General features: G+C 52.5%; 39 protein-coding genes and 3 tRNA genes. 18 read left to right on the top strand and 24 right to left on the bottom strand.

The features are described from left to right. Window positions 1-145 precede the first annotated feature (145 nt). From J1785_RS25040 to ettA, 3 genes are all read left to right on the top strand, one after another. Complete coding sequence (locus J1785_RS25040) at window positions 146-2,884, top strand: cation-transporting P-type ATPase (RefSeq protein WP_217220968.1); 2,739 nt, start codon at window positions 146-148, stop codon at window positions 2,882-2,884. Between the two features lie 333 nt (window positions 2,885-3,217). Continuing rightward, on the top strand, window positions 3,218-3,898 hold the full coding sequence (rcsA, locus tag J1785_RS25035) for a transcriptional regulator RcsA (RefSeq protein WP_129953266.1): 681 nt from the start codon (window positions 3,218-3,220) through the stop codon (window positions 3,896-3,898). Between the two features lie 203 nt (window positions 3,899-4,101). After that, on the top strand, window positions 4,102-5,769 hold the full coding sequence (gene ettA / locus J1785_RS25030) for an energy-dependent translational throttle protein EttA (protein ID WP_129991294.1): 1,668 nt from the start codon (window positions 4,102-4,104) through the stop codon (window positions 5,767-5,769). 63 nt (window positions 5,770-5,832) lie between these two features. On the opposite strand, the gene J1785_RS25025 is transcribed toward ettA, so the two are convergent. Further along, entirely contained in the window at window positions 5,833-6,741 is a 909-nt protein-coding gene (locus J1785_RS25025; RefSeq protein ID WP_217220967.1) for a LysR family transcriptional regulator, read from the bottom strand. A gap of 99 nt (window positions 6,742-6,840) precedes the next feature. On the opposite strand from J1785_RS25025, the gene J1785_RS25020 reads away from it, so the two are divergent. Then, window positions 6,841-7,842: a zinc-binding alcohol dehydrogenase family protein gene (locus tag J1785_RS25020; protein ID WP_217220966.1), complete on the top strand. Its 1,002-nt coding sequence runs from the start codon at window positions 6,841-6,843 to the stop codon at window positions 7,840-7,842. Between the two features lie 118 nt (window positions 7,843-7,960). Here J1785_RS25020 and nadR read toward each other — a convergent pair whose 3' ends face one another. The 3 genes from nadR to serB all read right to left on the bottom strand — a co-directional run bounded on the left by nadR (window position 7,961) and on the right by serB (window position 11,792). Further along, complete coding sequence (gene nadR, locus J1785_RS25015; RefSeq protein ID WP_129953270.1) at window positions 7,961-9,220, bottom strand: multifunctional transcriptional regulator/nicotinamide-nucleotide adenylyltransferase/ribosylnicotinamide kinase NadR; 1,260 nt, start codon at window positions 9,218-9,220, stop codon at window positions 7,961-7,963. Between the two features lie 72 nt (window positions 9,221-9,292). Next, window positions 9,293-10,675: a DNA repair protein RadA gene (gene radA / locus J1785_RS25010; RefSeq protein WP_129953271.1), complete on the bottom strand. Its 1,383-nt coding sequence runs from the start codon at window positions 10,673-10,675 to the stop codon at window positions 9,293-9,295. Window positions 10,676-10,826: 151 nt separating this feature from the next. Continuing rightward, complete coding sequence (serB, locus tag J1785_RS25005) at window positions 10,827-11,792, bottom strand: phosphoserine phosphatase (RefSeq protein ID WP_129991293.1); 966 nt, start codon at window positions 11,790-11,792, stop codon at window positions 10,827-10,829. Window positions 11,793-12,038: 246 nt separating this feature from the next. Between serB and J1785_RS25000 the strand changes: the two genes are divergently transcribed. Beyond that, on the top strand, window positions 12,039-12,827 hold the full coding sequence (locus tag J1785_RS25000) for a YtjB family periplasmic protein (protein WP_129953273.1): 789 nt from the start codon (window positions 12,039-12,041) through the stop codon (window positions 12,825-12,827). A 204-nt stretch (window positions 12,828-13,031) separates the two neighbouring features. Here the strand turns inward: J1785_RS25000 and deoD are convergent, their stop codons facing one another. The 12 genes from deoD to J1785_RS24940 all read right to left on the bottom strand — a co-directional run bounded on the left by deoD (window position 13,032) and on the right by J1785_RS24940 (window position 24,377). Then, a complete protein-coding gene (gene deoD / locus J1785_RS24995) occupies window positions 13,032-13,751 on the bottom strand; it encodes a purine-nucleoside phosphorylase (RefSeq protein ID WP_015698752.1) in 720 nt (239 codons plus the stop codon). Window positions 13,752-13,834: 83 nt separating this feature from the next. Then, window positions 13,835-15,058: a phosphopentomutase gene (gene deoB / locus J1785_RS24990; protein ID WP_129953274.1), complete on the bottom strand. Its 1,224-nt coding sequence runs from the start codon at window positions 15,056-15,058 to the stop codon at window positions 13,835-13,837. An 88-nt stretch (window positions 15,059-15,146) separates the two neighbouring features. Beyond that, window positions 15,147-16,475 (bottom strand): thymidine phosphorylase, encoded by a 1,329-nt coding sequence (deoA, locus tag J1785_RS24985; protein WP_217157091.1) that lies wholly within the window; start codon window positions 16,473-16,475, stop codon window positions 15,147-15,149. A gap of 90 nt (window positions 16,476-16,565) precedes the next feature. Continuing rightward, window positions 16,566-17,345: a deoxyribose-phosphate aldolase gene (gene deoC, locus J1785_RS24980; protein WP_129953276.1), complete on the bottom strand. Its 780-nt coding sequence runs from the start codon at window positions 17,343-17,345 to the stop codon at window positions 16,566-16,568. Window positions 17,346-17,893: 548 nt separating this feature from the next. Then, window positions 17,894-18,679, bottom strand: coding sequence for a TatD family hydrolase (locus J1785_RS24975; RefSeq protein WP_129953277.1), 786 nt, complete (start codon window positions 18,677-18,679; stop codon window positions 17,894-17,896). Further along, window positions 18,676-19,908: a patatin-like phospholipase family protein gene (locus J1785_RS24970; RefSeq protein WP_238483372.1), complete on the bottom strand. Its 1,233-nt coding sequence runs from the start codon at window positions 19,906-19,908 to the stop codon at window positions 18,676-18,678. Before J1785_RS24970 ends, J1785_RS24975 begins: the two co-directional genes overlap by 4 nt. Before the next feature lie 213 nt (window positions 19,909-20,121). After that, window positions 20,122-20,283 (bottom strand): DUF1328 domain-containing protein, encoded by a 162-nt coding sequence (locus J1785_RS24965; RefSeq protein WP_013577105.1) that lies wholly within the window; start codon window positions 20,281-20,283, stop codon window positions 20,122-20,124. Between the two features lie 321 nt (window positions 20,284-20,604). After that, a complete protein-coding gene (gene osmY / locus J1785_RS24960; RefSeq protein WP_129953279.1) occupies window positions 20,605-21,198 on the bottom strand; it encodes a molecular chaperone OsmY in 594 nt (197 codons plus the stop codon). A 432-nt stretch (window positions 21,199-21,630) separates the two neighbouring features. Continuing rightward, window positions 21,631-23,220: a peptide chain release factor 3 gene (gene prfC / locus J1785_RS24955; RefSeq protein ID WP_129953280.1), complete on the bottom strand. Its 1,590-nt coding sequence runs from the start codon at window positions 23,218-23,220 to the stop codon at window positions 21,631-21,633. Between the two features lie 165 nt (window positions 23,221-23,385). Continuing rightward, entirely contained in the window at window positions 23,386-23,547 is a 162-nt protein-coding gene (locus tag J1785_RS24950; protein ID WP_238483371.1) for a hypothetical protein, read from the bottom strand. Window positions 23,548-23,551: 4 nt separating this feature from the next. Next, window positions 23,552-23,995, bottom strand: coding sequence for a ribosomal protein S18-alanine N-acetyltransferase (gene rimI / locus J1785_RS24945; protein ID WP_217157097.1), 444 nt, complete (start codon window positions 23,993-23,995; stop codon window positions 23,552-23,554). Further along, complete coding sequence (locus tag J1785_RS24940; protein ID WP_129953282.1) at window positions 23,964-24,377, bottom strand: DNA polymerase III subunit psi; 414 nt, start codon at window positions 24,375-24,377, stop codon at window positions 23,964-23,966. The genes rimI and J1785_RS24940 overlap by 32 nt, the downstream gene beginning before the upstream one ends. A gap of 113 nt (window positions 24,378-24,490) precedes the next feature. Here J1785_RS24940 and rsmC point away from each other — a divergent pair, with 113 nt between their 5' ends. Beyond that, complete coding sequence (gene rsmC, locus J1785_RS24935) at window positions 24,491-25,537, top strand: 16S rRNA (guanine(1207)-N(2))-methyltransferase RsmC (RefSeq protein WP_015698767.1); 1,047 nt, start codon at window positions 24,491-24,493, stop codon at window positions 25,535-25,537. Window positions 25,538-25,541: 4 nt separating this feature from the next. On the opposite strand, the gene J1785_RS24930 is transcribed toward rsmC, so the two are convergent. Continuing rightward, window positions 25,542-26,534 (bottom strand): aldo/keto reductase, encoded by a 993-nt coding sequence (locus J1785_RS24930; RefSeq protein ID WP_217139526.1) that lies wholly within the window; start codon window positions 26,532-26,534, stop codon window positions 25,542-25,544. 124 nt (window positions 26,535-26,658) lie between these two features. Between J1785_RS24930 and J1785_RS24925 the strand changes: the two genes are divergently transcribed. The 4 genes from J1785_RS24925 to J1785_RS24910 all read left to right on the top strand — a co-directional run bounded on the left by J1785_RS24925 (window position 26,659) and on the right by J1785_RS24910 (window position 28,127). After that, window positions 26,659-27,597, top strand: a complete 939-nt coding sequence (locus J1785_RS24925; RefSeq protein WP_217220964.1) for a LysR family transcriptional regulator — start codon at window positions 26,659-26,661, stop codon at window positions 27,595-27,597. Between the two features lie 194 nt (window positions 27,598-27,791). Then, window positions 27,792-27,877 (top strand) — tRNA-Leu (locus J1785_RS24920). Window positions 27,878-27,913: 36 nt separating this feature from the next. Beyond that, window positions 27,914-27,999: transfer RNA gene (locus tag J1785_RS24915), tRNA-Leu, on the top strand. A gap of 41 nt (window positions 28,000-28,040) precedes the next feature. Then, a tRNA-Leu gene (locus tag J1785_RS24910) sits at window positions 28,041-28,127 on the top strand. 112 nt (window positions 28,128-28,239) lie between these two features. On the opposite strand, the gene J1785_RS24905 is transcribed toward J1785_RS24910, so the two are convergent. Further along, complete coding sequence (locus tag J1785_RS24905; protein WP_129953285.1) at window positions 28,240-28,524, bottom strand: DUF1435 domain-containing protein; 285 nt, start codon at window positions 28,522-28,524, stop codon at window positions 28,240-28,242. Between the two features lie 301 nt (window positions 28,525-28,825). Here J1785_RS24905 and J1785_RS24900 point away from each other — a divergent pair, with 301 nt between their 5' ends. Together J1785_RS24900 and rhaT are read left to right on the top strand one after the other, a co-directional pair. Continuing rightward, window positions 28,826-29,920, top strand: a complete 1,095-nt coding sequence (locus tag J1785_RS24900; RefSeq protein WP_217220970.1) for a GGDEF domain-containing protein — start codon at window positions 28,826-28,828, stop codon at window positions 29,918-29,920. Window positions 29,921-30,507: 587 nt separating this feature from the next. Further along, window positions 30,508-31,542 (top strand): L-rhamnose/proton symporter RhaT, encoded by a 1,035-nt coding sequence (rhaT, locus tag J1785_RS24895; protein WP_217220963.1) that lies wholly within the window; start codon window positions 30,508-30,510, stop codon window positions 31,540-31,542. 28 nt (window positions 31,543-31,570) lie between these two features. On the opposite strand, the gene rhaR is transcribed toward rhaT, so the two are convergent. Continuing rightward, on the bottom strand, window positions 31,571-32,443 hold the full coding sequence (gene rhaR, locus J1785_RS24890) for an HTH-type transcriptional activator RhaR (protein ID WP_129953288.1): 873 nt from the start codon (window positions 32,441-32,443) through the stop codon (window positions 31,571-31,573). An 83-nt stretch (window positions 32,444-32,526) separates the two neighbouring features. Then, window positions 32,527-33,354 carry an HTH-type transcriptional activator RhaS gene (gene rhaS, locus J1785_RS24885; protein ID WP_129953289.1) on the bottom strand — a complete coding sequence of 276 codons (828 nt, stop codon included), beginning with the start codon at window positions 33,352-33,354 and terminating at the stop codon, window positions 32,527-32,529. 338 nt (window positions 33,355-33,692) lie between these two features. Between rhaS and rhaB the strand changes: the two genes are divergently transcribed. The 5 genes from rhaB (at window position 33,693) to rhaM (ending at window position 39,005) form a co-directional block, all read left to right on the top strand. Then, window positions 33,693-35,177 (top strand): rhamnulokinase, encoded by a 1,485-nt coding sequence (gene rhaB / locus J1785_RS24880; RefSeq protein WP_129953290.1) that lies wholly within the window; start codon window positions 33,693-33,695, stop codon window positions 35,175-35,177. Next, entirely contained in the window at window positions 35,174-36,430 is a 1,257-nt protein-coding gene (locus tag J1785_RS24875; RefSeq protein WP_129953291.1) for an L-rhamnose isomerase, read from the top strand. Before rhaB ends, J1785_RS24875 begins: the two co-directional genes overlap by 4 nt. A gap of 52 nt (window positions 36,431-36,482) precedes the next feature. Further along, the gene (gene rhaD / locus J1785_RS24870) at window positions 36,483-37,307 is read left to right on the top strand and encodes a rhamnulose-1-phosphate aldolase (RefSeq protein ID WP_129953292.1); all 825 of its coding nucleotides are present in this window, start codon (window positions 36,483-36,485) and stop codon (window positions 37,305-37,307) included. 136 nt (window positions 37,308-37,443) lie between these two features. Next, on the top strand, window positions 37,444-38,592 hold the full coding sequence (gene fucO, locus J1785_RS24865) for a lactaldehyde reductase (RefSeq protein WP_217220962.1): 1,149 nt from the start codon (window positions 37,444-37,446) through the stop codon (window positions 38,590-38,592). Between the two features lie 98 nt (window positions 38,593-38,690). After that, window positions 38,691-39,005, top strand: a complete 315-nt coding sequence (gene rhaM / locus J1785_RS24860) for an L-rhamnose mutarotase (protein ID WP_013577125.1) — start codon at window positions 38,691-38,693, stop codon at window positions 39,003-39,005. Here rhaM and J1785_RS24855 read toward each other — a convergent pair. Beyond that, a complete protein-coding gene (locus J1785_RS24855; protein WP_217220961.1) occupies window positions 38,980-41,154 on the bottom strand; it encodes a YgiQ family radical SAM protein in 2,175 nt (724 codons plus the stop codon). The genes rhaM and J1785_RS24855 overlap by 26 nt on opposite strands. Before the next feature lie 428 nt (window positions 41,155-41,582). Here J1785_RS24855 and J1785_RS24850 point away from each other — a divergent pair, with 428 nt between their 5' ends. After that, window positions 41,583-43,058, top strand: coding sequence for a SulP family inorganic anion transporter (locus J1785_RS24850; RefSeq protein WP_217220969.1), 1,476 nt, complete (start codon window positions 41,583-41,585; stop codon window positions 43,056-43,058). A gap of 73 nt (window positions 43,059-43,131) precedes the next feature. On the opposite strand, the gene J1785_RS24845 is transcribed toward J1785_RS24850, so the two are convergent. The 3 genes from J1785_RS24845 to J1785_RS24835 all read right to left on the bottom strand — a co-directional run bounded on the left by J1785_RS24845 (window position 43,132) and on the right by J1785_RS24835 (window position 47,697). Further along, a complete protein-coding gene (locus J1785_RS24845) occupies window positions 43,132-44,784 on the bottom strand; it encodes a dihydroxyacetone kinase subunit DhaK (RefSeq protein ID WP_217220960.1) in 1,653 nt (550 codons plus the stop codon). A gap of 157 nt (window positions 44,785-44,941) precedes the next feature. Continuing rightward, window positions 44,942-46,309 carry an L-serine ammonia-lyase gene (locus J1785_RS24840; RefSeq protein WP_217220959.1) on the bottom strand — a complete coding sequence of 456 codons (1,368 nt, stop codon included), beginning with the start codon at window positions 46,307-46,309 and terminating at the stop codon, window positions 44,942-44,944. A gap of 104 nt (window positions 46,310-46,413) precedes the next feature. Next, window positions 46,414-47,697, bottom strand: a complete 1,284-nt coding sequence (locus J1785_RS24835) for an HAAAP family serine/threonine permease (RefSeq protein WP_217139533.1) — start codon at window positions 47,695-47,697, stop codon at window positions 46,414-46,416. Window positions 47,698-47,905: the final 208 nt, after the last annotated feature.

Genomic DNA, 47,905 nt, shown 5'->3' with positions numbered 1-47,905 from the left:
CTATTTATTGGCTCAGATCAAATTTATCCGGAGATAATTAATTATGATCGCACCCTATGTAAAATTGATTTTTTGATATTCGCTATTTCTTCTTATGAAAGTGAAATATGAATAGCGGCTCAGCTCATCGCTTATGGAAAAGTAAATGACTTACTCAACTTCATCAGTAAAAACTAATGCCAGCCCTTCTTCTTCTGCCGCGACGGAAAACACAAACTGGTATCAGATTAGTGGTAACGACGCCATGCAGCGTCTGGGAACCGGCGAGAATGGCCTGACCCGGCATGATGCCAGCGAACGCCTGAAAGAGTACGGCCCCAATGCCCTGCCGGAAAAAGCGGCTAAAAGCGCCCTGATGCGTTTTCTGGCGCACTTCAATGATGTCCTGATTTATATCCTGCTTGCGGCGGCTATTGTGACAGGTGCCATGGGGCACTGGGTCGATACGCTGGTCATTCTGGGCGTAGCCGTCATCAATGCGCTGATTGGTTTTTTGCAGGAAAACAGCGCTGAAAAATCCCTGAAAAGCATTCAGAATATGCTGTCAAGTCAGGCAGTTGTCATGCGTGACGGCCAGATACAAACCATCAACGCTGATCAACTGGTGCCTGGCGATATCGTACAGTTGCGCCCCGGTGACAAGATCCCGGCGGACTTGCGTATCATCAGTGCGCATAACCTGCAGGTCGAAGAAGCCATTCTGACGGGCGAATCCACTGTAGTGGTCAAAAACGCACAGGTCATTGACGATGAAGTCATGATCGGCGACCGCCATAACCTGTTGTTCTCCGGCACCATGATCAGTGGCGGTACCGCAACCGGTGTGGTCTGTGCCACCGGTAAAGACACAGAACTGGGTCACATCAACCAAATGATGTCATCGATCACGCCACAGCGCACCCCGCTGCTGCAGCAAATCGACAAACTGGGCAAAGGCATTTTCGCCCTGATTTTGCTGATGATGGCATTCCTGTTTATTTTCGCCTTCATTCTGCGCGACATGCCGCTGGGCGAACTGTTGCTGTCGCTGATTAGCCTGGCCGTGGCCTCCGTGCCGGAAGGTTTACCGGCCATCATTTCCATCATCCTTTCTCTCGGTGTGCAAACGATGGCACGTAATCACGCCATTATCCGTAAGCTGCCAACGGTCGAAACACTCGGTTCTATGACAGTAATTTGCTCGGATAAAACCGGCACGCTGACCATGAATGAAATGACCGTGAAAGCCGTCATTCTGGCAGACCGCGCTTATCAGGTAGAAGGCGAAAGCTATCAGCCTAAAGGCCGGATTACTGACACGCAAAGCCGCAAGCAGATCGATGTTATCAATACACCTGTACTTAACACTTTCATCACCGCGGTAGATTTATGTAATGACAGCCAATTACTGCAGGACGATAAAGGCCACTGGGGCATAACCGGCGGCCCGACGTCCGGCGCACTGAAAGTGCTGGCGGCTAAATCAAACCTGAATACCGGTAAAGTCGAACCACTGGATAAAATTCCGTTCGATTCTAAACATAAATACATGTCCACCCTGCAACGTATCAATGGCAAAACCCGGTTGTTTGTGACCTGCGCACCGGATGTTCTGTTCTCCTTAGCCTCGCTTGAACTGACCGAAAACGGCGTGCAGCCTTTCCGCCGCGAATACTGGGAAGAAGAGATGGCGCGCTACGCCCGCCAGGGCCTGCGTATGGTTGCTGCGGCACTGAAAGATGAGCCGGAAATCGACGGCGACCTGAACCACAGTCATTTGCAACAGGGCCTGATTTTTGCCGGTATCGCCGGCATGATGGATCCGCCGCGCCCTGAAGCGATTGACGCGATTGCTCAGTGTCAGCAGGCCGGGATCCGCGTGAAGATGATCACCGGTGACCACCAGGAAACCGCGATGGCAATTGGCAAAATACTGGGGATCGGCAACAGCGCAGACGCGATCACCGGTTACCAGCTCGAACATATGGACGATGCTGAACTGGCTGTGGCCGCCAGCCAGTACGATATTTTCGCCCGTACCAGCCCTGAGCATAAATTACGCCTGGTCAAGGCATTACAGGATAGCGGCGAAGTCGTCGGCATGACCGGCGACGGGGTCAACGATGCACCCGCGCTGAAACAGGCTGACGTCGGCATTGCCATGGGCATTAAAGGCACCGAAGTGACCAAAGAAGCCGCTGATATGGTACTGACCGATGATAACTTCGCGACCATCGCCAGCGCCGTCAGAGAAGGTCGTCGCGTTTACGACAACCTGAAGAAAACCATTCTGTTTATCCTGCCGACCAACCTCGCGCAGGGGCTGCTGATTATCCTGGCGATTCTGGCCGGTGCGGTCATTCCGCTGACGCCGGTTCAGATCTTATGGATGAACATGGCAACATCGACCACGCTGTCCTTCGGTCTGGCCTTTGAGCCAGGCGAGAAAGGCATGATGACCCGCCGCCCGCGCGCACCGGGTCAGCACGTACTCGATCTGCATGCTGTCTGGCGTATTGCCTTCGTGGGCATTCTGATTGCCTGCAGTGCGTTCGTGCTGGAAGCCTGGATGCAACCGCGCGGTTACAGCAGCGATTTGATCCGCACCGTACTGCTGCAGACACTGGTCACCGCGCAGTGGGTGTATATGTTTAACTGCCGCGTGATGGATCGTTTCCCGCTGACGCGTGAAGTGTTTGTTAATAAAGGCTTGTGGGTAGTTTCCGCTGTCCTGCTGCTCCTGCAACTGGCGCTGATTTATCTGCCGGTCATGAACCAGCTGTTCGGCACCGTACCGATGCCGCTGAAATTCTGGGGCATCACGCTGGTAGTTGGCGCGATGATCTTCGTGATTGTCGAAATCGAGAAATGGCTGGTTAACCGCTTCATTCGCCAGAAAGCTTGATGATTTATCCGGATGCCGGGTTACCTTTTGTAGCCCGGCGTTTTACGATAAAAAATGTCATCATTCTGAAACTTTAATATTTTCCGCGCTCAATTCGTCTCAAAGATCTCACAAAACGTCCCAATGCCCGTTTTGCTGATTTACATCAATCCTTTACCGCCTTATTACTCTCGCCAGGGTATCCCTTTTCACAGCAAACGAATATTGCCGGCAACCATCAATTTTTACGGCAGTTTTTACAGGAATGCCCCATCGCTGTAGGACCAGTTTTATAAAAAACGAGCTCTCTGGATGCTTTGCAGCCGAACAGAAGCCAACAAACAGGTAAACACAATGTCATCGATGATTGTAGACAGATGCTATTACACGCAGCTGGCATTGCATTCGTTATTGCAATTAAACGGACAACAGCAGAAAGACATTCTTTCGCTTAAGGATATCGACGAACTGCACGCGACATGCCATTCCCTGACGCCTGAAATCATCTTTGTGAATGAAGATTGCTTTACGTCTGATGCTCAGTCAGGCCACACCCTGCGGGATATGATAGACGCGCATCCCGGTACGCTGTTCTTTGTTTTCATTTCCAAAGAAAACCTGAATTATCAGAGCTATGTGCCGATCCGTAAAAACATCATTATTTTGTCCAAATCCATCCGGACAACCACCATTTATCAGCTGATTGCCCGTAACCTGCTGCTGTCACGCCCGGCAGAAGCGGAACAATTGTTGGATCTCACACCGGTCAGCCTGAGCCGGACTGAATCCAGTATTCTGAAAATGTGGATGTCAGGGCTGAACACAGAAAATATTTCCCAGCACCTGAATATCAAACAAAAAACGGTGGCGTCGCATAAAGGCAATATCAAGCGCAAAGTAAAAACGCAAAATAAACAGGCCATTTATCATGTTGTTAAACTCACCGATATTCTGACAACCGGGATGTTTGTCGGTCGCAACCGGCCACTGCGCCCGTCAGGCGAACCGGATGAATTCAACATTCCGTTTGGCTAATCTCTCCGCCACCTGCTACCCGCCGGCAACATTCTTGCCTTACTGTGAACCTGATGGTTGGGAACCCGGCTGAAACACGCTAAACTTCGCAGTCGGAACCCTTATCAGTCATGCCGCAGTCAGGCGGGGCTGACTTTAATTTGCCGCAGCGCCTGCCCTTCGCAGACAGCGCGCGGCCCGCAGAGAAAGAGGCTCAAAACAACGTGGCTCAATACGTATATTCCATGCATCGCCTCGGCAAAGTTGTTCCGCCGAAGCGTCATATTCTTAAGAACATCTCCCTGAGTTTCTTCCCTGGCGCTAAAATCGGTGTTCTGGGTCTGAACGGTTCGGGTAAATCCACCCTGCTGCGCATCATGGCCGGTATCGATACCGACATCGAAGGTGAAGCACGTCCGCAGCCTGATCTGAAAATCGGTTACCTGCCGCAGGAACCTCAGCTGAACATGGAACACACCGTGCGTGAGTCCGTGGAAGAAGCTGTTTCTGAAGTCGTTGGCGCGTTAAAACGTCTCGATGAAGTGTATGCACTGTACGCTGAGCCGGAAGCGGATTTCGATAAACTGGCGGCTGAACAGGGTAAGCTGGAAGAGATCATCCAGGCACACGATGGCCACAACCTCAACAGCCAGCTGGAACGTGCTGCTGATGCGCTGCGTCTGCCAGACTGGGATGCGAAAGTGGCTAACCTGTCCGGTGGTGAGCGCCGCCGTGTGGCACTTTGCCGCCTGCTGCTCGAAAAACCAGACATGCTGCTGCTCGACGAACCGACCAACCACCTGGATGCGGAATCCGTGGCATGGCTGGAACGCTTCCTGCACGACTTCGAAGGTACCGTAGTGGCAATTACCCACGACCGTTACTTCCTTGATAATGTGGCTGGCTGGATCCTCGAACTTGACCGCGGTGAAGGTATTCCGTGGGAAGGCAACTATTCCACCTGGCTGGAACAAAAAGACGAACGTCTGGCGCAGGAAGCCTCTTCCGAAGCCGCACGCCGTAAATCTATCGAGAAGGAACTGGAGTGGGTTCGTCAGGGCGCGAAAGGCCGTCAGTCTAAAGGCAAGGCCCGTCTGGCACGCTTTGAGGAGCTGAACAGCACCGAATACCAGAAACGTAACGAAACCAACGAACTGTTCATTCCACCGGGTCCCCGCCTGGGCGACAAAGTTGTCGAAGTGAAAAACCTGAGCAAGTCTTACGGTGATCGCGTTCTGATCGACGACCTGTCCTTCTCCGTACCGAAAGGCGCGATCGTCGGGATTATCGGCCCGAACGGCGCCGGTAAATCAACGCTGTTCCGTATGATGTCAGGTCAGGAAGACGCTAACAGCGGCACCATCGAGCTGGGCGATACCGTGAAACTGGCGTCTGTGGATCAGTTCCGTGATTCAATGGATAACAGCAAAACCGTCTGGGAAGAAGTCTCCGGTGGTCAGGACATCATGCGCATCGGCACCACTGAAATGCCAAGCCGCGCCTACGTGGGCCGCTTTAACTTCAAAGGGGTTGATCAGGGCAAACGTGTTGGCGAACTGTCCGGTGGTGAACGTGGCCGTTTGCATCTGGCAAAACTGCTGCAGGTTGGCGGTAACATGTTGCTGCTCGATGAACCGACCAATGACCTCGACATCGAAACCCTGCGTGCACTGGAAAACGCCTTGCTGGAATTCCCGGGCTGCGCGATGGTCATTTCCCATGACCGCTGGTTCCTCGACCGTATCGCGACGCACATCCTCGATTATCAGGATGAAGGCAAAGTCGAGTTCTTCGAAGGTAACTTCACCGAATACGAAGAATACAAAAAACGGACTTTAGGTGCCGATGCGTTGGAACCAAAGCGCATTAAGTACAAAAAGATGATCAAATAATCGTCTTCAGCCGAATATCAGGCCCGGAAACGGGCCTTTTTTATGGCGGCAATTCAATCAAATCTATCCCGTCAGCGCCTCGCTGTAGCTTTCTGAAAACCTATATTCTTCCAGCATAAACTCAATAAAACAGACCAGTGCCGGCGAATTCAGCTTTCGTCCCGGATAAACCAGATACAAATCATTCCCTTCTGCTTCCCATTCCGGCAACACGCGCACCAGCGTGCCTTTCGCGACTTCGTCATGGCATAAAAATGCAGGCAGCAATGTAATGCCTGCACCTGCCAGCGCGCACTCCCGCGCATACAGCAGATTGTCGGTGGTATGCGCCGAAGGCAGCAACCAGCGGTGCCAGGTATCGCCGCGATGCAGTACCCACTCAGACCACGCCCGGTGTGCGATGCAGTGATGCGACGCCAGTTGCTGCGGCGAATCCAGGGATGGCTGCTGTGCCAGATACGCCGGCGACGCCAGCAGGTAACGCGGGCTGTGCCCCAGTTCGCGGCCGATCAGCGAGGAATCCTGCGGTTTACCCGTACGCAAGGCGATATCAAACCCTTCCTGCACCAGATCGACCATCGCATCGGACACCGACACCTCCAGCGAAACATCCGGATAACGTTTCTGAAACTCGACGTTCATGCGCGCCAGTAACGTCGCCCCGAGCCCTGCCGGACTGGTGATCCGCAACCGCCCGCTCGGATTATCGCGTAACCGGCGGATGGCCAGCTCCGCCCTTTCGCTGGCCTGCATCATTTCCTGACAGTGGATCAGGTAACGTTCACCGGCAAACGTCAGATTCAGTTGCCGCGTCGTGCGGTTAAGCAGGCGCAGACCGACGGATTTCTCCAGCTGGCTGATGCGATGACTGACGCTGGATTTGGGCAAACCGGCGCGGCTGGCGGCCTGAGTAAAACTGCCGCATTCTGCGACCAGCGCAAACAGCGCCATATCCTGCAACTGCTTAAACATGATTGTTCACCTCAGCCGAACACTTTGTTAGTTATTGTCCATCTTATCAGCTTCTGTCATGCGGACTAGACTGTCTGTAAACCTCATGGAGAAATTGATATGTCCGTTAACGCTATTGCAGTAAACCCGAAAGATCCGGCCCGTTTTATTGCTGTTGAATTGCCACAACCCGTTGCCCAGGATTACGACCTGCTGGTGGAAGTGAAAGCCGTGTCGGTCAATCCGGTCGATACTAAAGTACACAAAGGTGTGCAGAAAAGCGGTCTGGATGCACCGAAAGTGCTGGGCTGGGATGCCAGCGGCATTGTTAAATCCGTGGGCAGCGCGGTGAAAAATTTCAAACCCGGCGATGAAGTCTGGTACGCCGGAGATATCACCCGTTCCGGAAGTAACGCGGCTGAACATCTCATCGACTCACGCATTGTGTCCCTCAAACCGCAAAGCCTGAACTGGGCTGAAGCCGCCGCCATGCCGCTGACCACACTGACCGCCTGGGAGGCGTTGTTCGAGCATCTGAAAATTCAGGACGCATCTGCGGATAAAACGCTGCTGATCATCGGCGGAGCCGGTGGCGTAGGTTCGCTTGCGATCCCGTTCGCGTCACTGCGCAGCAACGTGAAAGTCATTGCCACCGCTTCGCGCCCGGAATCAGCAAAATGGTGTCTGGATCGCGGTGCCGATCTGACCGTAAATTACAAAGATCTGAAAGGTGAACTGGCGAAACACGACATCAGGCAGGTAGATTTTATTCTGTGTCTGAACGATACCGACGGCCATTGGGAGACAATCGCTGATCTGATCGCGCCAATGGGTCATATCTGTACCATCGTTGAAAACGAACATCCGCTGGATATGAATAAACTGAAGCTGAAAAGTGCCGCCCTGCACTGGGAGCTGATGTACACCCGCAGTATGTTTACCACGCCGGATATTGCCGAACAGGGCGAAATTCTCAAACGCGTCGCCGCGCTGGTTGACGAAGGGAAAGTCCGGACCACCCTGAGCGACACCCTGCATGGCCTGACCGTGGAAAGCATCGAAGCCGCGCATGCCAAAGTACTCGACGGCCATATGCAGGGTAAAGTGGTCGTCGCTTTCTAAGTCCGCTGTGGCCTTATATGCAAAGCCCCGCATTTTCATGACGGGGCTTTTTCATTCACGTGTTTTCGTTCACGTGTGAACGCTATGTATGCCCGCAGCTCTGATTGCTGATTTTTGATCAGCGTACAGGGGGTTCATTTAACCGGCTGGTGTCCGCCGCCAGCATGTTCTGCACCAGTTCCACACATTCGAGAAAACGCTGATCATAATCTGATGACTCCACGTGAACATATTCCACCTGGTTCTGCCTGAGCATTTCAATTAACAGATTTTGAAAAGACATCCGGTCAGACGTACTGCCCAGACTACGCAGGCCATCCGCAACCCACGGTGTATTGTTTTCCAGCAAAATAACCAGATCAAACCGGTATTCATCCATCAGCGCCTGCACAAACGGATGCTCACGCCCTTCATATTTTTTACAGAAGGCTTGGGTGGTCAGGAAGTCGGTATCAATAAACGCCACTTTATTGGCATATTTTACTGCAAAATCAATGTACTGCGCCTGCCCGAGTGCAATTTTGTCATAATCGGAATATTGCAGCGCCATTTCATCGCCACCGAGGTGCGAGAACACATAATCGCGGCCATATTCCCACGCGCTGGTCGTGTTGAAGATATTGGCTAATTTATTCACCAGCGTCGATTTCCCGCTGGATTCGCCGCCCAGAATCGCCACCGTGCGTACGAAAAACGGTTTAACTTCAGTCGGAATATAATCCCAGTAACGGAACGGATCCTGACGGATCTGACGGCCACTGATATTCATAAACGAACGTTTCGGGTCGATCAGCACCGTTTCAATGCCGAGATGTTCCCGGTACTGTGGCGCATCAGCTTCTTCGCTGGAATAAATAGTATTCGGTTCAATGCCTTTCTGATCCATAAACTCTTTAATGCCACGCCCCCAGACATCCCAGCCGTGCGGATACGGCTCCATCCCCTCTTCGTTAAAGGCATGAATGCGGATGTTTTTCTGATACTTGAAGGTCTGCAATAACCAGCGCAGGCGGTCGCTGACCGTGGGTTGCTGAGACATTGAGCTGTTCTCAAACAGCTCGCGGTCGCGTGGTTCGTCATAACCCATGATGATATGCAGCTCATCGACCTGACTACAGGCGCGCTGGATCAGATAAATGTGGCCGGTGTGCAGCGGATAAAACTTACCGAACACCACGCCAATATTTTTCTCACGACGGGGAAACTCAAGATCCAGGAAACGGTGCAATGCCTCCAGTTTTTGGGCGCTGGGGCTTTTTATCTTTGCATTCAACAACTGGCTGAGATAACCCTTGGTCATCCCGCTGGCTTCGGCCACCTGTTGCAGCGTGCGTCCCTGTTGTTTTATCGCGGTTTTTAGATAGTCGAACTGTGACATGCCTTGTCCTCAGGTTTTCTGTACTAAACAAAAAATAGCACAAAGGCCCTCAGCAGCGACAGCGGTTAACCGTTACAAATCATCGAGGATCGCCAGCGCATCAGCCAGTTTTTTGACGCCAAATACCTGCATACCGGCGGGCACTTTTTTCGGCACGTTAGCGTACGGCACAATGGCGCGTTTAAAACCGTGTTTCGCCGCTTCAGTTATACGCTCCTGACCGCTTGGCACCGGACGGATTTCCCCCGCCAGCCCGACCTCACCGAACACCACCAAATCCTGCGGCAGCGGACGGTCACGCAGGCTCGATACCAGCGACAGCAACAGCGCCAGGTCGGCACTGGTTTCGGTGACTTTCACGCCACCGACCACGTTAACAAAGACATCCTGATCCGCCATCTGTAAGCCGCCATGACGGTGCAGCACCGCGAGTAATATGGCCAGACGGTTCTGCTCAAGACCGACCGCCACACGACGGGGATTGCCCATCATCGAATGATCGACCAGCGCCTGAACCTCAACCAACAGCGGACGCGTTCCTTCCCATAGCACCATGACGGAGCTGCCGGAGGTAATTTCATCTCCCCGGCTGAGGAAAATTGCCGACGGGTTGCTGACTTCACGCAGCCCCTGTTCGGTCATAGCAAATACGCCCAGTTCGTTCACCGCGCCAAAGCGGTTTTTGTGGCTGCGCAATGTACGGAAACGCGAATCGGCATCACCGTCGAGCAGTACGGAACAGTCAATACAGTGCTCCAGTACTTTGGGCCCCGCCAGTGAACCGTCTTTAGTGACATGACCGACCATGACAATCGCCACGCCGCGCGTTTTAGCGAAACGGGTAAGATACGCCGCCGTTTCACGCACCTGGGCGACCGTACCCGGCGACGACTGAATATCGGCCATATGCATCACCTGAATGGAGTCGATCACCATCAGCTTCGGCTGTTCCGCATCTGCAATCTCACAAATCTGTTCGATGCTGGTTTCCGACAGCATATTCATGTTAGCCGTTGGTAAACCCAGACGATGCGCGCGCATCGCAACCTGTTGCAATGATTCTTCACCCGTAACGTAAAGGGTTTTCATGTTTTCACTGAGATGACACAGAATTTGCAGCAACAGCGTACTTTTACCGGCACCGGGGTTACCGCCAATGAGAATGGCACTGCCCGGTACCACGCCGCCACCTAATACCCGGTCAAACTCTTTAAAACCGGTACTGAAACGCGGAAGTTCATCGAGGCTGATATCCGACAGTTTCTGCACGCGGCTGACCCCGGCATCCCCGGCATAACCGGTCAGACGTTCGTTACGCGCCACCGTAGGGGAAGCGGCCAAACGGATTTCAGTAATGCTGTTCCAGGCCTGACAGGCACTGCACTGCCCTTGCCAGCGCGGATAATCTGCGCCACATTCATTACACACAAATGCACGTTTTGCTGCTTTTGCCACAACTTACCTCTTCAAAATAATAGTGAATACCCTAAATAATTCGAGTTGCATCAAGGCGGCCAGAGCACTCATCCCGATGAGCTGACATACGTCAGTGATTCGGGTGAGTGATTGCAGCTAACGCAGATGCGGCTTGACGTATGACGGGTATTTAAGACTGGCTACCGCTGAGAATACACAACACGCCAAGCAGATCGGCATGTCGGATGCAGACTGAAGCCTGTTCATAAACTTTCGGTTTGGCGTGATAAGCAATACCCATGCCCGCAACCGCCATCATTTTCAGGTCATTCGCCCCATCACCGATAGCCACGGTTTGCGCGTGGGGAATACCCAGTTTTTCTGCCAGTTTCAGCAGAGTATCGGCTTTATATTGCGCGTCAACGATCGGCCCGATCACACGGCCTGTCAGTTTGCCGTCACGGATTTCCAGTTCGTTCGCGGCCACGTCGATCAGATTCAGCTGGTCGCGCAGGTATTCGGCATAATATGTAAAGCCGCCGGAGGCAATCGCCACGTGCCAGCCCGCTTCCTGTAAACGCTGAACCATCACCGTCAGACCCGGCATCAGCGGCAGGGTTTCACGCACCTGCTGTAGAATACTGGCATCCGCATCTTTCAATGTCGCCACGCGCTGACGCAGACTGGCGGAGAAATCCAGCTCGCCGCGCATCGCGCGTTCGGTGACTTCCGCGACCTGCTCACCGACGCCTGCCAGTTTGGCAATTTCATCGATGCATTCAATTTCAATCGCGGTAGAATCCATGTCCATGACCAGCAGGCCTGGCACACGCAGATACGGCACTTTCCCCAGCTGAGCGACATCAAATTCAAAAGATTCGGCGAGAAACTGTGCGTCGGCAGTGAGTGAGCCTGCGAGGCGCACAACCTGATAACCTTCCACTGACCATGCGCTGACAATCACCAGAGCGCGGCCTAACCGGCGCTGGAACAGCGTAATGCTGGTTTTATCAAGTTTTCTACCATACAGAAGCCATCCGGTATGTCCCGCCCGGTAATCCAGCGGCATGACTTCATCACCGCTCAATGAAAGGGGAAGTCCCGGCCATTGGTGGATCTCCGCAGGAAGATCGCAATAGGTCAGACTGTTTGGCATGATGGCTCCTGTAGGGCGTTATGGTATTAGGAAAACAAATATCACTATTTACCCAAAATCATTCGAGTTGCATCAAGGCGGCAACTGAATGAATCTCCGGGATCTGACACAGGTCAGTGACCGGAGTGAATGAAGGCAGCCAACGCAGAGGCAGCTTGAAGGATGCAGGGTAAAATGAGGCATCAAGCTACCTTATCGTGGCGTCTTCTGGCAACATAAAGTCATCGAAATACGCAAGGAAACAGAATGGCCAAGGCCAAACTTAAATTTCGCCTGCACCGCGCGGCTATCGTATTGATAAGTCTCGCATTACTTGTCATTCTGATGCAGGGCGCATCTTATTTCAGTCTGGGACATCAACTGGCACGTTCGACGCAGGTGGAACAGCTTGCGCAAACGCTCGCCCGACAGGTGGCGTTTTCGCTCGCCCCCCTGATGGACAGCGATAATGATGGCGCTGATATCGCACAAATTTCCACTATTTTGAGTCAGCTTACCGAGAGCAGTCGCATTCTTGACGCCAGCGTTTATGAGTCTGACGGTTCCCTGGTGGCGCATGCCGGTGAACAGGTGCCGGTTCGCGACCGTTTGTCGCTCGATGGCAAACGTGCGGGTAGCTACTTCAATCATCAGATTGTGGTACCGATAGAAGATAAAAACGGGCCGGGCGGATTTTTACGCATCACACTCGACACGCATGTGCTGGCAACCGAGTCCAAGCAGGTGGATAACACCACTAACCTGTTGCGCCTGATGATGCTCGCCGCGCTGGGTGTCGGTATTATTCTGGCCCGCACATTGTTGCAGGGCCGCCGTTCACGCTGGCAGCAATCACCGTTCCTGCTGACCGCCAGTAAGCCGGTAAAAGAAGATGATGAACAGGAAGACGAACCGGATGAGTTCGGCCCGCCACCGGTGCTCAATATTCCTGAGCCGGAATCCGATGTGGTGCCCGCTAAACCTGCCACCGAAGCGCAGACCAAAGAAGCCGCACAGGCTGCTTATCGCAGCCTGAAACGCAGCCGGCCGAAGTGATACAGGCCAGCCGCCTTGAGAGCGTTGACGGGGTGATGTGGAGTTGCTCCGTGAAGTTGCTCCGTGATCTCTTTTGTCGTCAGACTGCCCTGACGCAGTAAATCTACAAGTTCAGACATGAGCAGTTCAGTGATGAACAGGAAAACGCATAGCAAAACGGGCACCATTTGGTGCCCGTTTTCGTCTCTGCTATATCAGCAGAATTTATTCTTTATCGCCCAGCAGAACAGATTCCAGCGCGATTTCGATCATGTCGTTGAAGGTGGTCTGACGTTCAGCGGCAGTGGTTTGTTCGTGCGTACGGATATGGTCGGAGACAGTACAGATAGTCAGTGCTTTTGCACCAAATTCTGCCGCCACACCGTAGATCCCGGCCGCTTCCATTTCCACACCCAAAATGCCGTACTTTTCCATTACATCGAACATTTGCGGGTCCGGTGTATAGAACAGGTCGGCGGAGAAGATGTTACCGACGCGGGCATTGATGCCTTTAGCTTTCGCAGCGTCAGCGGCGTTACGCACCATGTCGTAGTCCGCGATAGCCGCGTAGTCATGGTCTTTGAAACGCATACGGTTCACTTTGGAATCGGTGCAGGCACCCATGCCGATCACAATGTCACGCAGTTTGATGTCGGCACGAACAGCACCACACGAGCCCACGCGGATGATTTTTTTTACGCCGAATTCAGTGATCAGTTCTTTGGCATAAATGGAGCAGGAAGGAATGCCCATGCCATGGCCCATCACTGAGATTTTGCGGCCTTTATACGTGCCGGTGAACCCCAACATGCCACGCACGTCGTTCACCTGCTTAACATCCTGAAGGAAGGTTTCCGCGATGTGCCTGGCGCGCAGCGGGTCGCCCGGCATCAGCACGACGTCAGCAAAGTCGCCCATTTCAGCATTAATGTGTGGAGTTGCCATCTTCTTATTCCTTAATCAGCGAGGTGTCATATTCATCATAAAAAACGCGGCCAGTATAAAGAACTGGCCGTGTATACAAAGCGTTATAGCATCGACTTACCGTAATCCATCGGCGACAGATCGAAATATTTGGCGACTGTCTGGCCGATATCCGCGAAAGTTTCACGATGGCCTAATGAACCCGGTTTTACTTTCGGGCCATAGATTAAGACCGGAATGTGCTCACGGGTGTGATCGGTACCGCGCCAGGTCGGGTCACAACCGTGATCAGCCGTGAAAATGATGATGTCATCTTCTTTCACCAGCTCCAGCAGTTCAGGCATGCGGCGGTCGAACAACTCCAGCGCGGCAGCATAACCCGGCACATCACGGCGATGGCCGTAAGAGGAGTCGAAATCAACAAAGTTGGTGAAGACGATGGTTTTGTCCCCGGCTTGTTTCATCTCTTCGATGGTGGCGTCAAACAGCGCGTCCAGACCGGTGGCCTTCACCTTTTTAGTGATACCAACCTGTGCATAAATATCTGCAATTTTACCCACAGACACCACATGACCCTTTTTCTCATCGACCAGCTTTTTCAGGATGGTCGGAGCCGGTGGCTCAACCGCTAAGTCATGACGATTACCGGTACGCTCGAAGTTACCGGCTTTATCGCCGATGAACGGACGGGCAATCACGCGACCGATGTTGTAGCCGCCTTCGGTCAACTCTTCACGGGCGATTTCGCACAGTTCGTACAGGCGATCCAGCCCGAAGGTTTCTTCGTGGCAGGCAATCTGGAAGACGGAGTCAGCAGAGGTGTAGAAAATCGGCTTGCCGGTTTTCATGTGTTCTTCGCCCAACTCATCCAGCACAACGGTACCGGAAGAGTGGCAGTTACCGAGATAGCCCGGCAGATTAGCGCGCTCTACCAGTTTATCGAGCAGTTCCTGCGGGAAACTGTTGGTGGTATCGCTGAAATAGCCCCAGTCAAACAAAACAGGCACGCCGGCGATTTCCCAGTGGCCTGACGGGGTATCTTTACCGGAAGACAACTCGCTGGCGTAAGCATAGGCGCCGGTAATTTCAGCATTTCCGTCCATGCCGTCAGGGATTTTACCGGTAGATTCTTCAGCGGCTTTCGCCAACCCCAGGCGGGTCAGGTTAGGCAGATTCAGCGGGCCCTGACGGCCTTTGTCCGCATCGCCACGCGCACAGGCAGCCGCGATGTGGCCCAATGTGTCAGAACCGGTATCACCAAAGCGCCCGGCATCTTCACTGGCACCGATACCGAATGAGTCTAACACCATGATAAATGTACGTTTCATTTTGCTCTCCTGCGAATGGTTACGCATTGGGTCACGCGGAACTGCCGCGCACCTGATCAATCTTAAATGGGGGCGATGTGGCCTGAAATCAAGCGTTACTGCCGATCCGACGGTAAATCACCGGCGTGCTTTCCGGCGCGTTGTCGCTCAGGACAATCGCCGCACGCACTTCCTGCGCCGCCTGCTGCCAGGCCGCTTCACTGTTGGCGTGGATCATCGCCAGTGGCTGACGGGTATCCACCTGCTGGCCCAGTTGTGCCATATGGGTCAGACCGACGCTGTAGTCGATGGCATCGCTGGCGCGGCGACGTCCGCCCCCCAGTGACACGACGGTCATGCCCAGCGCACGGGTGTCCATCGCACTGACAATCCCGTTGCCTTCGGCGTAAACCGGTTTGCTCAGCGTGGCCTGTTGCAGATAACGATCGTAATTCTCGATGAAATCGGCCGGGCCTTTCTGGGCAGCAATCATGCGGCCAAAGACTTCGGCGGCTTTGCCGTTATCCAGCACAGCCTGCAGCTGTCGGCGGGCGTCGGCGTCATCTTTTGCCAGACCGCCGGACAGCAGCATTTCAACACACAGCGCCATGGTGACTTCCAGCAGGCGCGGATTACGGTATTCACCTGTCAGGAAGCGCACGGCTTCACGCACTTCAACCGCATTACCGGCGCTGGATGCCAGCACCTGATTCATATCAGTCAGCAACGCGGTGGTTTTACAACCCGCACCATTCGCCACATCGACAATCGCCTGCGCCAGATCTTCTGACAGCGAATAAGTCGGCATGAACGCGCCGGACCCCACCTTGACGTCCATCACCAACGCATCCAGGCCTTCAGCCAGTTTTTTGGCGAGGATCGAAGCCGTGATCAGCGGTATGGAATCGACGGTTGCGGTGATATCGCGGGTTGCATAGAAACGCTTATCTGCCGGTGCCAGCGAGCTGGTCTGGCCGATGATTGCCACGCCGACATCCTGAATGATGCTGCGAAAACGGCTGTCATCCGGGAAAATATCGAAGCCCGGAATCGCTTCGAGTTTATCGAGCGTACCGCCGGTATGACCGAGACCACGGCCGGAAATCATCGGGACATAACCGCCGCATGCCGCTACCATCGGGCCCAGCATCAGCGAGGTCACGTCACCCACGCCGCCGGTCGAATGCTTATCCACGACCGGACCGTTCAGGCTGAGGCTTTTCCAGTTGAGCACGGTGCCTGAATCACGCATCGCCATGGTCAGCGAAACACGTTCTTTCATAGACATGTCATTGAAGTAGATAGTCATTGCCAGCGCGGCAATCTGGCCTTCTGAAACCTGGCTGTCGCGAATACCATTAATGAAGAAACGAATTTCCTCGTCGCTTAAAGGCTGACCGTCACGTTTTTTACGAATAATTTCTTGTGCGAGAAACAAGGTATCCCCCTGCCTGAGCTGAACGCTAAATGTGGATGCGAATACCGGACGCTGTAAAACAGCGCCACGGCATCGGCATAACAACAATGATTAGTAGCTGCTGGTGGCTTTCTGACCCGCGTGACCCAGCGTGGTGAGCAGACTGGCCAGCAGACTGGATGCGCCGAAACGGAAGTGACGTGCGTCAGCCCATTCGCGGCCCAGCAGGCGGTCAGCCAGCGCCAGATATTGCGCAGCGTCTTCAGCGGTTTTCACGCCACCAGCCGGTTTGAAACCGACAGTTTCGCCCACGCCCATCTCAGCAATGACGCTCATCATCAGCTCAGCGCTGTGCAGCGTGGCATTTTCAGGCACTTTCCCTGTGGAGGTTTTGATGAAATCAGCCCCGGCTTTGATCGCAATTTCAGACGCTTTGCGGATCAGGGCATCTTGCCTGAGTTCACCGGTTTCGATGATCACTTTCAGCAGGACGTTGGCGGCAGCACAGGCTTCTTTGCATTGTCTGACCATCTCAAAACCAATCTGCTCGTTACCGGCAATCAACGCACGGTACGGGAATACCACGTCAACTTCATCGGCACCGTAAGCAATTGCCGCACGGGTTTCTGCCAGCGCGATCTCAAGATCATCATTACCGTGCGGGAAGTTGGTCACGGTTGCAATGCGGATGTCCGGCGTACCTTGCTCACGCAGAGTTTTGCGGGCAACAGGAATAAAACGAGGATAAATGCAGACGGCAGCAGTATTTCCTGCCGGGCTCTTCGCCTGATGACAAAGTGCGATCACTTTCGCATCCGTGTCGTCTTCGTTCAGGGTGGTTAAATCCATCAGGTTCAGCGCACGTTGCGCTGCGGCGGTTAAATCGGTCATATAACTCTCCAACAATTTTCAATTCCAGCGACCGGCCAGAACTGAGCATACAGTCATGAATTATTTCCCGCGTTTACCCTCGGGAAAAAAATTCTGCACGGTTGGCGAGCGGACTTGGTTCCTTGAAGATAGCGTGCGTAAGCGGCGTGTAGTGGCTTACGTGGCAACTGAGATCCTTCTCACCGCGCTTGGATTGGCTGACGCCAATACGTTGTGACTATTTGAACACGTCACATCAGGTTCCTGTGTGCAGTATTTCACACAAAATGAAAACCGTTTGCAACGTTGCTTGATAAAATGGGATATAAATCACATTTCATAGCCTTTATGCTCAGTATTCGACCCTTATAAGAGTGTATACCCGAATCATGACAAACGGAGTTCGGGGGATTACACCGCAATCACCCGGCGGCAATCGCGCAGGCAATGTTATAATAATAACATTTTAAAGAGAAATTAAATCGTGATTCGCCAGAAAACCTTTTTATGCAGGCTCATCTACGTCAATGTGAATGTTATTTAAATCACAATTTAGTCTTTCTCAGGGTTCACAGCGAAGGGAGATTAAAGATGCGTCGGGTATTATCGAGCAATGCGCCGGCAATCTGTTCGGGCGTTTCACTGCGCAGGCTGCACAAAATGTCGAATACATTAGCCGCACGCTCAGGGCGGTTAGGCTGCCCCTGAAAACCCTGCAACGGCATATCGGGCGCATCGGTTTCGAGCAGCAAAGAGGAAAGGGGTAATCCGGCCATCACATGCCGGGTTTTCTGCGCACGCTCATAGCTGATGGTGCCGCCGACGCCTATCGCAAAACCCAGTTTAATAAACGCCTGTGCCTGAGAAAGACTGCCTGCAAATCCGTGTACCACCCCGGTCGCCGGCAGTTTTGCCTGACGCAGCATCGCTGCCAGCTGATCGTGGCTGCGCCGGGAATGCAGGATCACCGGCAGCGTCTCACGTTTTGCCAGAGCAAACTGCGCTTTCAGCAACCGTTGTTGCTGCTCAAATCTCGGCTCTTCCATGTATAAATCCAGGCCAACTTCCCCGACGGCCACCAGATGAGGATCCCGGCGACTGAGCAGCGAATCCAGTAATTCCACGCAACTGTCCTGGTGTTGTGCAACATAAAGGGGATGTAACCCCAGCGCGGCATGCAACGGCGGAAATTTTTTTGCCAGCGAGAGAATGCCGTTAAAACGATCAGACGTGACAGCGGGAACAATAATCTGCCGCACACCAGCCTGTCCGGCGAGGCGCAAACTTTCGGTTTCCGCCCCTGTAAACGGTGGAAAATCGAAATGGCAGTGCGTATCGATGAAGGTGTAACTCACAACTTTTCGCCCTCACTGGATGGATAATTTTCTGATGGCGCGGAGCTTTCCGGTTGTAGCCTGTCTGATGCGGCGCGTTGCGGTGAAGACACACTGACTACGCTGTCTTTAAACGCAGCCGGACGCACTATCCCTCCGTCGGCGACCATGTCCGTCAGCACGGCGGGATCGAGAATGATTTGCTCCGCTGTGCTGGCAGATGCCGCCAACGGGATCACATTTTCTGGCTCGTCCTGCGGCACCACGATCCGTTGCGGACGGCGTGTCACGCGCGGTTCGATCAGCGTATAAGGACGCTCGTTTTCACGCGGTAACAGCCAGTGTGCTGCGGCAGACAAAAAATACCGTCCGCAACGGCGGCCGAGATGGTAATCCTGATTTAGCGCAGGCAGACGGCTACCGAGCGCATGGCTGGCCAGCGGTTTGGGCGGGAAGATTTCAAAAATACGCACATCATCCGGCGGATTCTCAATGAACTGCTGGATACGGTGATAGCTCTCTTCATGATGCTGCATCATGCGCACCAGCTGTTGCAGACTGCTTTCGCTCAGCCATTGTTCCATACGTTTCATCCACTGCGGCGTATAGAACATCGCAGAGGGAACGGTACGGATCACTACAATGGTATCCGCGCCACGGCGATAAGCTTCCTCAACAGGGATCGCATCGCTGATGCCGCCGTCCTGATAGCTGATACCTTCCAGATCCACCCCCAGGCGGTAAAAACCCGGAATAGCGCTGGAGGCTTTGATCACCGGCAGCCAGTTTTCCCGCGTCGGTGAAAAATAATTAGCCGTGTAGTCATCACTGCGACAGGCACACATCAGGAACTCACGGCCATCAATGAGCAACTTTTCTGCGTTTTCCATCGCCAGTGGCATGTTTTTAGCCGTTTCTTCAACCAGCCAGTCGAGATCGATAAGATGTCCGCCCCGCACAAATCGCAGCGGGTTAAAAAACTCAGGACTGGTGGTATAACGGGTAATCACCCTTCTGGCATAGCCGGGCTGCCCGCAGACAAAGGCAGAGAGATTTTGCGCACCCGCAGAGGTACCCAGATATAAATCAAAGGGGTTGAAACGCGCGCGCTGAAACTCATCCAGCACACCTGCCGTAAAAATGCCTCTCTGTCCGCCGCCTTCGCACACCAGGGCAATCTTCCCCGGCGTATAGGGTTTGTACGCCAGCGCTTCTATATTCCCCAGCGTGACAGGTATTCTGTATCCCAACGCATCGTCCTCACGCAAATGGCTCCACCCGGTTAGCCTTCATTTCTGAGCATACCTCGTCTTCCTGCTTTGGGTGAATTTCTTGCCAAAATCGGGCGACAAAATCGTTACGTCCTGTTAACGGCCAGGATACCTGCATAAAAAAATCGCCCCCTTCACTGAAGGGGGCGATGTGATTAACTAACGCTTTTTGGCATCACTGAAGTGATGTGGTCAGAGTCGCTTACGACCCGTAAACAGGCTGACCAGGAACAGAATGATACCGACTACGAAGACGATTTTTGCAGCCCAGGCAGCTGTACCCGCCAAACCACCGAAACCAAGAGCCGCCGCGATCAACGCGATGATTAGAAAAATAATGCCCCAACGAAACATAAGCTTCTCCTTTACCCTATTTTCACTTTGCCATTTTAAAAGGTTGTGCCCCGCCTCGGGCCGGACTCACTGTGAAATATTGCCTTCTGACGCTTTATCAACCGGCTACAGCCAGTAACAAAAAAACGAATTACTTAATAAAGGTAGTCGAAAAATGAAAGTGTTAGCGTTTCCGACACGATATTTTTCCCAACTGCAGGCAATTCCGTTCATCCCGAATATTCAGCAGGCACATAAATAAATATAGTTATGCGTTATTCCGAAAATAAAGCGCCCTGCCCTGAGGAGGGCGCTATAGACAACAGCTACAGCAGATGATCGTTACGGTGCGACTTTCAGATCATTTTTGACGCTTTTCACGCCATCAACGGTTTTGGCGACGCTTTCAGCACGGTCAGACTGTGCCTGATCTTTCACGTTACCGGAAAGCTGTACCACGCCGTCGGTGGTTTCAACTTTCACGTTACGTGATGGGACGATGTCATCGGCCAGCAATTTAGCTTTTACAGAGGCCGTGGTCGCGCTGTCACCGGCATAGCCTTTAACGCTTTGATCTTTGCTGTCTTTGGTATGCAGTTTGTCGCTGACGGATTTAACACCTTCAACTTTAGTGGCTACTGCCACAGCCTGCTCAGCTTCAGCCTGTGAACCCACAAAACCGCTCAGCGTGACAACGCCGGAATTGGTCGTGACGGAGATATCGTTGCTTTTAATCGCTTTATCATCTACCAGAGCACTTTTCACTTTTGCTGTGATGGCACTGTCGCCCATGTAGTTATCAACTTTCTTCATGGAACTATCGATTTTTGCACCTGCGCTATCTGTAGTCGTCGTTGCAGCCAAAGCGCTACCGCTCATCAGTGCGGTACCCAGAACTACAGCCATCATGGAATAGGCAAATTTAGAATTTTTCATCGATTTCTTCCTTTCGGTTTATGAGCCTTGATTGCGGCTCTACACGTCACATTCTTGGTGACGCCTTCTAACAAATTGTATTGCTGCTGTTTTTACTTTCCTTGTAGCAGAGTACATCGTTTTATTCTGGCTTATGATCGCCATACGACATAACACTCTGCAACGTAACTTCAAAGTAGTGCTTTAAGCCACCCGTCCTGAACACACATTTAATATAGTCAAGAATGATCAGATTAGTAGGGAGATCGTCGAATATGGCCTCTAATGCAGACAAGTCTTAGTGCCGGGGGCGGTTTGCGCCCATTTTTCAGCCAGGGCGGTGATTAAATAATCAGGGAGGGTAAGAGGATAAACTGTTCCGGGCAGGCGAAAGGCGAAAAAAAAGACGGCCAATTTGCCGTCTTTCTGTTTCAGAACCTGATAATAGAAGAATTAATGTTCGCGGGTTTTGCGGAATTTAACTTCCGGATAACGCTCAGACGCCAGATTCAGGTTCACCATTGTTGGTGCGATGTACGCTAAATTATCACCACCATCGAGCGCCAGATTGGTTTCATTTTTGCGTTTAAATTCTTCGAATTTCTTCACGTCACTGCATTCAACCCAACGGGCAGTCGAGACGTTCACAGATTCATAAATCGCTTCCACGTTGTATTCGCTTTTCAGACGCGCCACCACCACTTCAAACTGCAACACCCCGACCGCACCGACGATTAAATCGTTGTTGGCAATCGGACGGAAGACCTGTACCGCGCCTTCCTCTGAAAGCTGTACCAGCCCTTTCAGCAACTGTTTCTGTTTCAGCGGGTCACGCAGACGAATACGACGGAACAGTTCAGGGGCAAAGTTAGGAATGCCGGTGAATTTCATGTTCTCACCCTGAGTAAAGGTGTCGCCAATCTGAATTGTGCCGTGGTTATGCAGACCAATGATGTCGCCCGGATAGGCTTCTTCAACGTGCGAACGGTCTCCGGCCATAAAGGTCAGCGCATCGGAAATCACTACATCTTTGCCGGTACGCACCTGACGCAGTTTCATGCCTTTTTCATATTTACCGGACACCACTCGCATGAACGCCACGCGGTCACGGTGTTTCGGGTCCATGTTGGCCTGAATTTTGAAAACAAAACCGGTGAATTTCTCATCATCGGCTTTCACTTCGCGCAGGTCAGTTTTACGTGGCATCGGCGCAGGCGCCCAGTCCACCAGACCGTCGAGCATATGGTCAACACCAAAGTTACCGAGTGCCGTACCGAAGAAGACCGGTGTCAGTTCGCCCTGCAGGAAAGCCTCATGGTCGAATTCATGCGACGCGCCCTGCACCAGTTCCAGCTCATCACGCAATTGTGCGGCCAGATCTTCGCCAACGGCAGCATCCAGCTCAGGATTGTTCAGGCCTTTGACCACGCGAACTTCCTGAATGGTGTGACCTTTACCGGTCTGGTACAGATACACTTCGTCTTTATAAAGGTGATAAACCCCTTTGAACAATTTACCGCAGCCGATTGGCCAGGTAATCGGAGAGCAGGCGATTTTCAGCTCACGCTCCACTTCGTCCATCACTTCCATCGGGTCACGGATGTCACGGTCGAGTTTGTTCATAAAAGTCAGGATCGGCGTATCGCGCAGACGGGTGACTTCCATCAGTTTACGGGTACGATCTTCGACACCTTTTGCGGCATCGATCACCATCAGACAGCAGTCAACGGCGGTCAGCGTACGGTAGGTATCTTCGGAGAAGTCTTCGTGCCCTGGGGTGTCGAGCAGGTTAACCAGACACTGCTTGTACGGGAACTGCATCACGGACGTGGTGATGGAAATACCACGTTGTTTTTCCATTTCCATCCAGTCGGATTTGGCGTGATGGCTGGAGCCACGGCCTTTTACTGTACCGGCGGTTTGAATGGCCTGTCCGAATAACAGAACTTTTTCAGTAATGGTGGTTTTACCGGCATCGGGGTGAGAGATGATGGCAAATGTGCGGCGCTTAGCCACTTCAAGGGCGTATTCACTTGGAGACATGTTTTTCACGTTTCTGCTGTTGGTCCGCCCTGCATAGGATTTCACATCACGTCAGAAGGTGACGTCAGGCAAAGCGGTAATAAAAGTTATAGCCGGCTATTTTCACTGATTTAGACGGTATGGGCAATCAATGGTTTTTTTGTATGGTGTGACTAAGAGAGCGCGTTAGAAACGGAAGTCGGTTGAAAGTGCGGCCCAGTGTTCTCGCAGAACTATTTTATGTTCTTCAAGCATCGGTAACTCCGTAAGCAAATCTGGCCAGCTTTCACGCGCAATTTCAATGGCTTCATCAGGATGCACTTTAACGGCAGACCTGGGTACCCCCATTCTTTCAGCCCAGCGGCAACGCCATCATGATGGCATCTTCGCGGCCTTGTGCGGCGGGATAGTAATTACGGCGAACGGAGAGTTCATTAAAACCGAGGCTTTCATACAGCGCGATAGCTTTGGCGTTGGAAGCACGGACTTCAAGCCATAACGTAAAAACATCTTTCTGCTCAAGCTGTTGTATCACTTCTTCCAGCAACCTGCGACCTAAGCCCTGTCGCTGAAAAGCCGGATCGATAGCGATATTAAACAAGGTGGCTTCGTCGAGAACAATTTGGGTAATCGCAAATCCCGCCATCACCTCGCCCTGCATGATTTTAAGGTTCAGGTAGCGTTCGCCCTGATTGCTGGCAAGCGTATTTTCAGTCCACGGAAAGGCATGACTGGCTTGTTCGATGGCAAATGCACGGGGAAGATCAGCGGGCGTCAGGATAGAAATGTTGTTCATTTTCACAGATCTGCTGCCAGAGCGCACGTTTGGCGCCGGCGTCTTGATAGAGTTCGGCCAGGGCCGGACTGGAGAGCTGCGGGCCAGCAAGAGTCAGCGGTTCGCTTAACCCCAGTCGCCAGATATTGCAGCGGGTATCTTCAGGTAACATAGTGACCTGTTCAGGTGTCAGGCGGTAAACTTGTGATTCTGTCAGCGCCAGGCTGCGCAAAACATCCCTGACCAGCGGATCATCCTCCGCTGGCGGAACAGCGGCAACAATCAGCAACTGGGTTTCCGCAGGCAGACTGACCGCCACTTCGCCTTGTAATACAGCAGGCCGGCGCAGCGTCCACTGGGTAATGCCCAGTTGTTGTAACAGCGTATCTCGTCTGGATGCCATGCCTGTTCCCTGCCGGTTGAAGTACGAAAAGCCCGGCTATGCTAGCAAACACATCGAACATGCGCCAATAAACCTCTATAATCGCCCGCTAATCCTTGAGGAGCCACACCCTGATGTCTGCATTAACTCCGGCCAGTGAAGTCATACTGCGCCACAGCGAAGAATTTGAAGGCCGCCGCGTCCTGTTCGCCGGTGACTTACAAGACAGCCTGCCTGCTGAAATTGACGCCGAAGAAGTTCGCGTCCACACCAATATGTATCACCACTGGCAGATGCTCAGCAAAGCGCTGGGAGAAAACGTTCAGTTTGGCTTAGTTGCTGACGCTGAATTCATCGCGCCGTGCGATGTGCTCGTCTATTACTGGCCAAAGAGCAAACTGGAAGCAAAATTCCAGCTATTCAACTTACTGTCACACTTGCCAGTTGGCATTGATGTGTTTGTCATCGGTGAAAACCGCAGTGGTGTGCGCAGCGCGGAAACCACGCTCGAAGGTCTGTGCGAACTGAGCAAAATCGACAGTGCGCGTCGTTGCGGTTTGTACCATGGCCGTCTGGAAAAGCAGCCTGAGTTTGATGCTGATGGCTGGTGGGATCAGTACATGGTCGAAGAAGTGACCATTAAAACCCTGCCGGGCGTCTTCAGCCGGGAAGGTCTGGACAGCGGAAGCCTGTTGCTGATCAACAGCTTCGAAGAACCGGTTAAAGGTAAAGTGCTGGATGTCGCCTGTGGTTCCGGCGTGCTGGCTTCTGTGCTGGCCATGTACTCGCCGAAGATGAAAATCACGCTCAGTGATGTGAGCGCGGCCGCTATTGAAGCCAGCCGCGCTACACTGGCGGCGAACGATTTGCCGGGCGAAGTCATCGCCAGCAACGTCTATTCCGACATTGCCGGTCGTTTCGATATGATCATCTCCAACCCGCCATTCCACGAAGGTCTGCAAACCAGCCTGACGGCGGCGGAGCAGTTGATCCGTGGTGCGGTAAGTCATCTGAATATCGGCGGCGAACTGCGCATTGTGGCGAACGCCTTCCTGCCTTACGCCGCCCTGCTTGATGACACCTTTGGCAGCCACGAAGTACTGGCACAAAACGGTCGCTTCAAGGTGTACCGGGCCGTACGTGGACGTCCGCCGCGCGATCTGAAAAAGAAAAAACGTTAATCAGTCAGGCACTGAGGAAACGCATCAGTTCTGCGTTGTAGCGATCACCCGCTGCCACGCGGAAAGGAAATACTGCTTCGATCGCCGCGATTTCGGCTTCACTCAGGGAGACATCAAGCGCGGCGATGTTTTCCTCAAGATAATGACGATGTTTAGTGCCAGGGATCGGCACTATGTTATCGCCCTGCGCTAATACCCACGCCAGCGCCAGCTGCGAGGGTTTCACTCCTTTGTCCTGCGCCAGTTCACTGATTTTTTCCGCCAGTTGCAGATTTTTCGCGAAGTTTTCTCCCTGAAAACGCGGACTCTCGCGACGGTAATCATCCAAATCCAGATCGTCCACTGAACGGATTTGTCCGGTCAGAAAACCCCGTCCCAGCGGACTGTAAGGCACAAAACCAATCCCCAGGCGCTCACACGCCGGTAAAATGTCAGCTTCCACATCACGCGACCAGAGCGAATATTCGGTTTGCAACGCGGTGACCGGATGCACTTTGTGTGCACGCTCCAGAATGCTCACCGGCACTTCACTCAGCCCGATATAACGGATCTTACCTTCATGCACAAGATCCGACAGCGCGCCGATCGTTTCTTCAACCGGCACCGTCGGATCAGGGCGGTGCTGATAATAGAGATCGATAACCTCCGTCCCCAGACGCTTCAGGCTGCCTTCTACGGATTGGCGGACATAGTCCGGATGGCCGTTTGTCCCACGAACCTGCGGGTTGGACGGGTCACGCACAATGCCGAATTTGGTGGCTAAAAAAACCTGATTTCGACGCCCTTTCAGGAAGCGTCCCAACAGTTCTTCATTGGTATGCGGGCCATACATGTCGGCGGTATCGAGCATTGTGACGCCCAGTTCCAGCGCGCGCGCAAGCGTTGCCATCGATTCTTTATCGTCGAGGCCGGTGGTGTAGAAGTCGCTCATGCCCATGCAACCCAGCCCCAGCGCTGACACCATCGGACCATTTTTACCCAACTGACGTTGTTTCATCGGATTTTCCTTATGACACAGAGTGAGAAGTAATCGGATTAAGTGTGGTTGTTCTTTCAGGAAAGATAAATCAGCAAAAACGTGCAACACTGTTCATAAATTGCAAACAATCACTGAGAACGTTATGGATCACATTCAGGCGATGAAAACCTTCATCCGCATTGCCGAACTGGAAAGTTTCAGCCGGGCGGCAGAAGATCTTAATGTGCCACGCGCCACGGTCAGTACCACCCTGAAACGTCTGGAACAGCGACTGGGTGTCCGCCTGTTTCTGCGCACGACACGCCAGGTCAAAATCACTGACGAAGGCAAAATCTATTATCAACGCTGTCTGCAATTGATTTCGGCGCTGGAAGAATCGGACGCTCTGTTTGCGCATCACAAAACCCAGCCCGCAGGCATTGTCCGCATCGACATGCCCCATTCACTGGCACGTGCGAAGGTGATCCCCGCGCTGCCAGCGTTTTACCAGCGCTATCCGCAGATAACCCTGAGCGTCAGTGCCAATGATAACGCCATCAATCTGCTCGATCAGGGGGTAGATTGTGTGGTGCGCGCGTGGCCTGCAGAAGATGATAATTTGCAGTCACGCCATCTGGCGGATTTGAAACAAATTACCTGCGCCTCTCCCGGCTATTTAGCGGAATTCGGTGCGCCGCAGACGCCGGATGATCTCACCGGGCATCAGGCCGTGGGCTATTTCTTTGCCCACCAGCGGACAGAGTCGCATCTGGAGTTTGTGACTGCCGGAAAGATTGAAAAGTGTCAGCTCGCCAGCAAACTGACCGTTAGCGGCGCTGACGCGTATGTCGCCGCCGCAAAAGCGGGCTTTGGGCTGATTCAGGCATCGGAACTGGCGATGACGCAGGAACTGGCACAGGGAGAACTGGTGGAAGTACTGCATCAGTATCTTCCGCCACCGATGCCGTTATACATCATGTATCCGCCCGGCCGTTTTCTGGCACCGAGGATCCGCGTGCTGCTGGACTGGCTGATCGCGCTGTTTTCCGTCCCTGCTGATCCGCTGAGCCAGAACCGCATTATTGGAAAAACCGTTGATTAAACCATCGATTAACCTGATGACTCTCTGTGGCATTGAACCATTCATCCTGAATATGCTGTTTTTTACATCAAACGTCCGTAATGGGGGAAATAACTATTGACGCCTGTGGGAAAATCTCTAGAATTCGCCCCCGTGGTTGTGTTACTTGCTGATGACATTCCGATGAATGCGTCAACACAGTAATCAATTGGAACGCGATGGTGGCGGAATTGGTAGACGCGCTAGCTTCAGGTGTTAGTGTCCTTTGGATGTGAGGGTTCGAGTCCCTCCCTTCGCACCAATACAATCACAAGATTTATATTGCCCGGCACGGTACGCGATGGTGGCGGAATTGGTAGACGCGCTAGCTTCAGGTGTTAGTGTCCTTCGGATGTGAGGGTTCGAGTCCCTCCCTTCGCACCACTCCGGCAACTATAAATCAGCAGTAAGCAGAAATCATCTGTGCGAAGGTGGCGGAATTGGTAGACGCGCTAGCTTCAGGTGTTAGTGTCCTTACGGACGTGAGGGTTCAAGTCCCTCTCTTCGCACCACGTGATTATGCTCCTCAGCTTTTCCTTCCTGCGATACTTCTTTCAGTTTCAAAAAATAAAAAAGACCGGCAGCTTTACTGTGTCTCCTGTTTTTCATCTCAAAATCCTTATATTACAAAATAGTAAAATTCAACGTTACCGCAGCCAGACTGCCTGCCAGCGCCATGAATGATGGCAGCAACATATAATGGCGTAATGTGCGGTGAAAAAGCATGCCCAGTGTGACCAGCATCGCAACCACGATCAGCATACGCAACTGATCGAGTGACATATGTGTCAGGGCAAGCAGCGGCATCAGTGCGCAAGGCAATAATATCCCCCAGCCGCTGGTGAGACGTTTACCAAACATCCCTACAACCGCCCAGATCCCACATGCTATGACAATTGCCGGAATCATAACCCTGCTCCAAATAATGATAATGAGAACCAATATCATATAGGATTTTTTCTCATTTACCACCTATTTGCGGTCACGCTCTTCGTTTGGGTGACACCTGACAGCAAAAGTGCTAGTTTTGGGGCGGTTAAACCAAACCCGTAAAGTCTCCATTAAGACAGTCACTTAAAAACGATATTTATTGTATTCTAATAATTACATATTAGTACTATTAGCCTGCCCGTTTAGGATAATTATGCGGTGCAAGGCGCTAAAGCACTTTATCTATTCAGAACAACACAAGCTAAATAGAGTAAATTTGATGATATCTCATTCCTATGATGAGCTGCTTAAAAGCAAACATCGTCTGGCGATGTTGCTATTCTTTTTTTTAAATAGCGCAACAGCATTATTTTCTATGGCTTACCCGCCAGAGAATGCAGCCCCTGCGCCATTACCGTTGGTGCTGATTTTTGTGCTTTGTTTTTCAGGGCTGATATTTTCTTTTTTCAGTAAGAAAAATTACTCTGCCCATCTGAATATCTGTTCCATTGCCGTCGGCCTGTTATGGGCCTGGCAAATAGCCTTCCGCTTTGAAGCAACCAGCCATTTAGATAAAAATTATCTTTTAATCAGCTTACTCAGTATATTATTTATCAGCGCCATCGCTTTATCAGATAATTTTCTGGCTTTTTGTCTGCATGCAGTACCTTCCACTCTTTGTGTGATTTTTTTGGACGAGTTTCAACATGTCGGCCGTATCCTTTTCTCAGTTTCATTACCACTGATTGGCCTGTGGCTGCATCATCTGATGCTGAGGCGCAGTGACGAATTCACGCGCAGGATGGTAGCCAATCTCTACAGTGAACGGGAAAAATTCAGCGACCTGAGTATGCTTGATCCCCTGACCGGCCTGTACAACCGCCGGGGGTTACAGAATAAGCTGGAAACACTGTTTAATCAGGCCTCCGGGCACTACGTCATGTTGCTCGATATCGACCATTTCAAAGCCTATAACGATAACTATGGCCATACGATGGGCGATCAGGCACTGGTGCGTGTTTCTGCCGCTATCCGCGATGCAGTGCGCTCGCGGGATGTGGTTGTCCGTTATGGCGGAGAAGAGTTTCTGGTGCTGATGTCCAACGTTCAGCAGGAGCATGCGGTTCGCATGGCTGAGCGTATCCAGAATAAAGTCCTCGGGCTGAATATCCCGCATTTGTTTAATGCTGAAGTTTCCACACATGTCACGGTCAGTGCCGGGCTGGCTGCGCTGGAGGAAGGTGACTTTATTCAGGCTCTGGGTAAAGCTGATACCTCACTCTATAACGCAAAAAACAGTGGTCGTAATAAAATATTTTATGCCTGGGATCAACCCGGAAAGATTCAGCAAACCGTCGAAGAAAAAATAGCCTGACGATTGTTTGTATGTCCGATTAACAACTTATTTAGCGTTCATAATTTTTGCGAATGATGTTCAGCGTTTTGCCGGTTCATCATAAAAATAACCTGCCATTCAGTTTCGCTGCATAAGCATTCAACTTTCGGCCAGATTAAGGGTTCTGGCTGAAAGTAAACAAATTGACTTAAATAATGAATGTTACTCGTCCCTGTTACTTTATAACTTTTTAATTCTATTTAAATAAGCCCTTCACGCCCCCCGATTACACCGAAATATTGACAGATAAAAATAATCCTAAAGCACATCTTTATGTCGCCTTCCCGCATGTTCTCAGCCTGTTCTGTAAACGGTCTCTCTCTATCTCATAAAATTCTTTAATTTGTTGATTTAATGTGATTATTAATTCGACCACCGGATTTGTGAACTGACTCATGTGCATCTTCCGGCGAGTGCCAGCGCTGATTTTCCGGTGGCACTGACCGGAAGGCTCCCCTGCCGGACACTTCTTACACTACCGCCACCCGCTGTCCGGATTTCTGCAGGATCAGCTAACAGCAGCGCTTTTGCTTACCCATTACTCTACATAATAAAAGGTCCGGTGTATGAACAGTTCGATAGTGTTAGGGATCATCTGGCATCTGATAGGGGCAGCCAGCGCAGCTTGCTTCTATGCGCCATTCAAACAAGTGAAACATTGGTCATGGGAAACCATGTGGTCGCTTGGCGGCTTTTTTTCCTGGATCATTCTGCCCTGGGCGGTCAGCTACGTGCTATTGCCTGATTTCCGGGCCTATTACGGTTCATTCAGTTTTGCCACTCTGTTGCCCGTTTTTCTGTTTGGCGCCATGTGGGGCATCGGTAACATCAATTACGGTCTGACCATGCGCTATCTCGGCATGTCGATGGGGATAGGCATCGCCATTGGCATTACCCTGATTATCGGGACGCTAATGACGCCTGTTTTGCAGGGCAAAATTGGCATTCTGTTTGGCACATTAGGTGGCCAGCTCACCCTGCTCGGCGTATTTGTTGCGGTCATTGGTGTAGCCATTGTCAGCTATGCGGGCTTCCTGAAAGAAAAAGCATTAGGTATTAAAGCTGAAGAGTTCAATCTGCGTAAGGGGCTGATTCTGGCTGTAATGTGCGGAATTTTCTCTGCGGGGATGTCTTTCGCCATGAGCGCTGCAGTGCCCATGCACGAAGCGGCGCGCGCGCTCGGGATTGATCCGCTGTATGTCGCCCTGCCGAGTTATGTGGTGATCATGGGCGGCGGTGCGGTAGTTAACCTCGGCTTCTGCTTTATCCGTCTGGCAACACGTAAAACCCTCTCTTTGCGCGCCGATATGTCGGTGGCGAAATCCCTGCTGCTTACGAATGCGGTCTTCTCCATTATTGGCGGCGTAATGTGGTATCTGCAGTTCTTCTTCTACGCCTGGGGTCATGCCAGTATTCCGGCAGAATATGATTACATGAGCTGGATGCTGCACATGAGTTTCTACGTCTTGTGCGGGGGCATCGTCGGTCTGGTGCTAAAAGAATGGCTCGGTGTAGGCAAAAAACCGGTGCGTGTGCTTTGCATCGGTGCGCTGGTGATTATTCTGGCGGCAAATATTGTCGGTCTGGGTATGGCACTGTAAGCGCTGCATCGCTCAATGACCGCAGAATTTATTCTGCGGTCATTGAGGATAAAAGGATTTTACCGGCCTGCTGTGTAAAACGTTGCCGGTAGTCACGCGGTGAAACACCACTTGCCCGACTGAACACCACAGAAAAATAGTTACTGTCATCAAAGCCGCATTCAGCGGCCACATCACTGATTGTCATGTTGCCATAACGCAGCAAACTCATCGCCCGGCAAAGCCTCAGCTGACGTAAATAATGGGTCACACTCATGCCGGTGTGCTGCTTGAACAGCGAACGTAAAGCACGCGGATTAAGCTGATGTTGCAGGCAAAACGTTTCAAGGTGGAAGGGAGCGGCGATATTTGCCCGCAGGGCCATCAGCAATAAATCCAGCTGATGCGCATCCGGTAACGCGCCACTGTCCGGCCGCTGGCGAAAGCGTAATAACAATAGTGCCAGCTGCATCAGCAGGGCTTCGCTCAGTTGCACCGAAAGCGGCTCCGATTTCATACACTCTTTAGCAAGCTCATCCACTTTATCGCGCAAAACTGACATGCCAAGCGTACTCAGCCGCCAGTAACGTTGTTCCTGGCTGACATTCTCGCCCGGCAATAATTGCGACCAGTCGGCCGCCAGCCCGAAACGCTCACGGCAAAACAGCACATTATCCAGTGCCAGTTCGTTGACTGACTCATAGCTATGCCGGTCCCGTGAATTAATATAAAACAGGTCACCGCAGGTGATGGGATAAGGGATATCGTTCCAGACATGCAGACCATTACCGCGCCAGACAATAACCAGTTCATCAAAATCATGGTCATGACTCGGAAAGTCGGCCTGGGGATGGCGTTCAGCCACCACCACCGAATTCATGTCGGTCAGAAAGAAATCATTTTTATTCAATTTCAACGACATATTTGCAATCTCTCACCCGTTTGACGACAAAATAAACGAGGCAGTACTCAGGTAAACATACCGGAAACTGCGAGAGGTGCCGTTTAACGCAACTGATCACGCATGAGTTTTGGCGACACCGAAAATTCCCGACGAAACTGTGTCGAGAAGTGGTTACTGTCACTGAACCCGCAGGCATAAGCGATATCGGTAATGCTTTGATCGCTATGATGTAAACGACGGCGCGCTTCCAGCAACCTCAGCCGGTTAAGATACCGCTGCGGCGTCATGCCGGTGTAATGCTTCATCTGACGATGTAATGTTCGCAGCGCCAGTGAGAAGCGTTCTGCAGCTTCGGTCCAGTTGACTTCCTCACTGTAATGCGACTGGAGCCATTGCAAAAGTTGATTGACCCTGTTTTCCGAGGTATCTCGCAATTGTGGCTGGAAACAATCCTGATAAAGCAGGATCAGCAATTGTAAAAACAGACTTTCACGGGTCGCGATATGTTCCATTTCAACGCTGTCCGGCAGTGCTTCAAGTTGTGTAATGCAGTTCAGCACCTGTGAAAGTACACACGGGCTGAGCTGCCAGTGGATCTGCGACTGATAGTGATGTTCCTGAGGAAGGAAGTGGCTGACGTCCTGAATGAAACGGAACGCCTTCGGTGAGCGGAACAACACATTGGTCAGACGTAAGTTATCAACATTTTCAAACAGATGATGATCACTGGCTCGCACGAAACAGACCGCACCGGCCGTCAGTGTATAAGGGTTGTCGTTAAAGATATGCACACCTGATCCGCTTTCCACCAGCATAATTTCATGGAAATCATGGTAGTGCTCCGGGAATACATCTTGTGGGAGCCGGCGCTCAACCGTCACGGTCAGCTCAGGCGCCGCAAAATAATCATCACCTCTCAGTAACGTCATGTATCACCTCCGGTTCAAAATCACTGTGCTTCGGGGAACACCCTACCCTGCGGCCTGCTTTCCTGCCTTCAAACCACGGCAGTAAAAGCATCATAAACGGTCATATTTCAAAGATTCCCTCTGCCCTGATGCAGATCTGCGGCAAAGATCACAATCGCTTATGCCGCATTACTCAGCTGCGGATAGCCCTGTTTCAGCCAGCTTTGGAGCATTATGTGATCTGCCTCGCATCTACCTTTTTAATGCTGCCATCCTGCCAAAACCGGTGGCAATCACCGGAAGGTGCCTTTCAGGCGCTCCCCCTACACTGGCCATATCTTCAATAAGGAATGGCCGCTATGACAACTCACCATCTTGCCGCTATTGACCTCGGCGCTTCCAGCGGCCGGGTGATGCTGGCGACATTTACCCGTCAGGATCCCGATCCGGCAGCAACGCTGACATTGAAAGAAATCCACCGGTTTCCTAATAACCTGATCCGCGTTGATGGTCACGATACCTGGGACCTTGATGCGCTGGAAAAACACATTCTTGAAGGGCTGAATCGCCTTGATGCATCCGGCGTTCAGCTTGACGGTATCGGGATTGATACCTGGGGGGTGGATTACGTCCTGCTTGATGCTCAGGGGCAGCGGGTCGGTTTACCGGTTGCTTATCGTGACAACCGCACGGAAGGCGTGATGGCGCGGGTGGAACAGCAATTTGGCCGTGAAAATTTGTACCAGAAAACCGGCATCCAGTTCATGCCGTTTAATACACTTTACCAACTGCGTGCATTGAGCGAACAGCAGCCTGACATCGTCAATAAAGCGGCTCACATGCTGATGATCCCGGATTATTTCTTTTACCGCCTCACCGGCAAACTGAACTGGGAATACACCAACGCCAGCACCACGCAAATGCTCAATCTCGCCACCGGTGACTGGGACGAAGACTTGCTGAAACTGGCGGGTGTACCACGCCGCTGGTTACAAAAACCCACCCAGCCGGGTCATTCCCGGGGAGTGTGGAAAAGCCCCCGCGGCCGCAGCGTGCCGGTATTCAGCGTCGCGACGCACGATACTGCCAGCGCGGTGGTTGCCGCCCCGCTGACCCGATCACACAGCGCCTACCTCAGTTCCGGCACCTGGTCGCTGATGGGCATTGAAAGCCCGCAAGCCTTTAACCATGCTGAGGCTCTTCACGACAATATCACTAACGAAGGCGGCATTGATGGCAGCTATCGTGTATTAAGAAATATCATGGGGTTATGGTTGTTTCAGCGGGTTTGCCGCGAACTGAACATCCAGGATTTACCGTCACTCATCACGCTGGCTAAAAACGTCACGCCGTTCACTTATCTGATTAACCCGAACGAAGATCGCTTTATCAATCCTCCCTCCATGGTCGCTGCCATTCGTGATGCCTGCCGTCAAACGGGTGATCCGGTACCGGAGTCCCCGGCTGAACTGGCTCGCTGTATTTTCGACAGCCTTGCCATGCTGTACCGCAAAATTGCATTGCAACTTGCTCAGTTACAAGGGGCACCGCTGGAAGATATCCATATCGTTGGCGGCGGCAGCCAGAACCAGTTCCTGAACCAGCTTTGTGCTGATGTCTGTCAGGTACGCGTCAGCGCAGGCCCGGTCGAGGCCTCAACGCTGGGCAATATCGGTTGCCAGCTGATGGCGCTGAACGCCGTCAACGATACCGCTGAATTTCGTCGCATTGTTGCCACGAATTTTGAGCAACACCATTACCTTCCCCGTATTCACGCGGATTTCGCTATTCACTGGCGCCGCTTTCAGGCGCTCTGTCACGCCAATGAGGAACTCGCAGTATGACTTCATCTATCGATCAAGCATGGACACTTGCCAAAGAACGCTTTGCACAGCTGGGTATTGATGCCGAAGCTGCAATCAGACAACTTGATACCCTGCCCGTTTCTATCCATTGCTGGCAGGGGGATGATGTCGCTGGCTTCGAAAATCCTGAAGGCAGCCTGACCGGCGGCATTCAGGCGACCGGTAATTATCCCGGCAAAGCGCGTAACGCTCAGCAACTCCGCGCTGATCTGGAACTGGCAGTTTCCATGATACCCGGCCCTAACCGTCTGAATCTGCATGCGATTTATCTGGAGTCCGATCAACCCGTAGCCCGTAATGAAATCGAGCCGAAGCACTTCACCGGCTGGGTTGACTGGGCGAAGAAAAACAAACTGGGTCTGGACTTCAACCCGTCTTGTTTCTCACACCCGATGAGCGCAGACGGCTTCACGTTGTCACACGCGAACCCGGAAATTCGTCAGTTCTGGATTGAACATTGCCAGGCCAGCCGCCGCATTTCCGCCTCGTTTGGCCGTGCACTGGGCACGCCGTCAGTGATGAATATCTGGGTGCCGGATGGCATGAAAGACATCACCGTAGACCGTCTGGCACCGCGCCAGCGCCTGATGAGCGCACTTGATGAAGTGATTTCTGAGAAGTTTGATATCACCGAACACATCGATGCCGTCGAAAGCAAACTGTTTGGCATCGGTTCTGAAAGCTACACCGTCGGCTCAAACGAATTCTATCTCGGTTACGCTGCCAGTCGCGGCACTGCGCTGTGCCTCGATGCCGGTCACTTCCATCCAACCGAAGTGATTTCCGACAAAATCTCTGCGGCGATGCTATATGTGCCCCGCCTGCTGCTGCACGTCAGCCGTCCGGTACGCTGGGACAGCGATCACGTGGTGCTGCTGGACGACGAGACACAAGCCATCGCCAGCGAAATCGTGCGCCATAATCTGTTCAACCGCGTGCATATCGGCCTGGATTTCTTCGATGCTTCGATCAACCGCATCGCAGCCTGGGTTATCGGCACCCGCAATATGAAAAAAGCCCTGCTGAAAGCCCTGCTCGAACCAACCAGTTTACTGAAACAGCTGGAAGCAGAAGGCGATTACACCGCGCGTCTGGCCCTGCTGGAAGAACAAAAATCCCTGCCGTGGCAGGCCGTATGGGACATGTATTGCCAGCGTCACGACGTACCGGTTGGCGGTCAGTGGCTGGATACCATTCGTCATTACGAAACCAGCGTGCTGGCAAAACGTTAAGTGCCGCTGAACACACCAGAAACGCATTCACCTTATTCGCAGGAAAGCACCGATGAAAACATTATTTAGCTCGTGGTTTGTACAAGGTATGGTCAAGGCGACCACCGATATGTGGCTGAAAGGCTGGGATGAACGTAACGGCGGCAACGTCAGCATGCGTCTGTTACCGGAAGACGTCGCACCTTATATAAATGATTTTTACGCGCAGCCACGTCAGGTTGAGCTGACTCAGCACGCGCCCGATCTGGCCAACGAATATTTCATCGTGACCGGCTCCGGTAAGTTTTTCCGTAATGTGCAACTGGCCCCGTCAGAAGCGCTGACCGTTATTCAGCTCGATGATAAAGGTGCCAGTTACAAAATCCTGTGGGGTCTGACCGCAGGCGGCTTGCCAACTTCGGAGCTGGCCTCCCATCTGCAATCACATGCCGTACGTAAACGTGTCACCAACGGTCAGGATCGCGTCATCATGCACTGCCATGCGACCAACCTGATCGCACTGACGTACGTGCTTGAACTCGACAGCGCCAAGATCACCCGCAAATTGTGGGAATGCAGCACGGAATGTCTGGTGGTCTTCCCCGACGGCGTGGGGATTGTACCGTGGATGGTGCCGGGCACCGATGGTATCGGAGCAGCGACTTCCGACCGGATGCAACATCACAGCCTGGTGCTGTGGGCGTTCCACGGTATCTTCGGTTGCGGCCCGACGCTGGACGACGCTTTTGGCCTGATCGACACTGCCGAAAAATCAGCGGAGATCCTGGTGAAAGTGATTTCCATGGGGGGGATGAAACAAACTATCCAGACTGAAGAACTGATTGCCCTCGGCAAACGTTTTGAAGTCACACCTTTCGAGGCCGCATTAAAAGCCTGATCAGGCACTTTATGCTCCTGACATCATAAATCATGCACGGGGGACAGCGGATGTTCCCCGTAGCAGGAAATGGCAAAGACCCCGGAGCAGCAGGCAGCAGAACACCTATTTTACTTACTCTATAGAGGGAATTTTTATGAGTTTCATGTTGGCCTTACCTAAAATCAGCCTCCACGGTCAGGGCGCAATCGAAGATATGGTTGCAATGCTGGCGACTAAACCACAGGGTAAAGCCCTTATCGTGACCGATGGTCAGTTAATCGAACTGGGTCTGCTCGACAATTTATTCTCCGCACTCAAACAGGCCGGACTGCCTTATGCCATTTACGGCGGCGTAGTGCCGAATCCAACCTCCGCCCATGTTGATGAAGGCTTCCGTCTGTATCAGGAAAACCACTGCGATTATCTGATTGCTTTCGGTGGCGGCAGCCCGATTGATACCGCAAAAGGCATCAAAATTCTGACCGCCAATCCGGGCCCTGCCACCCTGTATTCCGGTATCGGCAAAGTCAGTAAACCGGGTGTCTTTCTGGTGGCGATTAATACTACGGCAGGCACAGCGGCAGAACTCACCAGTAATGCGGTGATCATCGACAGCCAGCGTCAGGTGAAAGAAGTGATCATCGACGCCAGTCTGATCCCGGATATCGCCGTGGACGATCCGGCAGTGATGCTCAAAATTCCGGCCAGTGTCACCGCCGCGACCGGCATGGATGCGCTGACCCACGCCATCGAAGCCTATGTTTCCGTCGGCGCACATCCGCTGACTGACCCGACAGCACTTGCCGCGATTTCAACGATCACGCAATGGCTGCCAAAAGCCGTCGATCACGGCGATGATATCGAAGCCCGCGAGAAAATGGCGCAGGGGCAATATCTGGCCGGTATGGCATTTAACAGCGCAGGTTTGGGGCTGGTTCACGCACTGGCGCATCAGCCTGGCGCGACACATAATCTGCCGCACGGCGTCTGTAATGCGATCCTGCTGCCGGTCGTCGAAGCGTTTAACCGCGCCAGTGCGCCTCACCGCTTTGCCGACATTGCCCGCGCGATGGGCGTACAGACGCAAGGTATCAGCGAAACGCAGGCCAGTATTGCGGCCATTGACGCTATCCGCCAATTGTCCACCCGCGTGGGGATCCCTTCCGGTTTCAAAGAACTGGGCATTTGTGAAGCGGATATCGAAGGCTGGCTCGACAAGGCTCTCGCTGACCCATGTGCGCCGTGCAATCCGCGCACCGCAACCCGTGAAGAAGTGCGCGAGTTGTATCTGAAAGCCATGTAGTTTTTAGCTTCTGCCTCTGTGAAGGGGAAGAAAGCAGGTGTCATTTCTTTACTCCCTCCCCTTCGCAGGGGAGGGAGTAAATCTAACCGGAGAAAAATATGATCCGTAAATCCTTCGTGATGCAGGTTAATGCGAATGCACACGATGAATATCAGCGCCGACACTCGCCAATCTGGCCGGAACTGGCGGAAACCCTGAAAGCCCACGGGGCGCATCACTACAGCATTTTCCTCGATGAAAAACGTAATCTGCTGTTTGGCTATGTGGAAATTGAATCAGAAGAAAGATGGAACGCGGTGGCGAAAACGGAAATATGCCAGAAATGGTGGAAGCATATGGCAGACGTAATGCCTGCCAATGCCGATAACAGTCCGGTCAGCAACGACCTTAAACCGGTCTTTTACCTCGATTAACCCTCTGTCCGGCGGGTTTTGCTTTTGCGGCCGCCGGATTTTGCGTTTTTGCGGGGGTAAAACGCGTAGCAGCCGGTTTCGCTTTGCCTGAACGTGAGGCCGCACATTGCGGATCAAAACCGTCCGGGGGCACCAGACAATCAGGGCGAATCCCTATCAGGCGGCGCATACCCATCGCAGTCAGTGCCTCACGGATCACCGGCCAGTTCACCGGATCGTGATAGCGCAGTAAGGCTTTATGCAACCGCCGCTGACGATCGCCTTTCGGCACGACCACATCTTCACTTTTATAATCCACTTTGCCGAGCGGATTCTTACCGCTGTAATACATAGTGGTGGCACTGGCGAGCGGCGACGGATAAAAATTCTGCACCTGATCCAGCCGGAAACGATTTTTCTTCAGCCACAGCGCCAGATTGATCATGTCTTCAGTGCGTGTGCCCGGATGCGCAGAAATGAAATACGGGATCAGATACTGCTCTTTCCCGGCCTGTTTCGAATAACTGTCGAACAGCTCTTTGAACCGGTAATAACTGCCCATCCCCGGTTTCATCATTTTGGACAACGGCCCGGTTTCGGTATGTTCCGGCGCGATCTTCAGATACCCGCCCACGTGATGCTCGGCCAGTTCTTTGATATAGCGCGGATCTTCCACCGCCAGATCATAACGTACGCCTGACGCGATCAGGATTTTCTTGATCCCCTTCAGACTGCGCGTACGGCGGTAAAGGTTGATCGTCGGCTCATGGTTAGTGTCCATGTGTGTACAAATTTCCGGATACACACAGGACGCGCGGCGACAACTTTGCTCCGCTTTCGGCGACTGACAGCGCAGCATATACATGTTGGCGGTCGGGCCACCCAGATCGGAAATCACACCGGTGAATCCCGGAACATTGTCGCGGATCTCTTCTATTTCCCGGACGATCGACGCTTCAGAGCGGCTCTGAATGATCCGCCCTTCATGTTCGGTGATCGAACAAAACGCACAACCGCCGTAACAGCCACGCATAATATTGATCGAGAAACGGATCATGTCATATGCCGGAATTTTCGCCTTGCCGTAAGACGGATGGGGTACGCGCTGGAACGGCAGGCCAAATACATCGTCCATTTCTTCGGTAGACAGCGGGATAGCCGGTGGATTGATCCACACATAGCGGTCGCCGTGTTTTTGCATCAGCGCACGCGCACAGCCGGGGTTGGTTTCGTGATGCAGAATGCGCGAAGTATGCGCGTACAGCACTTTATCGCCCTTCACTTTTTCAAATGACGGCAGCAGAACGTAGGTTTTCTCCCACGGTTTCGGCTTTGGCGCGCGCACCGTTACCGGCTGCGGGGCATCCGGCGCAGGTAATTCCCCTTCTGAACACGGCAGATCCTCACCGTACGGGTTCATGATCGGCTCAATGCGCCCCGGTTTATCAAGGCGTGTGGAATCGACACCGCTCCAGCCGGTCAGCGCCGTTTTGCGCATCACGGCGGTGTTACGCACATCATGAATGTCACTGATGGATTCCCCCGCGGCCAGGCGGTGCGCCACTTCCACCAGCGGCCTTTCACCATTGCCGTAAATCAGCATGTCCGCTTTGGAATCCACCAGCACCGAGCGGCGCACGGTATCGGACCAGTAATCGTAATGTGCGATACGACGCAGGCTGGCTTCGATACCGCCGAGCAAAACCGGGACATCGCTGTAGGCTTCTTTACAGCGCTGGGTGTAGACCAGCGTTGCGCGATCGGGACGTTTACCGCCCACGTTACCTGGCGTATAGGCATCGTCATGACGCAATTTCCGGTCGGCGGTATAGCGGTTGATCATCGAATCCATATTGCCGGCGGTCACGCCGTAAAACAGATTCGGCTTCCCGAGCCGCATGAAATCCTCTTTGTTGCTCCAGTCCGGCTGCGCAATGATCCCGACACGAAAACCTTGCGCTTCCAGCATGCGGCCAATGATCGCCATGCCAAAACTCGGATGATCGACATACGCATCGCCGGTCACCACGATCACGTCACAGCTGTCCCAGCCAAGTTCATCCATTTCCGCCCGGCTCATCGGGAAAAACGGTGCCGTGCCGTAGCATTCGGCCCAGTAGCGCGGATAAGAAAACAGGGTGCGTTCGGGTTGGATCAGGCTGATTGGCATAAAGAGTTTTCGCTGAAAAAAGAGGAATTTTGCTTAAGCACGGCTAATGCATCGTGATTTCGCAGCCAGAAAATCAAGGCCGGAGATTATACTTGGGCGAAAAAACGGCTGCTGCGACAAGTGGGTTTGTCATGCGTCAGATCAAGCTTTTCAGGCCGTAAATCCCATTTTCCGTGATCACCACCGCAACACTCTAAGATTTTCCTTATGCGGAATTGCCGACTACCATGTTAGAAAGTGCATCAGAAAGCTTCAAATCGTAACTAAAGAATTTCTAACTTTAGACGTTGACCGCCACCGGGCCATCGCGCATTTTCGCCGCCCCCTGACAGAGAGAAGCCTATTGTGACCGCATTATTCCCACGCCCCGTCCTCACCCCCTCATACGCAGTGGAGACCGCTTCATGACGATGAAATCCCCTGAAAATCTGAACATGAATTTTCTGCGTTACGATATCCCGGCCGGGATTGTCGTGTTTCTGGTTGCGCTGCCGCTGAGTCTTGGCATTGCTCAGGCCAGCGGATTGCCACCTTTTGTCGGCCTGCTGACCGGCGTTATCGGTGGCGTGATCGTCACCCTGCTCAGTCCGTCGCGTTTTGCAGTCAGCGGACCGGCTGCCGGGCTGGTGACGATTGTGGTTGGCGCGATGGAAACACTCGGATCCTTTTCCTCTCTGTTGCTGGCGCTGATGCTGGCGGGCGTTCTGCAAATCGTCTTCGGGATCATTAAAGCCGGACGCTTTGTCTCGCTGATCCCTGGTTCGGTGATCCAGGGCATGCTGGCAGCGATCGGTATTTTACTGATCATGCAGCAGATCCCGGTCGCACTGGGCTATCAGGGAGAAGAGGGATTACGCGGCATTTTCAGCGATCCGGCCTTCAGTTTGTCGCCCACAGCGTTGATCGTCCCGGCTGTGGCATTGCTGATTTTGTGGCTATGGACGACGCCGCCGTTTAAGCGCATCAAGCTGATGACTTATGTGCCCGGCCCGCTGGTGGCGGTATTGTGGGGAAGCCTGGCGGTGATTTTCGGTGACCGCATCGTACCGGATTCGATACAGGCTATGCCGCGTATTGCGCTGCCGAAATTCGACAGCGTAGATGAAGTGACATCGCAGCTGGAAAAACCGAACTGGAGCGCGTGGAACAATCCGCAGATTTATGTGATTGCCGCGACATTGGCGCTGGTCGCCAGCCTGGAAACGCTGCTTAGCCAGGAAGCGCTGAAGAAGCTGAAAGAGCAAACACCCGCGCCTTCGCCCGATAAAGAAATGCGCGCGCAAGGGATCGGGAATCTGATCAGCGGATTTCTCGGCGGCATGCCGATCACCGCTGTGATCGTACGCAGTTCGGTGAATGTGAATACCGGCGCGCGCAGTAAGGTATCGATCCTGCTTCACGGTGTGTTATTGCTTTTGTGCGGCATGTTTTTCAGCGAAATGCTTAACACCATTCCGCTGGCCTGCCTGGCTGCGGTGCTGCTGTATACCGGCTACAAACTGGCCTCACCGGCACTTTTCATGACCCAGTGGCGGCTTGGCCTGCCGCAGTTTTTGCCGTTTATCGCCACGCTGGCGGGTATTCTGCTCTTCGGTATGCTGGCCGGGATCGGCATCGGGTTGCTCGCGCAGTTGCTGTCGAGCACCTACAAAAGCCATCACAATGCGATGCAGCTTACACGCGACGAAAATCATTATGTGATGCGTTTTCACCAAAACCTGACGTTCCTGCATAACCCGCGTTTACAGAGCCTGCTGGCGGAAATCCCCGATAACAGCGTGGTCCGTGTCGAACGTGAGAATGTCGGTTATATCGACCCTGATGTGAAAGCGGTGCTGTCAGATTTCGTGGCGAAAGCACCGGAGCGCAATATCACGCTGGATCGCTGGCCGGTCGGACATTGATTTCAAAGGGCTGAGAATAATAAAAAGGCCTGCCGGTTTCCCGCAGGCCTTTCTTCTTTTGCTGGCGTAAATCTTATTTCTTCGCCAGCGCCTCAAACACTTTTTCAACGGCCACCGCGCCGGGATCTTTCACCCCTTTCAGGCTGTTGCTGCTGAGATAAGAAGAACGCCCGGCATTGGCTTTCTTCATGCTGGCCGTGTCTTTGGCCCCTTTGGCTGCCGCTTTAGCCGCCCCTTTCAGCGCATCTTTTTTGCCAAGGGCTTCCAGCGCCGGTTGCAGTGCGTCGATCATCGTGCGATCGCCGAGATCAGCCCCGCCGTAATGCTTCATGCGTTCGAGGCCGAACAACAGCGCTTTCGGTAATTTTTCACCCTCGCCGACTTTCTTACCGGCGGCGGTAAAGAAGATCGACATCAGCACACCGCTGGATCCGCCCATCACGGTCGCCAGACGATCACCGACTACGCTCAGAAGATCGGCCACATTGTTCAGTGGTAATTTATTGCCTTTGTTTTCTTTCTGAATATCACGCGCGCCGGTGGCAAAGGTCGAACCGGTATCACCGTCACCGACTTTGGCATCAAGTTTATTCAGCTCATCTTCCAGATCAGACAGTGTCTGAGTAATGGTTTCAACGATTTTGCCGACCTGCGCGTTCGAAGACGCTTTCACCGCTTTCTTATCGCTGATTTTCTTGCCTTTTTTGGTCGCCAGTTTTTCCAGCTTCACCAGAGGCTGCCAGCCGGACGCTTCCACTTCTGCCAGCAATGCTTCTTCAATACCGCCTTTAAGGGCAATTACCGACAGCGAGAAACCTTTCATATCCAGCGCACTGACCAGCGATGCCGGGCCAATAAGATAACGGATCGAACTGCCCAGCGCCGAATGCACCAGTTCTTTGGTGATCTGATTCATCTCGAGCGGAGAAACGCCACCGAGGTTATTGATCAGTATCGCCAGCTTGTCGCTTTTTTTCACGTGTTCCGCAAGCTTACCAACCAGCGTATCCACCACTTTTTTACTGTTCTGGGTTTTCAGGGTCGACACACCCGGTTCGCCGTGAATGCCTAAGCCCAGCTCAACGTGGCCGGATTCGATACGTTGTTCTTCCTCATCTTCACCGCCAGCCGGCAGGCTGCACCCGGCCGCCGCAACACCGATACTGGCAGTGGCGTCAATCGCCTGCTGAGCAATTTTGGCGACCTCTTTCAGAGATTTGCCCTGCTCAGCCGCGTAACCGGCAATTTTATGCACCAGCGCCGTCCCGGCGATGCCGCGCGGCTGCTTGTTGTCCGGCAGGGAAATGTCGTCGGAGACCATCACCAGCTCGACGTCATAGCCCATGCCTTTCGCTTTCTCAGCAGCCAGACCAAAGTTCAGACGGTCGCCGGTATAATTTTTGACGATCAGCAAACAGCCGGCTTTACCGGTGACCGTCACAATCGCATTCAGCACGGCGTCCACGCTCGGGGAAGCAAACACTTCGCCGCACACTGCCGCCGTGAGCATGCCTTTGCCAACAAACCCCATATGCGCCGGTTCATGACCCGAGCCACCCCCTGAAATCAGTGCAACCTTTTTCTTATCCCAGTCACGCCGTACGACCACACGGATGGCCGGATCGATATCCAGTTTTGCCAGGTTTTTATAGGGAGAGGTCAGGATCACCCCTTCGATAACATCGTTAATCAGAGTCTTGCGGTCATTCATGAAGAATTTAGACATACCGAACCTTTCCTTTTAACTGTTTTCCAGGTGTTGTGAGGCAGAAAAAACATACCTCTGCGTAATGCAGGTATCTGAAAACATAGCACAGGACAAAAATCAGGAAGGAGACGAGAAAGGCGGTTTCCCGCCTTTTAGGAAAGGATGAGAAAAGAAATCAATTGCAGGCGAGAACTTTAATCGCCAGACCTCCTGTCGAGGTTTCACGGTATTTCGAGTTCATGTCCTTGCCGGTTTCGTACATGGTTTCGATGACTTTATCGAGACACACACGCGGTTCGCTGGTGCGGCGTAATGCCATACGTGATGCATTGACCGCTTTCACGGCCGAAATGGCGTTGCGCTCGATGCATGGCACCTGAACCTGCCCGGCCAGCGGATCGCAGGTCAGCCCGAGGTGATGTTCCATCGCGATTTCTGCCGCCATAAATACCTGCGCGGTGCTGCCGCCCAGCAGTTCTGTCAGGCCTGCCGCCGCCATCGAACAGGCCACGCCGACCTCACCCTGACAGCCCACTTCCGCACCGGAAATCGACGCATTCATTTTGAACAGAATGCCGACCGCGCCGGAAGCCAGGAAGAAACGGCTGTAAGAGTCAGGACTGACCGGGCGGATAAACTGATCATAATATGTCAGCACGGCAGGGATGATGCCGCACGCGCCGTTGGTGGGAGCAGTAACCACACGGCCGCCCGCCGCATTTTCTTCGTTAACCGCCATCGCGTACATATTGATCCAGTCCACGACGCCCATCGGATCGACATTGTTTTTATCCTGCGTTACCAGGATGCGGCGCAGCGCGGCAGCACGGCGGTTGATTTTCATCGGCCCCGGCAGCAAACCTTCGGTATGGATACCGCGCGTAATGCCTTCGCTCATCACATTCCAGATGGCCGCAAAGTGATCGCTGATTTCTGTGCGTGTATGCCCCGCCAGTTCGTTTTGCAGCATCAGAGCCGACAATGACAGACCGGTGTCCGTGCAATGTTTCTGCAAATCGCTGGCCGAGCGGAACGGATACGGACGCAGCACCGGATTTTCATCCTGCACACCAAACTTGCTGGCTTCGACAATAAAGCCACCGCCGACAGAATAATAAGTTTGCGTATACAGCAGTTCATCACCGCTGAATGCGCTGATTGTCATACCATTTTCATGCAACGGCAGATTGCCGGAATGGAAATTCATGCCTGAACCGGCCGGAAAATCCACTTCTTTTACGCCCTTGCCCAGCATCAGACGTCCGGTATTTTCTACCTGACGGATAAACGCCGGGATCGCATCGATGTCTACGTCATCCGGCATATTACCCGCCAGCCCCATAATGATAGCCAGATCAGTATGGTGTCCTTTACCGGTCAATGATAATGACCCGTAAACATCAACCGCCACGCGGGTCGTTTGGGTTATATAACCTGAAGAGATAAGCTCATCAGTGAATATTTTCCCGGCTTTCATCGGACCAACAGTATGCGAACTGGATGGACCAATACCAATTTTGAAAATATCGAAGACGCTGATCACGGTGGGCACTCCATGTGAAATTATTTACGGGCAGAATAAAAAGGGAAACGGGAGAGAAAGGAGCGGGATATTCCCGCTCACTTTATTTCAGATAACGTTAATAATTAGCCCATCAGGCTGAATACAATGGCTGACATCGCAATCAAACCCATAATAACAATGAAGACGTTGCTGATATGGCCGCTGTATTTTTTCATCGCAGGGACTTTACGGATGGCATACATTGGCATCAGGAATAACAGCATCGCAATAATCGGACCACCCAGCGTTTCGATCATACCCAGAATACTTGGATTCAGGGTTGCGACTAACCAGGTGGTTAATAACATAAAGATACCGGTATAACGGTTCAGCGTTGGCAGGGAAATTGTTTTGCCTTTGCCGCGCAGAGATTTAATCACCATGCCATTAAAACCTTCACGCGCCCCCAGATAATGGCCGAGGAAAGATTTGGTAATGGCGATAAAGGCAATAAACGGCGCGATATATTCAATCACCGGATTAGAGAAGTGATTAGCTAAATAAGACAGAATAGACACGTTTTGCGCTTTGGCTTCCATCAGGTTGGCCGGAGACAGGCTCAGGACACAGCTGAAGACAAAGAACATCACCGTGAGTACCATCATGATGTGGCTAAAGGCCAGAATGCGCGAGCATTTCTTCTCCGCGTCATCACCGTATTCTTTGCGTTTTGCTACAGCAAAAGAGGAGATAATTGGCGAGTGGTTGAACGAGAACACCATGACCGGGATCACCAGCCACAGCGTCATCAGCATACCGTGACCCACGCCGTTCCCGGACAGTGAGACGTTTTCAAACACTGACGTATTCCAGTTAGGAATAAGGTAAAGCGCCAGCGCCATCAACACCGCCACAAACGGGAACACCAGAATGCTCATCGCCTTCACAATGATATCCTGGCCAAAATGCACCAGCGTCATTAATCCGAGGATCAGGATCAGAGACAGCAACGCACGCGGCGGCGCATTCATATGCATCTGATGAGTAATAAAACTCTCAACCGTATTCGTGATCGCCACGCTGTAAACCAGTAAAATAGGATAAATGGCGAAGAAATATAACAGTGTAATTAATTTACCGGCTGTAATACCAAAATGTTCTTCCACCACTTCCGTAATATCTTCACCGGCATTTTTACCCGATAAAACAAAACGGGTTAAGCCGCGGTGAGCGAAGAAAGTCATTGGGAAAGCGAGGATGGCCATAATAATTAACGGTATTAACCCGCCAATCCCCGCATTAATAGGAAGGAAAAGAACGCCTGCACCAATTGCCGTTCCATATAAACCTAACATCCACATGGTGTCAGTTTTACGCCAGGAACTTACTGATTTTTTAGACAGTGTCCCGATTGTTGTATTATCCATGATTCCTCAGTACCTAATTATAAAAATAATTCCGTTTTCCCCAGGAATGGTTGATGTTTTTTTACTGCACCCGTCATCGAAAAAACCATCCTGACGGTTAAAACATACCATTAATGCGGGCATGATACCTATCAGCAGCATAAAAATCTGCCTAACGGTGTGGCTTTGAGATCATGGTCACGAATATTGATAAAATGGCGTCTATTAT

The sequence above is a fragment of the Rahnella perminowiae genome, assembly GCF_019049755.1.
GTDB lineage: Bacteria > Pseudomonadota > Gammaproteobacteria > Enterobacterales > Enterobacteriaceae > Rahnella > Rahnella perminowiae.
Note: the sequence above shows the minus strand (reverse complement) of the source record. Positions and strands in the feature narration are given on the sequence as shown.

Bases quoted from the DNA above. Each gene is read 5' to 3' on its own strand.
- osmY (WP_129953279.1), bottom strand. From the start codon at position 21,198: ATGAAAAATTCTAAATTTGCCTATTCCATGATGGCTGTAGTTCTGGGT.
- deoB (WP_129953274.1), bottom strand. From the start codon at position 15,058: ATGAAACGTACATTTATCATGGTGTTAGACTCATTCGGTATCGGTGCC.
- J1785_RS25020 (WP_217220966.1), top strand. From the start codon at position 6,841: ATGTCCGTTAACGCTATTGCAGTAAACCCGAAAGATCCGGCCCGTTTT.
- J1785_RS24925 (WP_217220964.1), top strand. From the start codon at position 26,659: ATGGATCACATTCAGGCGATGAAAACCTTCATCCGCATTGCCGAACTG.
- J1785_RS24900 (WP_217220970.1), top strand. From the start codon at position 28,826: ATGATATCTCATTCCTATGATGAGCTGCTTAAAAGCAAACATCGTCTG.
- fucO (WP_217220962.1), top strand. From the start codon at position 37,444: ATGAGTTTCATGTTGGCCTTACCTAAAATCAGCCTCCACGGTCAGGGC.
- J1785_RS25040 (WP_217220968.1), top strand. From the start codon at position 146: ATGACTTACTCAACTTCATCAGTAAAAACTAATGCCAGCCCTTCTTCT.
- J1785_RS24905 (WP_129953285.1), bottom strand. From the start codon at position 28,524: ATGATTCCGGCAATTGTCATAGCATGTGGGATCTGGGCGGTTGTAGGG.
- J1785_RS24940 (WP_129953282.1), bottom strand. From the start codon at position 24,377: ATGGCATCCAGACGAGATACGCTGTTACAACAACTGGGCATTACCCAG.
- rsmC (WP_015698767.1), top strand. From the start codon at position 24,491: ATGTCTGCATTAACTCCGGCCAGTGAAGTCATACTGCGCCACAGCGAA.
- rhaR (WP_129953288.1), bottom strand. From the start codon at position 32,443: ATGTCGTTGAAATTGAATAAAAATGATTTCTTTCTGACCGACATGAAT.
- deoD (WP_015698752.1), bottom strand. From the start codon at position 13,751: ATGGCAACTCCACACATTAATGCTGAAATGGGCGACTTTGCTGACGTC.
- J1785_RS24950 (WP_238483371.1), bottom strand. From the start codon at position 23,547: ATGGGGGTACCCAGGTCTGCCGTTAAAGTGCATCCTGATGAAGCCATT.
- J1785_RS24930 (WP_217139526.1), bottom strand. From the start codon at position 26,534: ATGAAACAACGTCAGTTGGGTAAAAATGGTCCGATGGTGTCAGCGCTG.
- rcsA (WP_129953266.1), top strand. From the start codon at position 3,218: ATGTCATCGATGATTGTAGACAGATGCTATTACACGCAGCTGGCATTG.
- J1785_RS24875 (WP_129953291.1), top strand. From the start codon at position 35,174: ATGACTTCATCTATCGATCAAGCATGGACACTTGCCAAAGAACGCTTT.
- J1785_RS25025 (WP_217220967.1), bottom strand. From the start codon at position 6,741: ATGTTTAAGCAGTTGCAGGATATGGCGCTGTTTGCGCTGGTCGCAGAA.
- rimI (WP_217157097.1), bottom strand. From the start codon at position 23,995: ATGAACAACATTTCTATCCTGACGCCCGCTGATCTTCCCCGTGCATTT.
- J1785_RS25000 (WP_129953273.1), top strand. From the start codon at position 12,039: ATGGCCAAGGCCAAACTTAAATTTCGCCTGCACCGCGCGGCTATCGTA.
- deoC (WP_129953276.1), bottom strand. From the start codon at position 17,345: ATGACCGATTTAACCGCCGCAGCGCAACGTGCGCTGAACCTGATGGAT.
- J1785_RS24855 (WP_217220961.1), bottom strand. From the start codon at position 41,154: ATGCCAATCAGCCTGATCCAACCCGAACGCACCCTGTTTTCTTATCCG.
- rhaS (WP_129953289.1), bottom strand. From the start codon at position 33,354: ATGACGTTACTGAGAGGTGATGATTATTTTGCGGCGCCTGAGCTGACC.
- rhaD (WP_129953292.1), top strand. From the start codon at position 36,483: ATGAAAACATTATTTAGCTCGTGGTTTGTACAAGGTATGGTCAAGGCG.
- serB (WP_129991293.1), bottom strand. From the start codon at position 11,792: ATGCCAAACAGTCTGACCTATTGCGATCTTCCTGCGGAGATCCACCAA.
- rhaM (WP_013577125.1), top strand. From the start codon at position 38,691: ATGATCCGTAAATCCTTCGTGATGCAGGTTAATGCGAATGCACACGAT.
- J1785_RS24845 (WP_217220960.1), bottom strand. From the start codon at position 44,784: ATGTCTAAATTCTTCATGAATGACCGCAAGACTCTGATTAACGATGTT.
- prfC (WP_129953280.1), bottom strand. From the start codon at position 23,220: ATGTCTCCAAGTGAATACGCCCTTGAAGTGGCTAAGCGCCGCACATTT.
- J1785_RS24835 (WP_217139533.1), bottom strand. From the start codon at position 47,697: ATGGATAATACAACAATCGGGACACTGTCTAAAAAATCAGTAAGTTCC.
- rhaB (WP_129953290.1), top strand. From the start codon at position 33,693: ATGACAACTCACCATCTTGCCGCTATTGACCTCGGCGCTTCCAGCGGC.
- J1785_RS24965 (WP_013577105.1), bottom strand. From the start codon at position 20,283: ATGTTTCGTTGGGGCATTATTTTTCTAATCATCGCGTTGATCGCGGCG.
- nadR (WP_129953270.1), bottom strand. From the start codon at position 9,220: ATGTCACAGTTCGACTATCTAAAAACCGCGATAAAACAACAGGGACGC.
- rhaT (WP_217220963.1), top strand. From the start codon at position 30,508: ATGAACAGTTCGATAGTGTTAGGGATCATCTGGCATCTGATAGGGGCA.